The sequence below is a fragment of the Pantoea sp. RCC30.1 genome, from assembly GCF_058148845.1.
Genome location: NZ_JBXUHX010000001.1, coordinates 402,511 through 459,361 on the forward strand (window position 1 = coordinate 402,511; position 56,851 = coordinate 459,361).

Annotated in this window: 52 protein-coding genes (2 of these 52 running past the window's edge); 26 read left to right on the plus strand and 26 right to left on the minus strand. The window is 53.1% G+C overall.

Annotated elements, in window-relative coordinates; genetic code table 11:
- From AC2LB6_RS01920 to AC2LB6_RS01930, 3 genes are all read right to left on the minus strand, one after another.
- A protein-coding gene (locus tag AC2LB6_RS01920; RefSeq protein ID WP_109651131.1) for an NAD(P)-dependent oxidoreductase crosses the window boundary here: on the minus strand, positions 1-449 show its start. 598 nt of this gene lie to the left of the window's left edge; 449 of the gene's 1,047 nt are visible here — the first part of the coding sequence; the start codon lies at positions 447-449; its stop codon lies off the left edge, out of view.
- 527 nt (positions 450-976) lie between these two features.
- Complete coding sequence (locus tag AC2LB6_RS01925) at positions 977-2,161, minus strand: MFS transporter (RefSeq protein WP_490092191.1); 1,185 nt, start codon at positions 2,159-2,161, stop codon at positions 977-979.
- Positions 2,158-3,315: a serine hydrolase domain-containing protein gene (locus tag AC2LB6_RS01930; protein WP_424997570.1), complete on the minus strand. Its 1,158-nt coding sequence runs from the start codon at positions 3,313-3,315 to the stop codon at positions 2,158-2,160. Before AC2LB6_RS01930 ends, AC2LB6_RS01925 begins: the two co-directional genes overlap by 4 nt.
- Positions 3,316-3,429: 114 nt before the next feature.
- Between AC2LB6_RS01930 and AC2LB6_RS01935 the strand changes: the two genes are divergently transcribed.
- Positions 3,430-4,308, plus strand: a complete 879-nt coding sequence (locus tag AC2LB6_RS01935; protein ID WP_039389015.1) for a LysR family transcriptional regulator — start codon at positions 3,430-3,432, stop codon at positions 4,306-4,308.
- A 54-nt stretch (positions 4,309-4,362) separates the two neighbouring features.
- Here AC2LB6_RS01935 and AC2LB6_RS01940 read toward each other — a convergent pair whose 3' ends face one another.
- Positions 4,363-5,313, minus strand: a complete 951-nt coding sequence (locus AC2LB6_RS01940; RefSeq protein ID WP_430018671.1) for an AraC family transcriptional regulator — start codon at positions 5,311-5,313, stop codon at positions 4,363-4,365.
- Between the two features lie 108 nt (positions 5,314-5,421).
- Between AC2LB6_RS01940 and AC2LB6_RS01945 the strand changes: the two genes are divergently transcribed.
- The gene (locus tag AC2LB6_RS01945) at positions 5,422-6,648 is read left to right on the plus strand and encodes an MFS transporter (RefSeq protein ID WP_490092192.1); all 1,227 of its coding nucleotides are present in this window, start codon (positions 5,422-5,424) and stop codon (positions 6,646-6,648) included.
- A 302-nt stretch (positions 6,649-6,950) separates the two neighbouring features.
- A complete protein-coding gene (locus AC2LB6_RS01950) occupies positions 6,951-7,397 on the plus strand; it encodes a GNAT family N-acetyltransferase (protein ID WP_490092193.1) in 447 nt (148 codons plus the stop codon).
- A 322-nt stretch (positions 7,398-7,719) separates the two neighbouring features.
- On the opposite strand, the gene AC2LB6_RS01955 is transcribed toward AC2LB6_RS01950, so the two are convergent.
- Positions 7,720-9,261, minus strand: a complete 1,542-nt coding sequence (locus AC2LB6_RS01955) for an MFS transporter (RefSeq protein WP_490092194.1) — start codon at positions 9,259-9,261, stop codon at positions 7,720-7,722.
- A 121-nt stretch (positions 9,262-9,382) separates the two neighbouring features.
- Between AC2LB6_RS01955 and AC2LB6_RS01960 the strand changes: the two genes are divergently transcribed.
- Positions 9,383-10,273 (plus strand): LysR family transcriptional regulator, encoded by an 891-nt coding sequence (locus AC2LB6_RS01960; RefSeq protein ID WP_490092195.1) that lies wholly within the window; start codon positions 9,383-9,385, stop codon positions 10,271-10,273.
- A gap of 251 nt (positions 10,274-10,524) precedes the next feature.
- Here AC2LB6_RS01960 and AC2LB6_RS01965 read toward each other — a convergent pair whose 3' ends face one another.
- On the minus strand, positions 10,525-11,004 hold the full coding sequence (locus AC2LB6_RS01965) for an OsmC family protein (RefSeq protein WP_490092196.1): 480 nt from the start codon (positions 11,002-11,004) through the stop codon (positions 10,525-10,527).
- 169 nt (positions 11,005-11,173) lie between these two features.
- Here AC2LB6_RS01965 and AC2LB6_RS01970 point away from each other — a divergent pair, with 169 nt between their 5' ends.
- The gene (locus AC2LB6_RS01970) at positions 11,174-11,833 is read left to right on the plus strand and encodes a GntR family transcriptional regulator (protein WP_490092197.1); all 660 of its coding nucleotides are present in this window, start codon (positions 11,174-11,176) and stop codon (positions 11,831-11,833) included.
- Between the two features lie 162 nt (positions 11,834-11,995).
- Here the strand turns inward: AC2LB6_RS01970 and AC2LB6_RS01975 are convergent, their stop codons facing one another.
- From AC2LB6_RS01975 to AC2LB6_RS01985, 3 genes are all read right to left on the minus strand, one after another.
- Positions 11,996-12,784: an alpha/beta hydrolase gene (locus tag AC2LB6_RS01975; RefSeq protein WP_490092198.1), complete on the minus strand. Its 789-nt coding sequence runs from the start codon at positions 12,782-12,784 to the stop codon at positions 11,996-11,998.
- A 433-nt stretch (positions 12,785-13,217) separates the two neighbouring features.
- A complete protein-coding gene (locus AC2LB6_RS01980) occupies positions 13,218-13,742 on the minus strand; it encodes a VOC family protein (protein WP_010670676.1) in 525 nt (174 codons plus the stop codon).
- Between the two features lie 43 nt (positions 13,743-13,785).
- Positions 13,786-14,352, minus strand: coding sequence for an NADPH-dependent FMN reductase (locus tag AC2LB6_RS01985; RefSeq protein WP_490092199.1), 567 nt, complete (start codon positions 14,350-14,352; stop codon positions 13,786-13,788).
- A 127-nt stretch (positions 14,353-14,479) separates the two neighbouring features.
- On the opposite strand from AC2LB6_RS01985, the gene AC2LB6_RS01990 reads away from it, so the two are divergent.
- The 3 genes from AC2LB6_RS01990 (at position 14,480) to AC2LB6_RS02000 (ending at position 16,847) form a co-directional block, all read left to right on the plus strand.
- On the plus strand, positions 14,480-15,409 hold the full coding sequence (locus tag AC2LB6_RS01990) for a LysR family transcriptional regulator (RefSeq protein ID WP_490092200.1): 930 nt from the start codon (positions 14,480-14,482) through the stop codon (positions 15,407-15,409).
- 173 nt (positions 15,410-15,582) lie between these two features.
- Entirely contained in the window at positions 15,583-15,957 is a 375-nt protein-coding gene (locus AC2LB6_RS01995) for a LysE family translocator (protein ID WP_490092201.1), read from the plus strand.
- Between the two features lie 26 nt (positions 15,958-15,983).
- Positions 15,984-16,847, plus strand: coding sequence for a right-handed parallel beta-helix repeat-containing protein (locus AC2LB6_RS02000; RefSeq protein ID WP_490092202.1), 864 nt, complete (start codon positions 15,984-15,986; stop codon positions 16,845-16,847).
- Between the two features lie 430 nt (positions 16,848-17,277).
- Here the strand turns inward: AC2LB6_RS02000 and AC2LB6_RS02005 are convergent, their stop codons facing one another.
- The gene (locus AC2LB6_RS02005) at positions 17,278-17,769 is read right to left on the minus strand and encodes a GlcG/HbpS family heme-binding protein (RefSeq protein WP_010247306.1); all 492 of its coding nucleotides are present in this window, start codon (positions 17,767-17,769) and stop codon (positions 17,278-17,280) included.
- A 5-nt stretch (positions 17,770-17,774) separates the two neighbouring features.
- On the minus strand, positions 17,775-18,185 hold the full coding sequence (gene uraH, locus AC2LB6_RS02010) for a hydroxyisourate hydrolase (protein ID WP_064702938.1): 411 nt from the start codon (positions 18,183-18,185) through the stop codon (positions 17,775-17,777).
- Positions 18,186-18,321: 136 nt separating this feature from the next.
- Between uraH and hprR the strand changes: the two genes are divergently transcribed.
- Entirely contained in the window at positions 18,322-19,002 is a 681-nt protein-coding gene (hprR, locus tag AC2LB6_RS02015; RefSeq protein ID WP_490092203.1) for a response regulator transcription factor HprR, read from the plus strand.
- Positions 18,995-20,353, plus strand: coding sequence for a heavy metal sensor histidine kinase (locus AC2LB6_RS02020; RefSeq protein WP_490092204.1), 1,359 nt, complete (start codon positions 18,995-18,997; stop codon positions 20,351-20,353). Before hprR ends, AC2LB6_RS02020 begins: the two co-directional genes overlap by 8 nt.
- Before the next feature lie 264 nt (positions 20,354-20,617).
- Here AC2LB6_RS02020 and AC2LB6_RS02025 read toward each other — a convergent pair whose 3' ends face one another.
- A complete protein-coding gene (locus AC2LB6_RS02025; protein WP_090964547.1) occupies positions 20,618-20,911 on the minus strand; it encodes a DUF1330 domain-containing protein in 294 nt (97 codons plus the stop codon).
- Between the two features lie 160 nt (positions 20,912-21,071).
- Between AC2LB6_RS02025 and AC2LB6_RS02030 the strand changes: the two genes are divergently transcribed.
- The 4 genes from AC2LB6_RS02030 to yfiB all read left to right on the plus strand — a co-directional run bounded on the left by AC2LB6_RS02030 (position 21,072) and on the right by yfiB (position 24,504).
- The gene (locus AC2LB6_RS02030; protein WP_490092205.1) at positions 21,072-21,989 is read left to right on the plus strand and encodes a LysR substrate-binding domain-containing protein; all 918 of its coding nucleotides are present in this window, start codon (positions 21,072-21,074) and stop codon (positions 21,987-21,989) included.
- A gap of 252 nt (positions 21,990-22,241) precedes the next feature.
- Positions 22,242-22,796: a regulatory sequestration protein YfiR gene (gene yfiR / locus AC2LB6_RS02035; protein WP_490092206.1), complete on the plus strand. Its 555-nt coding sequence runs from the start codon at positions 22,242-22,244 to the stop codon at positions 22,794-22,796.
- Between the two features lies 1 nt (position 22,797).
- On the plus strand, positions 22,798-24,006 hold the full coding sequence (dgcN, locus tag AC2LB6_RS02040; protein ID WP_490092207.1) for a diguanylate cyclase DgcN/YfiN: 1,209 nt from the start codon (positions 22,798-22,800) through the stop codon (positions 24,004-24,006).
- Positions 24,007-24,030: 24 nt separating this feature from the next.
- Positions 24,031-24,504 carry an outer membrane lipoprotein YfiB gene (yfiB, locus tag AC2LB6_RS02045; protein ID WP_490092208.1) on the plus strand — a complete coding sequence of 158 codons (474 nt, stop codon included), beginning with the start codon at positions 24,031-24,033 and terminating at the stop codon, positions 24,502-24,504.
- A 109-nt stretch (positions 24,505-24,613) separates the two neighbouring features.
- On the opposite strand, the gene iolG is transcribed toward yfiB, so the two are convergent.
- From iolG to AC2LB6_RS02065, 4 genes are all read right to left on the minus strand, one after another.
- Positions 24,614-25,624, minus strand: a complete 1,011-nt coding sequence (gene iolG, locus AC2LB6_RS02050) for a bifunctional inositol 2-dehydrogenase/D-chiro-inositol 1-dehydrogenase (protein ID WP_490092209.1) — start codon at positions 25,622-25,624, stop codon at positions 24,614-24,616.
- A gap of 9 nt (positions 25,625-25,633) precedes the next feature.
- Entirely contained in the window at positions 25,634-26,461 is an 828-nt protein-coding gene (locus AC2LB6_RS02055; RefSeq protein WP_490092210.1) for a TIM barrel protein, read from the minus strand.
- A 98-nt stretch (positions 26,462-26,559) separates the two neighbouring features.
- The gene (locus tag AC2LB6_RS02060; protein WP_490092211.1) at positions 26,560-28,002 is read right to left on the minus strand and encodes a sugar porter family MFS transporter; all 1,443 of its coding nucleotides are present in this window, start codon (positions 28,000-28,002) and stop codon (positions 26,560-26,562) included.
- Positions 28,003-28,322: 320 nt separating this feature from the next.
- Positions 28,323-29,225 (minus strand): LysR family transcriptional regulator, encoded by a 903-nt coding sequence (locus AC2LB6_RS02065; RefSeq protein WP_490092212.1) that lies wholly within the window; start codon positions 29,223-29,225, stop codon positions 28,323-28,325.
- Positions 29,226-29,325: 100 nt separating this feature from the next.
- On the opposite strand from AC2LB6_RS02065, the gene AC2LB6_RS02070 reads away from it, so the two are divergent.
- Together AC2LB6_RS02070 and AC2LB6_RS02075 are read left to right on the plus strand one after the other, a co-directional pair.
- Entirely contained in the window at positions 29,326-30,393 is a 1,068-nt protein-coding gene (locus tag AC2LB6_RS02070; RefSeq protein WP_490092213.1) for an SDR family oxidoreductase, read from the plus strand.
- 90 nt (positions 30,394-30,483) lie between these two features.
- The gene (locus AC2LB6_RS02075; protein ID WP_490092214.1) at positions 30,484-31,140 is read left to right on the plus strand and encodes an SDR family oxidoreductase; all 657 of its coding nucleotides are present in this window, start codon (positions 30,484-30,486) and stop codon (positions 31,138-31,140) included.
- A gap of 291 nt (positions 31,141-31,431) precedes the next feature.
- On the opposite strand, the gene fumA is transcribed toward AC2LB6_RS02075, so the two are convergent.
- Both fumA and AC2LB6_RS02085 read right to left on the minus strand, forming a co-directional pair.
- Positions 31,432-33,078: a class I fumarate hydratase FumA gene (fumA, locus tag AC2LB6_RS02080; RefSeq protein ID WP_490092215.1), complete on the minus strand. Its 1,647-nt coding sequence runs from the start codon at positions 33,076-33,078 to the stop codon at positions 31,432-31,434.
- Positions 33,079-33,234: 156 nt separating this feature from the next.
- On the minus strand, positions 33,235-34,743 hold the full coding sequence (locus AC2LB6_RS02085) for a DASS family sodium-coupled anion symporter (RefSeq protein WP_490092216.1): 1,509 nt from the start codon (positions 34,741-34,743) through the stop codon (positions 33,235-33,237).
- A 588-nt stretch (positions 34,744-35,331) separates the two neighbouring features.
- Here AC2LB6_RS02085 and AC2LB6_RS02090 point away from each other — a divergent pair.
- Positions 35,332-38,112 carry a flavocytochrome c gene (locus AC2LB6_RS02090; RefSeq protein WP_490092217.1) on the plus strand — a complete coding sequence of 927 codons (2,781 nt, stop codon included), beginning with the start codon at positions 35,332-35,334 and terminating at the stop codon, positions 38,110-38,112.
- Positions 38,113-38,176: 64 nt separating this feature from the next.
- Positions 38,177-39,139, plus strand: a complete 963-nt coding sequence (locus AC2LB6_RS02095; RefSeq protein ID WP_490092218.1) for an FAD:protein FMN transferase — start codon at positions 38,177-38,179, stop codon at positions 39,137-39,139.
- Here AC2LB6_RS02095 and dcuR read toward each other — a convergent pair.
- Together dcuR and AC2LB6_RS02105 are read right to left on the minus strand one after the other, a co-directional pair.
- Positions 39,133-39,852: a two-component system response regulator DcuR gene (dcuR, locus tag AC2LB6_RS02100; RefSeq protein WP_490092219.1), complete on the minus strand. Its 720-nt coding sequence runs from the start codon at positions 39,850-39,852 to the stop codon at positions 39,133-39,135. The genes AC2LB6_RS02095 and dcuR overlap by 7 nt on opposite strands.
- Complete coding sequence (locus AC2LB6_RS02105) at positions 39,849-41,483, minus strand: sensor histidine kinase (RefSeq protein WP_490092220.1); 1,635 nt, start codon at positions 41,481-41,483, stop codon at positions 39,849-39,851. Before AC2LB6_RS02105 ends, dcuR begins: the two co-directional genes overlap by 4 nt.
- 305 nt (positions 41,484-41,788) lie before the next feature.
- Between AC2LB6_RS02105 and mqo the strand changes: the two genes are divergently transcribed.
- A complete protein-coding gene (mqo, locus tag AC2LB6_RS02110; RefSeq protein WP_490092221.1) occupies positions 41,789-43,438 on the plus strand; it encodes a malate dehydrogenase (quinone) in 1,650 nt (549 codons plus the stop codon).
- 70 nt (positions 43,439-43,508) lie between these two features.
- On the opposite strand, the gene AC2LB6_RS02115 is transcribed toward mqo, so the two are convergent.
- A complete protein-coding gene (locus AC2LB6_RS02115) occupies positions 43,509-43,820 on the minus strand; it encodes a VF530 family protein (RefSeq protein ID WP_490092305.1) in 312 nt (103 codons plus the stop codon).
- Positions 43,821-44,027: 207 nt separating this feature from the next.
- Between AC2LB6_RS02115 and AC2LB6_RS02120 the strand changes: the two genes are divergently transcribed.
- The gene (locus AC2LB6_RS02120) at positions 44,028-45,341 is read left to right on the plus strand and encodes an MFS transporter (protein WP_490092222.1); all 1,314 of its coding nucleotides are present in this window, start codon (positions 44,028-44,030) and stop codon (positions 45,339-45,341) included.
- Between the two features lie 131 nt (positions 45,342-45,472).
- Here AC2LB6_RS02120 and AC2LB6_RS02125 read toward each other — a convergent pair whose 3' ends face one another.
- The 3 genes from AC2LB6_RS02125 to AC2LB6_RS02135 form a co-directional block, all read right to left on the minus strand.
- Positions 45,473-46,939, minus strand: coding sequence for a pyridoxal phosphate-dependent decarboxylase family protein (locus AC2LB6_RS02125; RefSeq protein WP_490092223.1), 1,467 nt, complete (start codon positions 46,937-46,939; stop codon positions 45,473-45,475).
- Positions 46,940-46,953: 14 nt separating this feature from the next.
- A complete protein-coding gene (locus AC2LB6_RS02130; RefSeq protein WP_490092224.1) occupies positions 46,954-48,339 on the minus strand; it encodes a diaminobutyrate--2-oxoglutarate transaminase in 1,386 nt (461 codons plus the stop codon).
- 472 nt (positions 48,340-48,811) lie between these two features.
- Entirely contained in the window at positions 48,812-49,387 is a 576-nt protein-coding gene (locus AC2LB6_RS02135) for a TetR/AcrR family transcriptional regulator (RefSeq protein ID WP_490092225.1), read from the minus strand.
- Between the two features lie 104 nt (positions 49,388-49,491).
- Between AC2LB6_RS02135 and AC2LB6_RS02140 the strand changes: the two genes are divergently transcribed.
- Positions 49,492-50,385 carry an ABC transporter six-transmembrane domain-containing protein gene (locus AC2LB6_RS02140; protein WP_490092226.1) on the plus strand — a complete coding sequence of 298 codons (894 nt, stop codon included), beginning with the start codon at positions 49,492-49,494 and terminating at the stop codon, positions 50,383-50,385.
- Between the two features lie 104 nt (positions 50,386-50,489).
- Here AC2LB6_RS02140 and AC2LB6_RS02145 read toward each other — a convergent pair whose 3' ends face one another.
- A complete protein-coding gene (locus AC2LB6_RS02145) occupies positions 50,490-51,239 on the minus strand; it encodes an NAD-dependent epimerase/dehydratase family protein (RefSeq protein WP_490092227.1) in 750 nt (249 codons plus the stop codon).
- A 306-nt stretch (positions 51,240-51,545) separates the two neighbouring features.
- Here AC2LB6_RS02145 and AC2LB6_RS02150 point away from each other — a divergent pair, with 306 nt between their 5' ends.
- The 3 genes from AC2LB6_RS02150 (at position 51,546) to cspE (AC2LB6_RS02160) (ending at position 54,067) form a co-directional block, all read left to right on the plus strand.
- Entirely contained in the window at positions 51,546-52,742 is a 1,197-nt protein-coding gene (locus AC2LB6_RS02150) for an MFS transporter (protein ID WP_490092228.1), read from the plus strand.
- Between the two features lie 420 nt (positions 52,743-53,162).
- Positions 53,163-53,375, plus strand: a complete 213-nt coding sequence (gene cspE / locus AC2LB6_RS02155) for a transcription antiterminator/RNA stability regulator CspE (RefSeq protein ID WP_003855207.1) — start codon at positions 53,163-53,165, stop codon at positions 53,373-53,375.
- 479 nt (positions 53,376-53,854) lie between these two features.
- The gene (gene cspE, locus AC2LB6_RS02160; protein WP_003855207.1) at positions 53,855-54,067 is read left to right on the plus strand and encodes a transcription antiterminator/RNA stability regulator CspE; all 213 of its coding nucleotides are present in this window, start codon (positions 53,855-53,857) and stop codon (positions 54,065-54,067) included.
- A gap of 179 nt (positions 54,068-54,246) precedes the next feature.
- Here the strand turns inward: cspE (AC2LB6_RS02160) and lplA are convergent, their stop codons facing one another.
- Entirely contained in the window at positions 54,247-55,263 is a 1,017-nt protein-coding gene (gene lplA, locus AC2LB6_RS02165) for a lipoate--protein ligase (protein ID WP_490092229.1), read from the minus strand.
- A 231-nt stretch (positions 55,264-55,494) separates the two neighbouring features.
- On the opposite strand from lplA, the gene AC2LB6_RS02170 reads away from it, so the two are divergent.
- Entirely contained in the window at positions 55,495-56,406 is a 912-nt protein-coding gene (locus AC2LB6_RS02170) for a DMT family transporter (protein ID WP_490092230.1), read from the plus strand.
- Between the two features lie 142 nt (positions 56,407-56,548).
- On the plus strand, positions 56,549-56,851 hold the 5' portion of the coding sequence (locus AC2LB6_RS02175; RefSeq protein ID WP_490092231.1) for an MFS transporter. It continues 924 nt past the right edge of the window; only the first 303 of its 1,227 coding nucleotides appear in the window; its start codon is at positions 56,549-56,551; the stop codon falls past the right edge of the window.

Consider the following 56,851-nt stretch of genomic DNA (forward strand, 5'->3'; position numbering starts at 1 on the left):
GTCTGGCGCAGCAGGGCAAGCATCTGCAGCAAGGTAAACTCAGCAACAGCTGTTGCGTTTGCTCCAGGTGTATTAAAAACATCGATTCCAAGTTCTTCAGCCGCGCCGGTATCAATATGATTCAGGCCGACTCCTGCCTGACCAATAACTTTTAACCGTGTAGCAAGGTCATCAGCGGTTAGTGCGCATAGTAACTCTTTCCTCAGGGGTACGTTTTTCCTGAGTTTAATCGCATCGAATCCCCCAAATTGCCGTGCAACCGCCAGAATCTGTTCTTCATCGTGGATGTTAATACTCACGCTTTCAAAATGCCGCTGCGCCTGGTATGCGTGACAACCGTTTTGCGGCAGGTTGACGATAAGCGCGATCTCCGGAGAAATGTAACCTGCTATTTCTTTTATTGATAACTCATCAGGAAGGACATCCAGCAGCATAATTCTACGTTTCATTTTTTGATCCTTAATTTTGAAGAAGTATGCACTAATCTATAAGGGCCTGGCGTCCACCATTTCTCAGCGAGTGGTATAGTAAAGTACCTTGCGGCGATCGATCCCTGGGTTGGAAAGACAGCTAATTACATGGATTTAACTACAGCCATGACGAAACATACCCTCCTTTTCACCGGCAGTCTTTATTACTGTGGTATCAGTTCTTACGTTTTCACTAAATTTGCCTGCTTTGAGTGAAGAATATCTGAAGACACACTATTCATGTCTTTAATGTGTTTGCCCTGAATGAATCTGCCTGGTATCAGGTTTTATTATTTTTTGTCGTTGTTTATCAAACCATTGATCAGGTTGAAATAAGCAAGTAGTACCTAATCGTTTGGATAAAAAAAAGCGCTGCCACCGATTCACTTCTGGCTTACTCTTCAACAGCACTGTTGCTGACTCTCGCTCTCGTTCAGATACTACACTCATCTTTCTTGCTGCCCGCGCTTAAGGATCAGGCTGGACAGAGAAGCGATACTGGCTGTTTAGTCAGGAGGGCGTGATGAAAAGCCTGAGTGTCGTGCTGACCAGACAATCAGCCCCGTCAGCACCAACAAAATCAATAAGACCGGCGGGAACCATGCGATACCTGCTCCCTTAAGCAGGGCGGCGCCTGCGAGTCCGCCACCGGCAATCGCCAGGTTCCAGGCTGTGACCAGAACTGATTGCGCCACGTCGGCTGCGGCACCCGCGGTCTTTGCTAGTGCGGTCTGAAAAAGTGTCGCTGCTCCGCCAAATGCCAGCCCCCATATGCCACAGGCGAGATAGGTCATTAAGGGGTTGCCCAGTGCCATGACCAGCATCGCTAGGGCAAATAGCAGGGTAGAAGCCAGGGTCAATTCGCCCAGCCAGCGGTCAATCATGGTGCCTGTAGCCCAGATCCCGATTAGCGAAGTGACACCAAATACCAGTAATACCCTGGTAACGCGGTCAGCCATGTTTACTGCCTGTAATAGCGGCACTATATAGGTGTAAAGGGTATTGTGTGCGAGTACGAATATCAGTGTGGCGGCGAGGACCGGCCGAATACCGGGCAGCCTCAGCGTCCGTCCCAGAGACACACGCTTTACGGAGGTCTGACCAGCAAAGTCAGGTACACTAATAATGACCCAACCGATAAGGCCTGCAGTCATAGCGCTGATGATATAAAAGCAGTTACGCCAGCCGATAACTTCACTCAGCCAGCTTCCCAGGGGGATTCCCAGTGACAGAGCCAGCGGTGTGCCAACCATCGCGATTGCGATAGCCCGCCCCTTAAGCGAATCCTGAACCATGCGCGCGGCATAACCGGCAATCAGCGCCCACAGCAGCCCTGCTGACACGCCGCCCGTTAAACGTGCTATCAGTGTTAATCCATAACTGGTAGAAAAGGCGGTCACGGTGTTGGCCAGAGCAAAGCCTGCGATGGCAAACAGCAGCAGGGGACGCCGCCGCAAATGTTGCGTGCAGAGGGTGACCGGAATGGCGGCCAGCAGCGAGCCCAGCGCATAGACGGTGACCAGCTGGCCGACGAGCGCATCTGAAATCGCAAGACTGTAGCCAATCTGCGTTAACATTCCGGCCGGTAACGCTTCGGTCAGAATGGTAATAAATCCGGCCAGCGCCAGCGCGAGCAGAGGTGATAACGGTAACCGGTTACTGGCGGGATTCGCCATCGTCTGGATTCTCATTGGGCATATACCGCGTCGCGCAGATCGTTTACAAACTTACCCGACATCCCTTCATAAAGCGTGTTGGTAAAAGCGACCACGCTTAGGCCGCGTGGCCTGTCAACAAACCAGGAGTGACCGTAAGCCCCGCCCCATCGCCAGGTGCCGGTTGACTCTGGTGAAGCAGCCTGGGCCGGGTCACGAAGCACTGAAAATCCCAGCCCAAAGCCCACGCCCGGCATGTCCGGCAGCGCCATCCCTGCAGTCTGATCCCGCTCCATTTCAGCCACCATTGCGTGTGGCAACAGCTTTTCGTTGCCGTCACGCAGCGCTTCAAGGAGGCGTAGAAAATCACCTGCGCTTCCCACCATACCAGCGCCCGCTGAAGGAAAAGCGTGCGGGTTAAAGATACGTGCCGGGCTAAAGACTATCCCGCTGGTTTCAGGAAAGACCGGTATAATTTCCCCTTCCTGTAGTCGATGTGGTGAGGGCGAATCGGTGACGTAAGCGGTGGCGACGCGTGTAGCATCCCTGGCGACAAAACCGGTATCGAACATAGCCAGCGGGTCAGTAACCAGCTCACGAACGGCGACGCTGAGCGTTGTACCAGATGCGCTGGCAACCACTGCGCCGAGCACGTCGGTAGCCAGTGAGTAACCCCAGGCGGTTCCCGGCGAATAAAGCAGAGGAACCTGGCTGATACGGTGCAGATTCTCCGCCAGGCTTACGGCAGAATTATCCATTCCATCTGAAACGCCTGCACGTGCATAAGCCCCATCCTCGTCACGCTCAAAAAAACGGTAGCCGAGTCCGGCAGTATGGCTCAGCAGCTGACGTACGGTAATAACAGGCGCGGTTCCGTCGGCGAGTTTGGGTGAAAAATCTGGCAGCCACTGGCGGATGTTGGTATCCAGCCCCAGCTTACCCTGAGCCACCAGAACCATCGCAGCACTGGAGACAATGGGTTTACTCACAGAGGCGAGGCGGAAAAGGGTGTCGACAGACATCGGCCGGTCATTCTCGCGATCAGCCATACCTGCTGCAATGCAGTGTATGACTTCTCCGTGCAGGGCAACCAGCACCACGGCTCCTGTCAGTTGCTGATGATTAATCGCATCATCAATGACCTTTTCCAGCGCAGAGGAGACTTTCGCAGGTGTTGAAAGAGTGTGCATCGGCTATTTCCGTGAATAGTTGTAAGAGTGGTAACCTTAGCCAGGCACGAATTAAAGAAAAACCAGGGTGAGGTTCCTTTTACTGCGGAATAAATTTCTCTAATGGGACGCAATATGGATAGTTTGAGTGGATTCACCGTATTTGTGCAGGTTGCAGAAACACGCAGTTTTGTCAGTGCCGGGCGCCTGTTAGGGCTTTCGCCCTCGGCAGTAGGGAAAAATGTTGCCCGTCTTGAGGAAAAACTGGGTGTCCGGCTGTTTCACCGAAGCACGCGCAGCATTACCCTGACCGCTGAAGGAACGTTATTTCTTGAACGTTGCCGGCGTATTCTTGCCGAAATTGAAGCGGCTCAGATGGAGCTTTCGCAGTCCAGAGAAAAACCTTCCGGTCGTCTGCGTATCAGTCTGCCGCTGGTGAGTTCGCTAATGTTACCGGTGCTGGGCGACTTCATGCGTCAATACCCGGAAATTCGTCTTGACCTGGATTTTACTGACAATCTGGTGGATGTCATCGAAGAGGGATTTGATGCTGTTATCCGCACCGGTGAACCTGCCGATTCACGCCTGTCGGCCAGACGGCTGGGCTATTTCAGTACGATGCTGGTTGCTTCTCCCTCTTACCTTGCAGAAAAAGGAACGCCTCAGCATCCTGCCGACCTGATGGAACACCGCTGCCTGCACTACCGCTTCTCACACACCGGGAAGCTTGAGAAATGGCCATTGCGCGATGCCGATAATCTGAATCTTCCCGTCACGATGGTGTGCAATAACATAGAAACGCGCGTCTGCTTTGCCCTGCGAGGGTTGGGAATTGCCAGCCTGCCGGATTTTGCTGTCCGTGATTTGGTTGCAAATGGCACTCTTGTGCCAATACTCAATGAATTTATTGAGTGGCAGGGTACTTTTCACATCCTGTGGCCTGCCAGTAAACACGTCTCACCAAAGATCCGTGCACTGGTCGATTTTTTCACGCAGCGTGTGCTGAAGCCGTAATTCTGAGTAAATGAGCTTAAATAATTTGATGCACTAAGCCTGGGATAAATCCCATTAGCTAAGCAAACGAACCGCGCCTGGAGACTTGCCCGTTACACGCTTAAAAGCCCGGCTGAAAGCAGCCTGAGAGGAATATCCTAACCGTTGCGATGCGGTGTCGACGGTAATGTTTTCTGACGACAGCCAGCGAACAGCGAGATGCATCTTTACTTCCGTTACATACCGTAGCGGTGGGACGCCGATGGTGGTCTGAAACCTTTCGGCGAATGCGGAGCGGGATATATGCGATTCGGCAGCGAGTTCTGCCACGCTCCAGTCCCGGCCCGGTTCACGGTGAATCGCCAGGATGGCCTGAGCCAGACGCGGATCGCGCAGTGCTGCAGCCAGGCCAGGGCTATTGCCGCAACCATCTTCCACCCATCCTCTGATAAACATCGCTCCAGCCACATCGGCAAGCCTGGCGAGAATACCTGCATAGCCCACGCGTCCGGAGCATATCTCACGCTTCATCGCATCAAGTATATGCATGAGTCCCGGCCACTGAATCCCCTTTGCATCGGCATGCATAATTTCAGGCAGCACATCCGCCAGCCGCTGCATGCTTCCCAGATCAATTTTCATACAACCAAAAAACAGCACAGCGCCTGGCGTTTCCTGAGTACTCGGGCAGGTATCAATCCCACTCACTTTTTCATCCAGTGGTGCCGTTTCGATATTGTCGATATCCAGCACGTCGGCAGCTGTTACCGACAAAAGCTGATGCCGTTCGCCGTGAGGAAGAAATACAGCCTCTCCGGCTGAAAGCGTAAGAACTTCACCGTTTGCACTATGAAGTACCATCTCCCCCACAGCGACGTAGTGCAGATAAGCATGACCGGGCCTGCTTGAGAAGTTCAGGCCAAACGTATCACCCGTCTGGATACGCTGATATCGCACGCCGTATAGCCGCAGGCCGGAAAGCAGCTCGCTGATGAGTTCTGATGACAGAGCGAAGGATGAAGTCATAGGCATATTCGGGTTTTGGGTAAAAAAGTGAGGGGTTCAGAGCATAGATCATCCAGCTGCGCCTGAATAGACTTCTTCTCCTGAAACGACTTTCCAGGAGACTTAAAAATGACGGATGAAACTTCTATCAGGGTTCACAAAGAAAGAGTGCAAAGAGATGAGAAAATCGAGCCAGCCTGGCTTGCGGTTTTTTCGTTAACCATGGGTGTTTTTGGCCTGCTCACTGCAGAGTACCTGCCTGCCAGCTTATTAACGCCTGTCGCCCGGGATTTGGGGGTATCAGAGTCTCTTGCAGGACAGGCCGTAACAGTGACGGCGGTGATTGCGTTATTCGCCGGTTTACTGTTACCGCGATTAACGCGTGGGCTGGACCGGCGCGTCGTGTTGTTGAGCTTTACTGCCCTTATGATCTTCTCAAATCTGCTCGTGGCGCTCTCTTCAGATATTGTCATGCTGCTGGCAATGCGCATCCTGCTGGGTATCGCGTTGGGTGGATTCTGGAGTATGGCAGCGGCGGTAGCGATGAGGCTAGTGCCGGAGAGGCTGGTACCGCGGGCGCTGTCGATCATTTTTAGTGGAATCGCGGTAGGTACTGTTGTTGCCGTACCGCTGGGAAGTTATCTGGGCGAATTGTCTGGCTGGCGTAGCGCGTTTATTGCCGCTGCTGCGGTTGGCGCAATCTCTTTCATTTTTCAGTGGCTGACGCTGCCCGGAATGCCGCCGGTAGTCAGGACCAGGACGGCATCCGTATTTTCTCTGCTTCAGAGGCCGGGCGTGACTGTGGGCATGCTGGGGTGCGTGCTTGCACACACCGGCCAGTATGCGCTGTTTACCTATATACGGCCTGCGCTGGAAGGACTCGCACACATAGACGCAAAAGGGCTGGCATTAATACTTCTGGTGTTTGGCGTTGCTAACTTTATCGGGACACTGTCCGCAGGGTGGCTGATGGAACGCAGCCTGCGTTTTACGCTGATTATTATGCCTGCTCTGGTGGGAGCAGCGGCACTGGGTATGATCACTCTGCCGTTATCAATCGCCGGGCTTACAGCGCTGGTCATGCTGTGGGGGCTGGCATTTGGTGGCATACCGGTGGCGTGGTCAGGTTGGGTCGCCCGGACTCTTCCCGATGAGGCCGAGAGCGCAGGGGGTATGGTGGTCGCCGCCGTGCAATCCTCCATTGCCGCGGGTGCAGCAATAGGTGGTCTGATATATGGCCTCAACGGGGTGACGGGGGTGTTCATTACTGCAGCCTGTATCATGCTCTCTGCCGCGCTGGTTATTGCATTCCGGGTCAGAGTCTCGTCATCAGCTGAAGGAACGCAAAGCATATAATTTCAGAGACATTTTAAGATCCCCGGACCGCGCAGCGTTCCGGGCCTGCTGACTGAGTGTGATGGCAAAGGGGCTGGTTAACTTCTGAAGCTGGTTAACAGGCGCTACGGCAAAAAGCGGAGCTTAGCAATAATCAGTAAGTGCCGTTTTACTCACTATTCTGGAATATCACCATTCTCAGTGGTGATTCATACGTGCAGAGAAAATATTCTTTAAAAGAGAAGCTTGAAAAACAGTTTCCAGGTGATATCTTCAACACATAACTACCTCATCAGGAAGATAGTGTGATTACTCTCAGGAATATGAATGAAGGAGAATTCAAAAATTATCGTTCTCTTTTCGTCCATGAATATTCGCAGGATCTGCAAAACAATCGGGGATATCTCTCCGAAAAAGCACGAATTAAAGCCATGGAATCTATTGATACAGTGTTAACAAAGGGAGTTGTGACCCCGGCTAATCAGCTATGGTGTATCCAACAGCCTGATGAACCAGAGGACGTTATTGGCATCCTCTGGCTGTCGATCACCGGGTCATCAGCCTGGATAAGTGATTTCTACATTTATCCTGACTGGCGCGGCCGTGGATTCGGTGGTCTGGCCTTATGCGAAATGAAAAGATTGCTAAAAATAATGAACATCGATGAAGTCGGACTTAGGGTAGCTCCGAATAATGCCTCAGCCAAAGCACTGTATCAGAAGAATGGCTTTCATATTACCGGAATTAATATGTCTCAAAATTTAAACTAAATAATTCCAGAAAGCGTTTTTACCAATAACCAAAGAGAATATCTTTTTTAAAGACCCCGCAGTGCAGCGCCTCATAATACCCATTTGAGGGAATATTTTATAAGACACACTGCATTATTCTCCATAATCCGCTGAGCAAAGAACGGCCTCTTGATCACAACGGGTTTAACCTTGATTTTGACTGAGTTCGTCCCGTGAAAAGAATCAGCTTTGTGAGGGGCCGCTCCTGGAATAGAGCGGTCTGGCATCGGATAATACCCGTTATGAGCGAAAAGCGGACGTGATGAAATGAACGCTTACGACCTTATTCGATCAGGATTTTTCACTCATCTCTGGTCAGCGTATTGCCTGCAGCACAGCCTTGCCTCTGCCGGCCCAGCGTGATCCAGACCATTAGCGCGCAAATCAGCGTGACAGCAGCCAGAACTTTAAAAAGAAACGTATACGCAGTGTCATAACTGTCCTGAAGCAATAATCGTGAAATACCGGGTAACATCGCAGCGGCCTGCTCAGTACTGCCGCCACCCAGCCATGCAGCAGCCTGGTGAATGACCTCTGGCGCATACCCGTGAACGGTGTTTTTCAGATTCAAATCATTCATTTCTGTTAAAAATGCTGACGCCATCGCCAGAGCGATCCCTTCACCGGCAACGCGAACGGTATTAAAGAGGCCTGCGGCCATGCCCGCTTGCTCCACAGATACAGCTGAAAGTGCCAGACCATCCATCAGTCCCCATGGAAGCGCAGCGCCGGTACCCGTCATAATCAGTGAAAGCACAAGAAAATTACTGCTGTTACCCGGTAGTGCGTATCCGAGGAAAAGCAGCCCGACTGATGCAATAATAAGTCCCGCAGCTGAAACGGTTCCCGGAGAAAACCACCGTGTCAGCAGTGCGGCAATGGACGGGAAAACCAGCATTGGAGACGTCAGCGCCATAAGATAAAAAGCGCTCCGGGACTCACTCATCCCGTCACCGCCCATAAAATGCAGCGGAATAATAATCAGCAGCACAACATAGCAATAGCATGTTGCTATCGGCAGTAGCAGAACGCCGGCAAAGCGCGGGCGCAGCAGCAGAGAGATATCCAGAACAGGATTTTCAACCCCCAGGCAACGCACTACAAACCCGCTGAAAAGCAGCATGGCGGAAATGAAAAGGGCGAGTGTGGGAAACGATAAAAACCCAAAGGCAGGTATAAGCATCACCGCTGATGTAAATAACATCAGGGCTGCAGTAAACATGATTAATCCTGTGCCGTCTGGTTTCTGATGTCCGCTCTCCTCTGATGCTGGCAGAAACGCAGCACCGGTCAAAATTACAATGCCTGAAAGCAGAGCTAACATGGCATACAACCATCTCCAGCCCAAAGCATCCGTAATGAAACCCATCAACACAGGGCCGAACGCCAGGCCCACGCCAAACATAGTGCCAAGTATGCTGAAGGCCCGTGTCCTGTCCGTACCTTCATAAAGACGGGCCAGTGCAGCGCTGCCGCTGGCCAATATCAATGCCGCCGCAAGACCCTGCAGTGACCTGAACAACCCAGCCATAAAGATATCCTGTGTCAGGCAGATCATAACGCTGCTCAGGCAAAACAGGGCTGAGCCTGCGGTAAAAATGCGCTTTCTGCCAGTAACATCCGCAGCAACACCGGCTGACAACAAAAAACTGCCGAAAGTCAGCATAAATCCATTCGTCAGCCATGACAGCGCGGCAGGCGAGCCGCCAAGAGCCTGTTGTATTGCTGGCGTGGAGATTACACCACCGGTAAAGCTTAACGGCAGCAATACAGCCGCCAGATAGACAGAAAAGGCTGCCATATTCCTGGCATATGGACTGGGTGTTCTGGCTGAAGTTGCCATTGGGTGACCTTATGTTTCCGAAAAGCGGATGAGTTAACAAACTTCAGCAATGTTATTGCAGACATCAGAGTGAATAAATACACTGAAAATCTCTTCTTAACGGACATTAAGTTTATAATCAATGGACAGTCTGACTTCTCTTACTTCGTTTGTCCGGACAGCGGAGACGCTGAGTTTTGTACAGGCCGCAAGGTTGCTTGGGATTTCTGCCTCAGCAGTCGGGAAGAATGTCGCCAGACTTGAGCATAAACTGGGCGTACGTCTCTTAAATCGCAGCACCAGAAACGTGAGTCTGACAGCGGAAGGGGCTGCTTTATTAATCCGGTGCCAGCATATCCTTGAGCAATTACAGGAGGCGGAGTCAGAACTGACGAGCAGCTTAGCGCAGCCTGCCGGGAAGCTCAGGGTTTCACTTCCTGTCATTGGCTACAGGTTGATCCTTCCTCTTCTGCCGGACTTTTCCCGCCGTTATCCTCATGTAGAACTCGATCTCGATTTCAGCGACCGGCTGGTAAGCATCATTGATGAAGGATTTGATGTGGCCATACGAAGCGGTGAACTAACGGACTCCCGACTGAAATCTAAAAAGGTTGGAGATTTTCGTTTTGTGCTCTGCGCCAGCCCTGCCTATTTGAATGAGTATGGCGTACCCGGCTCGCCAGCGGATTTAACGATGCACAGGTGCATTTCTTTTCGTTTTCCCTCAACGGGGCTGCTCCAGCCCTGGGAACTGCGCGGTATGTGCCCGGGTGCTGACTTGAGGACAGCCTCTGTTCTGACCGTAAATAATATAGAGGCTTCTGTTCGCCTGAGCCTGTCAGGTATGGGGATTTGCTATGTGCCCGGTTTTGTCGTTCGCGAATCTTTGAACACGGGGCAACTGAAAGAGGTATTGCCAGGTAGCTGTACCAGGCAGGGGGTTTTCTCGGCACTCTGGCCAGCCAGCCGGTATCTCTCACCGAGAATACGCTGCTTTGTCGATTTTATTGGTGAGTCCGGCCTGTCTCTGTAATCGGTACCAGGCAGTTAATGCTTTCTGAAATCGTATGCACTTTTATGCTTATCTCAAAATCATGAACGTCCGCTCCTGAAAAAAAGGGGCTGGTAACAGTCAGATGTCCGCTAAGAGCGAAGAGTGGACATCAGGCTGGCACAAAAACTATTAGTCTTTGCCTCGCTAATTACGTTGATTCAGCTACACGCCTCTCAGTGTTGCTGATTCCCTCTTATTGAGCAGGCATAAGCATCACTAAGGAATCGTGTTCAACTGGAAGGTAAATGACTGATGACAAATTCAGGTTCATAAAAAACAGGAAAATTAACTGATCTTGCAATAAAACAGACTTTATGAATTTCATGGTGAATAGCCATTGCAGCATCGAGATTTATACCGGCCTGAACCGTAATTTTTGGCCTGAGTATGGCTGAAATAAAGCGACCTGCACCTCCTTTTAAAACCTCACCTTTGGCTACCGGTGAGTCTTCATAATCCAGCACAGTGATGCCAGCATCTGAGACGAGATGCAGATACCACAGCATATGACAGGCCGAAAGAGAGGATATCAGGAGATCTTCAGGGTTCATTTTACCAGGGTCGCCGCCCAGAAGTGGGTCATTTGAGCAATGAATGGTTTCCTTTCCGGTTATGGCGATATCCCATGTCCGCGCATATGACTTATAGCCTGATGTGCCCGTGCCCAAATTCCCTGTCCACGAGATATGTGACGTATAAACATGTTCCATTAATTTGCCGAACCTCTCTAAATGATGAAGCTATACATTCAAAATTGCGAAGCATCGGCCACTTTTCTTGATTCGTAATGAATGATAAGGGCATCTGCCTACAAGGTTGTCATAAAAGGTGAGTTTATGGAATAATGGTATACCATTTATTTTATAAAAAGTAGACTCAATGAGCATAGTTTCTCTATCAACCGCTGACATGCTTGCCCAGGAGCTTAGACGTTTAATTAACAAAGGTTCATTGCAGGATGGAGATCGACTGGTTGAAAGAGACCTTGCCAGCCGGTTTTCTGTCAGCCGTATTCCGTTGAGGGAGGCTATACAGCAGCTTCAGCGGGAAGGTTTAGTTGAGGTTTACAGAAACCGTGGAGCGGTAGTAAAAACACTTTCTGTCACCGATGTGGATGAAATTTACCAGCTCCGGGCTTTGATGGAAGGTGAGGCTATTTTTCAAAGTATGCAGTACATCGACTCTGAAACGATTAAACGAGCAGAGCTTGTCCATAAACTTCTGGAGAGTACATCGGACCCCGTACAGCAAGGTTTATATAATCGGGAGTTTCATGAATTGCTGTACCGAAAGTGTAAAAATCAGCGTCTGCTGAAGATGATAAATGAGTTGCAACAACAAATTGAAAGATATGAGATTTTTCAACTTCGTTTAGTGTCGGATACCCTTAAATTTCAGGTAGAGCATGAGCATATTTTAAGCGCCTGTCAGCAGAACGACCCAGCCGGTGCGCGCGAATATACCGTCAAACACATTCTTTCAGCAGGGCTGACTCTGCAATCTTATATTCATGGCCATGAAATACCTGCGACATACTGATGCTAAAAATTAGCGTAAATGTACCGCTGTAACGTCCGCTCCTGGCACGAAGCAGCCGAACGTAGATGCAGGGTTTGCTATGAGCGTAGAGTGTTAGTCAGTTGCTTGATAAGTAACCTGATAGCTTCTTTACTGCAACTTGATAAAAAAACTACAAAACGTTCAAAGCAATTTCAGGATCTCCACCAGCACATCCGCCGGCCTTTCAAGCACGGCCAGATGAGTTCTGGCCGTCTCTAACCGTTTCACTTCAAAGAAATCATGTTTTCTTGAGAAACGTTGTTGTAAAGCCAGGTACTTGTCGCTTCTGTCCAGGGAATAGATGTGAGAAGCCTTAGGGGGATTTCTGAGTTGTTCGAGACGCAGGAGTGGCGAACCATATTTATGGTATGCATCAGCAATGACCTGACCAGCAAGTCGCCAAAGCTGATAGCTGGATTCAGCCATCTCAGTTTTTAAATGATGGATCATGACTGGGGAGTCGCTTTCTGCCAGCCAATATTCGTAAAGGTCATCCCGTGCATTTTGCCAACTGTCTTCATTCTGCATGTCTCTGATCGAAGCAAAAAATTCAGGCTCCGGCTGATTCATGATCCAATCAAGGAATATTACTGCAGGTATGCGATTTTTTAAACTTTCTACCAAATCTATAGATATCCAGCTGGCATGAGCAACGGAAACAGGCACTATCCGGGTCAAGCCCAGATGTTCAATTAGTGTTAAAGCATCCGATAATAACGCCGCACCGTCAAAATCCTGACCGTTGGTCGATGACTCTCCATGACCACGCCAGTCTATAGTGACAACGCGGAAATAGACGGCGGCCAGTTCAGAGAAATCTTTAAAAACGGTTTTTGGTTGGCACCAGCCAGGCATGAGGAACAGAGTCGTATCACCCGTGCCAATATCCTGATAATCAATATCACCATAATTTGTATGTAAAACCGGCATATTAATTTCTCTTCATAAAGTGAATGAACAACTAACCTATTCTCTTCCGCATCACTAAAAAAGCATTTACTAACTTAGTAGCACTTATGTCATGGTTTATCAGAGTTGAGTAAGTGATTTACGGGCTGCTTTTGGGCTGGGAATGTAAACCTGATCACTTCCGGAAAGGATATACGGCTCGCAGTATCCGGCAGCGTTAATCCTTAAGACTTCAGGCCACTGCGATACTGATTCCAGCGTACGTATAGCATGTCCGGATAACTTTCCGCAGCCTGTTCTCCAGCGTCTGTCAGGCACCAGGAAGTTGTTGAGTCACTCAAAAATGTCCGCTTCTGGCACAAATCAGACATGCTTGCGGGACAAAGTCCGCTATGAGCGAGAAGCGGACGTTCAGTATTTACGGGTACGCCTGCGCTGGCGCACCCGGTTACACTCAGGGCTTCCAGCGGCGCAGAGAGGTATGGTCTTCATACGGCAGCTTTGAAGGTAAAGAAATCAGTTCAATGACGCTGCCCCACGGCGTGCGGCCATAGCAGAAAAAGTTATTCTCTCCCACCTCAGTTGGAAACATCAGGGGTTGAGGAGAAGTAAACATTTTCCCGCCAGCCTGCTCGAACAGGCTGATAGCCTCGTTGATGTCATCAACGTAAACGGCAAAATGCTGCAGGCCATAATCGCTGGGTCGCACGGGCTGACTTTGCTCTGGCCCCTTCATTTCAAAAAGTTCCAGTCCCGGGCCGTGCTTCAGCTTCATCATTCTGACCGTGGTAATTTTCGTTCCCGGAAACAGGTTAAGAATATTTTCCGTTTCTTCACCTTTTACGTCGTCGTCTGAAGGCGAGACGGAGTCATAAATAACTTCTGCACCAAAGGCGTCAGAAAAGAAGCGGGTAGCCTCATCAATATCAGAAACGGTAATGCCGACGTGGTCCATACCGCGAATAACGTTGGTAGACATAGTTTTCTCCCTGTGGTTGTTCAGATGTGAGTGATGTTATTAATCAGCCCTGGCGAGTCGCCATTGTCGCGAGCGCACTAAGCTGAGCCGAAATATGGTCACGGGTGCCTGCATCCGTTATGTGGCCGGTTTTCGGGTCAAGCCGGGATGAGGCCTGCCCAATCATGACCTCTGGCTTGTTAAGCACTCTGCCGTCGAGAAAGACCAGAATCTGGCGCAGGTGATACTGCGCCCTTGCGCCACTTATGGCACCGGGTGACGCAGTGATTATGGCGACGGGCTTACCGGCGACAGGGGTATCCGGAAGACGTGAAAGCCAGTCCAGCGCATTTTTCAGGGCGCCCGGCACAGAATAGTTATATTCAGGTGTGACAATAATCAGGCCGTCTGCTGCCGCTATCGCTTGTCCCATTTCCACAACCGATTCAGGAAACCCCTGAGCCTGCAGGTCAGCGTCGTAATGCGGTATTTTCCCGACAGAACTGAGCGCGCTGACATCCACGCCTGCCGGCGCCAGCAGGCTAAGATTGCGGGCTACGACGGCGTTAAAAGAATCCGCGCGAAGACTGCCCAGCAGTGAGACAAATTTCAAAGGTCTTGTCTGTGACATGACTGCTCCCCGTGTTTTTAATATGGATACGCCGGCAGGTGCCGGCATTTTGTTTACGAACTGACATAAGCCTGGTATAGAATTACACATCGATAAACACGCTATGAGTCGCCAGAGAGTCAACTTTATGTCTACCGGGTTTACAGCGGAATCCTTGCGAGGAATCACGACTTTTGTCACAACGGCCAGGTCCAGCAGCTTTACTGAAGCTGCGGAGCAGTTGGGCATTACAAAATCTGCCGTTGGAAAAAGCGTGGCGCGGCTTGAGGAGAGACTGGGAACGCGGCTGTTTCACCGCTCAACCCGTAAGCTAAGCCTGACCAGTGACGGAGAGGCCTATCTCACCAGTTGCCTCTCAGCGCTGGAAATTCTGGACTCGGCTGAAAATACGCTCAGCCGGCGGCAGGACAATCCTGCAGGAACGGTGCGTATAGACATGCCGGCATCATTCGGACGCAATCTGATGATGCCGGTGCTGCTTGAAGTGATGAATCGTTATCCAGCCCTGCGTCTGGTGTTGACCTTTAACGACCGTCTGATTGATCCGGTTGAGGAGGGCGTTGACCTGGTACTGCGCCTGGGCGAGCTGCAGAGCACCGATGAGCTGATTGCGCGTCGTCTGAGCCGGCAGCGCCTCATGCTCTGCGCATCTCCCGCTTATGTTGAGCGGCATGGTCAGCCCTTTGATGTCGATGCGCTAAAAAAATACTGCTGCATTATGGGGTACCGGCGGGGGGCACCGCTTGCCTGGCGGCTGCGTCCAGCCGGAGAGCGGGAAATAAAGTTTATCTCGGCCTCGGCACATCAGATAAGCGACGGAGACGCCATGCTTCAGGCCTGCCTGGCAGGAGCAGGTATTGCCCAGTTTCCGGAATCGATGGTGAACAGCCATATTGATGAGGGCAGGCTTGTTGCTCTTATGCCCGATCATATGCCCGTACCCGTCGGGCTGAACGTTGTCTGGCCCCGGACAAGGCATCTGATCCCCAAGGTCAGGCTTATTGTCGATGAACTGCTAAGTAAGGCCGAAAAAGGATACTTTGGCGCTCTTAACTAGAATTTTTTGTCATTACTCAGGCGATTTAAGGGTTGTATATCAACTTTCAGCAAGCTTATATCCTGTCTGTCCTGCTGCCATCGCCGTGTCATATGCCGGGTCTTTAAACGAAATCCGTCACCTGTTACGCGCAGCTCAGACAAAAAAATAGGTTAACTGACAGGGTATTTGTTATGCCACTTGTTCTCTGGGCGCTGGCCGGGCTTCATTCGCTGTTGGTTCTGGTGCCGTGGCTTTATTCGTCGCTTAAAATTGCCGGGGGAGCTCATGCTTTTCTTAGCGGCATGCTGACTCAGCTGAGCAATCCTAATACCGCGATTGTTTTTGGCAGTATTTTCGCGGCTACGCTGGGATCGCATATTTCGCCGGTGCTGTATGTTGTGCTGCCCCTGATGGCTTTCTGCATAGATACGCTCTGGTATGCACTTGTGGCCTGCCTGCTTTCAGCCGACAGGCCACGTCGTATTTATATCAGTTACAAGCGCTGGCTGGACAGGATAGGCGGCGGCGTAATGTGCCTGCCGGGTATCAGACTTTTTATCCGGTAACTATCAGACTGAACAGGAAAAATTCTATGCGCTTTTCTGGCTTTTTCGTTTCACTGTTTCTGATTACCTGTGTTGATGAAGCACGGGCCTCAGCTAGCATTGAATGCACAGCTAATCATGATCTCCAGGGATGTGTGGAATCGGCTGCCAGGGCAGGCGGTGGGATCGTACATCTGACTCCTCAGACCTATTTTATTGAAAAGACACTAGAGCTTGCCAGCAACGTCGCGCTTGAAGGCACCGGACCACAGTCAGTCATTACATGGAGTCCGTCAGTCGCCAGCAGGATAAATGCGCCGCTTTTGCACGCAACCGCGGTCACCCATGTTGCAATAAAGGACGTAAAACTTGTTGGTACGATTGACCAGCGTTCTGAAAGTCAGGATTTAAGGAACGACCAGATAGGGCTGTTTTTTGACTGCAGTGGTGATCCTACAGCGGGTGAAAAAACCAGCTGCAGCGATATCACTTTGCAGAACGTTGAAGTTGAAGACAGTAGCGATGGGATCCACATTAAAGGCGCGGAACATGTAACGGCCACAGACCTGAAGCTCCATAACAACGGCAACACCCTGAAAGACTATTTCCATAATATTTATCTTCGCCGGGTGGCCGATGTACGACTGATTCAGACCAGTAAAAACAGCGGCGGCTTTTACGCCAGTCCACGGGGACACGGTATCCGCGGCTCTCATATGACCAACGTGTACATGAGTAATCTTGAGGTTTATGACAATGCTGATTACGGCATACACATGGACACTGTGTTCAATGTCAGGCTTCATAGTCTTCACGTTTATCACAACTGTCTTAGCAAAAAACAAGGCTGTGTCGAGGTGAAATGCTTTGGTCCTCAGTGTGATGTTAATGTGAACGCGCCAGCTGAGTAGGAAGTCGAGCGTAAAAAAGCAGGGCTGACGTAATCCCGCTTCGGGACAGACAAAGTTCCTCCTGGTCATGATGGATGCAGCTTATCGAACAATTTTGTTATTTTCCCAAACAGGACTCCTGTCTGACGGCTCATGATGAAAGGTCGCCATGCCGTGTCCCGGCTCGTAATACTATTCTGACGCTGATAAAAGAAGTCGCCATCCAGAAGTCATCTGCCAGCAAAGGGGGTCGTTGAACCTGATCCAGGCCCACAGCATCGTTATCGGCGGGCTAAGAAACAGCACTCAACTTTAGCCTGCTATGTTGAAATTTCTTAAGATCCGCTCCTGGCATAAAGCAGCCGTTCTGGCGGCGACTTATTTAAACAACACGGGGAACAGCTTTTTCCCCGTGTCTGGCAGGAATATACCCGCCGCGCGTTCATCATAATTACGGTTGTTTGCTGTTACCCAGCACTTTGTTAATCGCTTCGGTCCCACATTGATCGTCGGATTCCGCGCCGCCGGTGCCCGCCATGCCGATAGCGCCGATCCACTGGCCGCGATATTGCACCGGTACGCCGCCGCCAAGCAGCAATAGCTCATTAACCGTATTCAGGTTGACGCTTTCCGGTGAGGATTGCGCCTTTATGGTCAGTTGTCTGGTCGGCGTTTTGGTGGAGAGCGCAGTAAACGCTTTACGCCATGCCGCCTGAGTGTTGTGCGGCCCCACGTTGTCATCACGCATCAGCGTGACCAGATTTCCACCCCGATCCACCACGGCGACTACGCCCTGACGATTCATGTTATGGCAGGCGGACAAGGCCTCCGTTGCCAGTTGATTACTCAGCGCCTGCGTCATGTCATAGACGGAGGCTGGCTCAGCAGCGAGCGCCACGGCAGGTCCGGTTGTCAGCATCAATGCCAGCAGTAAACGTTTCATTTATTTCAGCTCCCGCGATAGGTGGAATATCCGTACTGGCTCAGCAGCAACGGAATGTGATAGGTAGTAGTGGTATTGGTGATATGGAACTCCACCGGTATTTCGGGGAAGAAACTCTGCTGTTGATGTGCCGCAAAATAGTGACCGGTTTTAAAAATCACCCGATAGTCTCCTGCCTCAAAGGGCTTTGCTGGCCAAAGGGCATCTATCCGACCCTGCTGGTTAGTATTGGCGGTATTCAGTACTTTCCAGCTTTCCCCCTGTTTCTGCTCAAGCATCACCTCAACCTCTGAGGCCGGCAGCCCGGTTTGCTGGTTCAGTACGTGAACGCTCAGCGGATTTTTACTGGCCGCGAAGGTGACCGCGGGAACGGCAAGCAGCGTGGCGAGGGTCAGGGCAGTGAGGCTCTTTTTCATTTTTTAATACTCCGGTGTTAATCACCCCGCTGTTATACCTGTGCGGTTGTTCATTCTGCCTGTCAGAAAGATGACCATATTGTCATCTGGCGCTGAAACGCTGGGGCGGTCATAAATTTCATGGCAAACTGCGCCGATGAAACTATTACTGATCGAAGATAACCAGAAGGCGAGCGCCTGGGTGCGTAAAGGGCTGGAAGAAGCGGGCTATACCGTGGACTACGCCGCAGACGGACGGGATGGCCTGCATCTGGGGCTGTCACATCCCTACAGCCTGGTGATACTGGATATTATGCTGCCGGGAATGGATGGGTGGCAGGTGCTGAAAACCCTGCGTACCGCCAGTCAGATTCCGGTGATTTGCCTGACCGCCAGAGACTCGGTGGATGATCGGGTGAAAGGGCTGGAACTGGGGGCCAATGATTACCTGGTTAAGCCGTTCTCTTTTGCGGAGTTGCTGGCTCGGGTAAGGAATCAGCTCCGGCAGCAGCAGCCGCACAGTAGCGTCCTGCGGGTAGGCGATCTGGTGCTGGACTCAGCGCGCTTTCAGGTTGTGCGTGACGGTGTCACTCTGACGCTGACGCGCAAAGAGTTCATGTTGTTATGGCTGCTCGCCAGCCGTCACGGTGAGATTCTGCCCCGGACGCTGCTGGCCAGCGAAATCTGGGGTGTTAATTTCGACAGTGAAACCAATATCGTTGATGTTGCTATCCGCCGTCTGCGCCGTAAAGTCGACGATCCCTTTCCTCACAAGCTCATCACTACGGTAAGGGGCATGGGATATTGCCTGTCAGAAAAAGGAGGCGAGGGTGACTAGCCCTTCTCTGACGCTGCGGCTGACGGCGATTTTTACGCTGATCATGGCGATGGCCTGTGGCGGCATCAGCCTGATTCTGTATAAAGCGTTACGCAGCGAACTGGTCTGGCGGGACGATCAAACGCTGATTAATCGGGCGGCGCAGTTAAGACAACTGCTTGAAGATGGTGCCCATCCCAGCTCGCTGCCGCTCTACTTCAACCGGATGGTCGATATCCATCAGGACATTCTCAGCATCCGCTCGCAGCATGAGCAAAATGTCAGTATTAATCATACCGGGATAACGTTGCCTGCGATCTCACCCACGCCGGTCAGCACGCCACCCAGTGAGAAACAGCTGCACCGCTGGATCAATGCGGATAAGACGGAAGCGTCGGCGTTAAGCCTGCAGGCAAACTCCTCGCTCGGGCCGGTAACCATTACGCTTGCCCGGGTCGCGCGGGAGCGGGCATTGATGCTGGAGCGTTATCGCCAGCAAAGCATTCTGGTTTCACTGGCGGCCATTTTGCTGTGCGCCGCTGTCAGTCCGCTGTTGATTCGCAGAGGGCTAAGGGCGATCGGCCGGTTAAGTAAGATCGTGGCAGAAACGGCCAGTGACCGGTTAAATCAGCCCGTGCCGCTTCAGGCTATCCCGCAGGAGCTGCTACCGATTGGCAATGCGCTTAACGCTATGCGTCAGCGCTTATCCACGGACTTTATCCGTCTGACCCAGTTTGCCGACGATCTGGCGCACGAAATCCGCACGCCCATTAATGTGTTACTGGGCCAGAATCAGGTCGCGCTGGGTCATGAACGCTCAGCCGCTGAATATCAGACGCTGCTCGAAGGCAACATTGAAGAGCTGGAGAGTCTGTCGCGTCTGACTGAAAACATTCTCTTCCTGGCTCGCGCCACGCACCACAATATCAGACTCAATAAACAGGACTTCCTGCTGCAGGATGTGCTGGAAGCGCTGGTAGACTTTCTTGAACCGGTTGCTGAAGAGCAGGAGAGGATGATTGAGCTTAACGCCGAAGGCTGCCTCACTGCGGATAAAATGCTGTTCCAGCGTGCGATGAGTAACCTGCTGATCAACGCCATTCGCTACTCGCCTGACAAAGGCACGATTCAGGTCTGCACGTTTCATCACGCTGATTACATTAAGGTTGAGGTGTCGAATGCGGGCGAAGAGCTGATGGAGCCTGAAAAATTGTTTGAACGCTTCTGGCGGGGCGATAACGTCCGTCATACGGCTGGAAGCGGGCTGGGACTGTCGCTGGTAAGCGCAATAGCCACTTTACATGGCGGGAGTGCTTACTACCGGCACGAGGAAGGGCAGAATATCTTTGGCCTGCGCCTGCCCCGAAAGTGAGCATCTGTACGACAATTTTATCTGTGTTGCTTTAATGAAAGTAGCAGAGGGGGATGGAAGCGATCTGCGGAAGTCATAAAGTCAGACACAGCCACCCACGTGCCTGTTGCACGCTACCTTACCGGTACTGTGGTCAGGTAGCGTCAATTCACATAACATTAAACGCCGCGTTCTCAGGTTAATTCAGGCACCACTCAGTATGCTGGCAACATCCTGCGGGTCCAGGTTCGCTGAAGTCTGCATCGGCACATGACGGTGAAGAGTTTATAGGCTGGCCCCTTCAATCAGCACAAACGTCCCGTGCGCAGCCCCTGCACGCAACAACCTGGCAGCCTGATACGCAGGGCTTTCATAAAAACGTCTGGCTTCGGCAAAAGATTCAAACTCAAACACCACATGTCGTTCATGCGCCTCTCCCTCCAGATTTTCATACTGCCCTGACCAGGCAACGATCTTCGGATTAAAGGCCTGCATGGCTTCACCTGCAGCTCTGGCATAGTCAGCGTATGCGACAGGGTCCGATACGGTCACGTGAGCGATTAAATAACCTTTGTTCATTTCTCTCTTTCCTTCCTGATAGGGGGAAACCTACTCTCTGTGAGAGCGTTTACCTTGTTATCGCGTTATAGGGATTCCACGGCGTGAAAGCACTCTATTAGCTATCAATAAGGTGATAAATTACGGAAAAAATAACGCACTGTTACTCTGAAGGAGAACAATGAAAAACCTCGAGGCACTGACTATTTTTGCGCGTGTGGCGGAAATGAAGAGTTTTACTCGGGCCGCTGACAGCCTGGGCATTCAGAAAGGGCGCGCTTCACTGGTGGTCCGGGAACTTGAAAAGGAGACAGGTGCGACGCTCCTGCACCGGACCACGCGGACCGTGCTGTTAACGGAAGATGGGCGGGCCTTTTATTCACGTGCACGGGATCTGTTGTCGGAAGTCGAGGAGTTGCAGTCTATGTTCGCTCACGACGGGATAGCTCTGCGGGGCAGGATACGCGTTGATATGCCTGCCGTACTGGCGCAAAGCGTAGTGATCCCCGCCTTGCCACAGCTGCTGGAGGCCCATCCTGAACTGGAAATTGAGCTTTCAAGTAATGACCGCCGCGTTGATTTGGTTGATGAAGGATTCGATTGCGTCATCCGCCTGGGGCCGATCGTGGATGAGACGCTGATTGCCCGGCCGCTGGGGAAACTACGCATGATCAATGCCGCCAGTCCCGGCTATCTGGCGCGTTTCGGAGTGCCGCAGTCAATTGATGATCTGCGCAATCAGGGCCACCAGATAGTTCATTACCAGCGGAGCTTTGGCGCAAAGCCAGAGGGATGGGAGTATCCAGCGGGCGACGGCTACAAAATGCTGCTGCTTCCCGGTGCGATAAGGGTCAACAGCGTACCGGCCTATCATGAGGCGGGGCTGGCCGGGCTAGGCTTAATTCAGGGCGGTTACTCCACACTTGCGCCTTTTATAGAACGCGGCGCGCTGGTGGAAGTTCTATCCGATCTGCGTCCAGAGCCGCTGAGCGCCTCTTTTGTGGTCGCGCACCGACGCAATCTTTCCCGGCGTGTCAGGGCCTTTATGCAGTGGACAGAAGAAATTCTGAAACCCTATTTTGACTCATCTGATTCGTGACTTTTACGCCAGATAAGATGTCTCCGGGCAGATAATAATTCATCATGACGCCGCTTAAAGGCTGTGCAGATGGCTTAACTACACATCAACCCGACGGGGGGTTATGGCCCAAATTAAAATAGAGAATAAACGATAAAAATAGAGTCATGAGTGGTATCAATTAAAATCCGTGTGCAATTGTAACTGCCGCTGTGCTAATATTTTCTCGCTTATTCAGGTCTCCTGCCGTGCGTAGTATTACTGGAACGCAGAATGATAGATAAATATCAAATTCATCATGAAATCGATGTGCTGCTTCTGCTGCGTCACATCTGCAAAATCGTTTTTACGTCTCTTATTTTGCTGCTACTCCCTCATTTTGCCTGGGCTGAAATTAAAGATGGCAAAGCCAATCGTATTGTCAGCGGTATTATTAGCTTCACCCAATGGCCGGGTTTAAAAAGCCCTGAATTATGCGCTTTGACTTCAGCACGGCATCTCTCTTTGCCGCGAAATTCCGCATTTCCGGCTGCGAAATTTACCGTTGTCTATCTGGCTAACGTAAGTGACATCCCGATGCATCGATGCGACGCCGTGTATTTCGGCGATCAGACGCCGCAGCAGCAGGTAGAGGCTATTCAGCAGTTTAATGGAAGAGCCGTTCTTACCCTTGCGGAGAACAATGCAGAGTGTACGGTGGGCGCTGCTTTTTGCCTGATTTTTCAACCTGACCATACGCATTTTTCCGTTAATCTTGATTCGCTTACCCGAAGCGGTGTCAGGGTGAATCCGGATGTGCTTTTGCTCTCCCGTGAGGGAAGCGAATAAGATGAAATTCGATAAATTAAGACATGACAAATCCTCCATCCGCAATAAACTGCGGAAAATAAGCACCATCAATGCGGCGGTGATATTACTGTTGTGCTGGCTGCTGCTCTCGTCAACATCACTGCTGTTTATTAAAAATTATGAGAAACGAAACCTCGAATTAATTGGTTCGACGCTCAGCACAACATTAACGGCGGCTACCGTTTTTGCCGACAGTTACGACGCGCGTAATAAAATCGAACGCCTTGGCAATGAAGGCATGTACGCCTCGGCGAAGCTGGTTACCCGGGATGAGATTGTTCTGGTCCAGTGGAATGCACAGCAGGAAAATACGGGCTGGTATTCGCGTTTGCTGCGTGAGTGGATCTATAACAAACCGCTCAGCGTTAATATCATTCACGCTGATGCGGCCGTCGGCACGTTGACGCTGGAAGGCACAGTGACCGGTGCGGTGAGTTTCATTCGATACTCATTCATGATTCTTACCAGCGGGATGCTCTGCGTGCTGCTTATCTCGCTCCTGCTGAGTGAGTTTCTGCATCGGGGAATGATCGCGACGCTGCGCACCATCACCAGTTCGATTCACTATGTGATTCATTCTGGCGATTTTTCGCTGCGTATTCCGGGCGGCCCTATCCGGGAATTTCAGCTTTTTTCTGATGACCTGAATTCGTTGCTGATGGAGATGCAATCGCTGAAGACATCACTGATGCGTGACAATCTTTCGCTGGCCGCCAAAGCGCTGGAAGACCCGCTGACCGGCCTGGCCAACCGCAGCGCCTTTTCCGCTCGCCTGACTCAGCTCCTCGACCAGCAATATGCCCATGAGCGTTTTGCTCTGCTGTTCCTTGATGCCGATCGCTTCAAGAGCATTAATGATAACTGGGGCCATGCCGCCGGGGATGAGGTGTTAAAAGCGATAGGTTCACGCCTCTTATCACTGGCGTCTGACCAGGATTTGGTCGTCCGGTTAGGCGGGGATGAATTTGCCATGCTGGTCACCAGCCGTGCCAGCGAGGAGCAGTTACAGCAACTCATACAGAGCATTCATGACGTCATCATGGAAAAAATTATTATTGCAGAAGGCGTGCCGATAACGGCCTCGGTGACCATCGGCTACGCGTGGTCACAGCACGGTGATACGGCTGAGTCCATTCTCGAACGTGCCGATATGAATATGTACAAGAATAAGCGAACAACTAGAGCGTAAATAAGGCGTGAACGAGGCGTGAATATGAAGAAGAACATTTCCATGATGCTGCTGACGTTGGCTCTGGTGGGTTGTCAGTCGAAAGAGCGCTTCAGTGAGGCGCAAATCGCAGCGATGAAAAGTGCCGGTTTCACCCAGAACATGGAAGGCTGGGGATTAGGATTATCTGATAAAATCCTGTTTGGTGTAAACGAAGCAGAACTGACACCCGCCAGCAAAAGCAAGATTCAGGGGATGGCAAAAAACCTGGCGTCGACCGGTATTGAGCATGTGCGCATCGACGGACATACCGATAATTACGGCAAACCCGATTATAACCAGCAGCTGTCGTTGAAAAGAGCGAATGCCGTAGCGGCACAGTGGGCGGAAGGTGCGGCGATACCTCGTGGAAATATTGTTACGCGTGGATTGGGCATGAGTGCCCCGGTTACCAGTAACAACAGCGCGCAAGGGCGTGCGCAAAACCGGCGCGTAGCCATTGTGATCACGGCACCGTGATAAGCCAGCGGGCAATTTTTGGTTTGTCGGCGGGTTTTCCAGAGCGTGACGCGCCGCTGAAAAATGGGAAAGGTGAATGCACGACGTAGCCCGCCGTGCATTGTTTTTGTCAGCGATAAAACGCCGGTTTATCCGCCATCTTAACCGGCACAATCTCTCCGGACGTCTGGGCCGCGACACAAGCATCCGCCGCTACCGCAGCAGCGTAGCCATCCCACGCCGAGGGACCGGTCATCTCACCGCTGATGACGTTGTTGATAAACGCCTGCAGTTCAACGTCATAGGCATCGATAAAGCGCTTTTTCCAGTCAGTCAGAATCGTAGTAGAGAGTTTTGCCGCGCTGCGCGTCTGCACAGAAACCGGCTCCGGCAGGCGAGCAACGCCGCTTTCACCCACCACTTCACACTGAATGTCGTAGCCATATTCACAGTTCACGAAGATTTCAACATCAATGCGCGCACCTTTGGCGGTCTCCAGCAGCACGATTTGAGGATCGCGCAGGTGTGACGACGCCTTGCGGGTTTTGCGTGGGAAGATCACCTGTACGCTGGCATAGTCATCATTCAGCAGCCAGCGCAACACATCCAGTTCATGGATCAACGTGTCGGTGATCGCCATGTCGGTGGTGTAACTGTCGCCCACTTCCGGGTTGCGGTGTGCGCAGTGCAGCATTAAAGGCTCGCCAATCTCGCCGCTGTCGATCACCGCTTTCAGCGCACGGTAGCCACTGTCATACGGGCGCATAAAGCCGACCTGCACCAGCTGACGACCCGCTTTTATTTCCGCTTCCACAATGTTCATACAGCCCTGCGCGGTGACCGCCAGCGGCTTCTCGCAGAACACCGCTTTGCCCGCCTCGATGCAAGCCAGCACAAAGGCTTCGTGCGTCGGACCCCAGGAGGTGACCAGCACCGCATTGACCTGAGGATCGTTGATCAGATCAATTGCATTGTCATAAATACGCGCTTCCGGCGTCAGCTCATTCACAATCTGCTGGCAGTTATCACGGTTGATGTCGTTGAGTGCCACCACGCGCGCATTCTGTAAAACGGTGCTGCAACGACGGATATGTTCGCGACCGATTGCGCCGGTGCCGATGACGCCAATATTAATAGTCATAATAATTCCTTAGGCTGAGTGGTTTAACAGCTGGATGCTGTCGCGAATCTCACGGGTAATGTCCGCTTCCTGCCAGTTGTTCATCACGGATGAGAACGGCTCAAAGGCGTAAAGCCCGGTGTAGCCCATCTTCTCCAGCCGCTCGACTTGCTGTTTGCTGCGCAATCTGTCATCTGCACTGAGCATGAGGCGCTCTTCGTCGGTAAGCTGATCGACCGGACGCGGGTCAGTGACGCCGGAGAGGTGAACCAGCCCGATCTGCTGAATGTCGATTTCCTGCTCAAAGGTCTGCTCCGCATCCTCAAACAGATGATGGTGGAAGGTATCGATCAGTAATCTGAACGGCACGCCCGCTTCATGGATCAGTGTCTGTGTCTGAGTGGCCGAGCGCAGTGAACTTTGCGGGAAGCCCAGCGGTTCTACCAGCCCCTGAATGCCCGCTTCGGCGAACAGCGGAGCCAGGGTTTTCAGCGCGCTGATGGTGTCGGCAACGCTGATGCGCGTGCCATCATTGAGCGGGCAGAGCACCAGTGATTCTGCACCGACCGCCTGCGCATCGCTTAACAGCTGGCGGGCGCGCTGCAGCACCTCTTCATTCAGCTGGTTAAACGGGTAGAGCGCATTAATGGTGACAATCCGGATGCCTGACTCACGCGCCAGCGATCTCACCTCATCGCCGGTGAGATCGTCGGTCACGCGTCCGCTGGGCATATCATTGCGCAGCTCGACATTGTGAATACCCAGCTGGCTGACCAGTTTAAAAAACTGCGGAAGGGTGAGGCTGGGCGCTATTTTACGGTTGATGCAAAAGCGCGCGTTGGGAATATTCAGGCTCATAACAATTTCCTTGAACGTAGGGTGTCGGTGTTAATAGCAATCGGGTCGTCAGCGTAATGACGCGGGCCGTTATTTTTTTACAGCGCAGCGCTCAGGCACTATTTTTTGCCGTTATAAAGCGCATAGAAATAGTGCTCGACCTGCTCAAGACTTCTTCCCCGGGTTTCGGGAATAAATTTCACAACAAAAACAGAACCGCCGATGCCGATTGCAGCGAATATAAAGAAGGCACCAGCCAGACCAAATGCGGCTAATAACAGCGGGAAGGCCATAGAGATGGCAAAATTAGCGATCCACAGTGAGAAGACCGCGCCGCCCATACAGATGCCGCGCATCCGCGCGGGGAAGATCTCCGACAGCAGGAGCCAGGTGACCGGTGACAGCGCGCCCTGCTGGAAGCAAAGAAACATCAGCATGCCCGCCAGAACCAGATAGGCCCGCAGCAGGTTGACTGTGCCACTGATGTATTCCGGCATCAGCCAGCAGACCAGCCCGATAAAGAAGAGGCAGCAGGTGCAGCCCATCTGTCCGATCAACACCAGCGGGCGACGGCCCACTTTGCCGATTAACCAGATACCGACCAGCGTCATGATGACGGAGATCACCCCATTGGCGATGGTGGCGAACAGCGCGGCATCGTTACTCAGTCCGGCGGCGGTCAGCATGGTAGGCGCGTAGTACATGATGGTATTGACGCCGGTTAGCTGCTGAATGGCGGCGATGCCAACGCCCAGCAGGAAAATTTTCATCAGCCATGGCGTCGCGAGATCGCGCAGGCGGCCTTTGCCACGCTGACGGTTCTCTTCGATGGTTTCCTCAATCTCTTCCAGTTCCCACTCAACATCTTCAGCGGCGCGGGTCTTTTCCAGCACCTCACGGGCAGCCTGACTGCGGCCTTTCATCACGTGCCAGCGTGGGGTTTCTGGCATAAATATCATGCCGATCCAGAGCAGAACGGCGGGCACAATCGACAGGGCGAGCATCCAGCGCCAGGTGTTTTCGCCGCCCCAGATGTCGTTAAAGGTGGCGTTTGATATGTATGCCAGAAGCTGACCGCTGACGATCATCAGCTCCTGAAGTGTGACCAGCTGACCGCGTTTGTTGGCGGGGGCGATTTCTGCGATGTAGACCGGCACGGTGGCCGCTGCGCCACCCACAGCAAAGCCCAGGAACAGGCGTGAGGCGATCATCCAGGTGACGTCCGGTGCCAGAGCTGATCCGACGGCCCCCAGGGCGAAGATCAGCGCCAGCGCGATGATAATGCGTCGTCTGCCCAGGCCATCTGCCAGATGGCCGGCTGCCAGCGCGCCGAAGGCTGCGCCAAACAACAGGGAACTGGTGACCAGCCCGGTGGTAAACGGCGTGAGATGCAGATCGCCGCGCATAAACAGCAGCGCACCTGAGACCACACCGGTGTCATAACCAAACAGCAATCCACCCAGGGTAGCGACCAGCGCAATAATCTTCACAAAAGGCTCGGTGCGGGTGGTGCTATTTGGACCGGAGGCCGGGTTCGACGAGATATAAAGTTCTTTTTCCATGAATACTCCTGGTAATAACGGCAAAGACAAAACGTCAGAACATGAAGAAGCCATCACCCTACTGATATTTTTATTTCGGGTTAAATTATATTTGAAACTAAGTTTTCATTATGTGAGCTCAAGCCTTTCGCCATTTTTATTTTGATGGGAATCCATCAAGGGGATAATAAAACCATTAAAATTAAGCGGGTTATTTGATGGGTTAATAAACTGGCAGTGTTTAAGGCAGGGCAAAACAGGACAGAAATAGCGTCAGGAGCGAGTAATAGAATGCGGTCAGGATGAAACATCCCAACCGTGAGAAAGGGAATTAATCAATGTTAGCGAATGGCGAGGGCGCTTAGTGCCGACAACAGCGCGTCCACTTTGGGCAGGAACTGTTTCCGACGTGGCCATACCACGCTTAGCGTCAGCCCATCGGGCTGCAACTGAGGCAAAATAATCTCCAGTTCACTGGCTGCTACGGCGCGCTGAATGAGCCAGGAGGGCATCTGCGCCACGCCTAATCCGGCAATCACCGCCTGAAGCTGGGCATCAACATCGCCCAGTGCCAGCCGGAACGGCACCTCGCGCCAGTGTGGCTGACCATCTTCGGTGGTGAACAGCCAGGGTTTGGGGGTGCCATCCACGCGTTCATAAAGGATGGCGCGGTGGTTAAGCAACGCCGCTTCATTCTCCGGGCGGCCTTCGCGGGCCAGATAGGCGGGGGAGGCACAGAACTGCATCTTCTCGCGGCCCATGTTACGGCAGCCCAGCGAAGCGGGCAGGTCAGGTGCACCGCCGATGCGCACTGCAACATCCACACCCTCTTCAAAAAGGTCAACAAAACGATCGGACAAACTCAGGCTTAGCGCCAGTTCCGGGTGCTGCTGGCAAAAAGGCATCAGCAGCGGCATGACGTTGAGGCGGCCATAGGTGGTAGGCACCGCCAGGCGCAGGCGACCGGACGGAATAGTGCGCTGGGCCGCCAGCAGCGCTTCGGCTTCGGCCAAATCCTCCAGGATGCGCAGGCAGGTCTGATAATAAGCGGTGCCCGCGTCGGTGAGGTGCAGGCTTCGGGTGGTGCGTTCCAGCAGCCGCGAGCCTAAGCGTGTTTCCAGGCGGCTGACGCTTTTACTGACCGCCGAGCCGGTCACGTGCAGACGCTCAGCCGCGGCGGTAAAGCTGCCGCACTCGACGCTGGCAACAAACGGCAGAATATCTTTGAGGCGATGATCATGCATCGATTAATGAACTCAGGTTGAGAATGCTGTGAATAAATGCCAGAGATAAGAACTGAATTCTCTATTAGGCTTAGCATTACGCAAAACGAGGAGAAATCAAATGAAAAAGCACGCTTTGATTGTGGGCATCAGCGGCGTTATTGGTCGCGCACTGGCAGAGAAATTACAAAACGAAGGCTGGCAGGTCACCGGTCTGTCACGCGGACGCGGTGCAGTCCCTGAAGGCGCCGCCAGCCTGACAGCCGATCTGACCGATGCGGAAGCCGTCCGTGATGCACTGAAAACAGTAAAACCGGATGCGCTGTTCTTTAGCGTCTGGGCGCGTCAGGAAAATGAGAAAGAGAATATCCGTGTTAACGGCGGCATGGTTCGCAACGTGATTGAAGCCCTGGGCGAGCGCCTTAAGGGTTCACACGTCGCGCTGGTGACCGGGCTGAAGCACTACCTGGGCCCGTTTGAAGCGTACGGTAAAGGCGCTGTGCCGGTCACGCCATTCCGTGAAGAGCAGGGCCGTCAGCCGGTCGATAACTTCTATTACGCGCAGGAAGATGAAGTCTTCGCGGGCGCAGAGAAGTATGACTACCGCTGGAGCGTGCATCGTCCGCATACCATCATCGGTTATGCCGTGGGTAACGCGATGAATATGGGGCAGACGCTGGCGGTTTACGCGACGCTGTGTAAAGAAAAGGGCTGGCCGTTTATCTTCCCAGGCTCACCAGAGCAGTGGAACGGTATCGTTGATATGACCGATGCGGGTCTGCTCGCTGAGCAGCTGCACTGGGCAGCGACTTCACCGAATGGCGCTAATGAGGACTTCAATGCTGTAAACGGCGACGTGTTCCGCTGGAACTGGATGTGGCCAAAACTGGCTGACTATTTCGGTATCGAAGCCGCGGAATTCCCGGCGCAGATGATGCCGCTGGAAGATCGCATGCAGGAAGCCGCCAGTGCATGGCAGGCGATTGCCGGGCAGCATCAGCTGCGTGAGGCGGATGTCACTAAGCTGGCTTCATGGTGGCATACCGATGCCGACCTGGGTCGTCCGATGGAAGCCTTTACCGATATGAGTAAAAGCCGCAAAGCGGGCTTTATCGGCTACCGCAACACGCTCGACTCCTTTACTCAGCTGTTTGATAAGCTGAAAGCGGAAAAAGTGATTCCGGAATAAATCCAGCAGGCGCCGCATCAGGCGCCTCTTTTGTTTCTGGCAGCACATTATAATCTGGTACTCGCTTTATCTAATGGAGGATCTGATTTTATGGCGACATGTTTCATTATCGGGGCGGCGGGTAAAGTTGGCCAAAAGCTGACCCGTCAGCTGAGCAGCAAAGGTCATGCAGTGACGGCGCTGCACCGCAAACCGGAACAGGCTGAGACTCTTCAGGCCGCAGGCGCAAAGCCTGTCGCTGGGGATATTCAGCAGCTGAGCGTGGCGGCACTGGCAGAGTTGATGGCCGGGCACGACGTGGCTGTCTTTACAGCGGGCGCGGGCGGTGCCGGGATTGAGCTGACTAATGCCATTGACGGTGCAGGGCTGGAGCTGGCCGTAGCCGCAGCAGAGCAGGCGGATATCTCGCGCTTCCTGCTGGTCTCGGCATTTCCGGATGCCGGGCGTGGTAAAACTCCGTCAGAAGGATTTGAGAATTACATGCGGGTGAAGCGCCTGGCGGATGCCGTGCTGGTAGCGAGTAAGCTGGAGTGGGTGATCCTGCGGCCGGGAACGCTGACCGATGAAGCCGGTACGGGTCGGGTTCATGCCGATCTGGCGATTCCGTATGGTGAGATCCCGCGCGAAGACGTGGCGGCGACGCTGGTCGGGTTGATCGAGAATCCGGCGATTAAGTATCAGATCATCGAACTCACCCAGGGTGAGGTGCAGATTGATGTGGCGTTGCAGCGGTTGCAGAGGGGATAGAAAGGTTCGATAGCGGAGTTTTCAGACTGCTGCTGAAGCCAGGTCAGAGTGAACCTGGCAGCCATAAATTAGCTAAGCGCGCAGGGAACCGGGTCAGAAGAGGAAAGCGTCCCGCGCCAGGACGGCGCGGGCCGAGCGTGTCATGGATGACGGCTTTTGCGTCTTTCCGATCTGACCCGTTTCCCTGCACAGGCTCGTTAGCACAGCCAATACGCCTGAATGCGTCACAAATAAAAGCCCCGTAATCGGGGCTTTTTGATTTGTTAACGCAGGTTTTTCCTGACGTAAGTTCTACTTAACGCATTTTGCGCAGTGCGCGCGCTCAATGTGCTGGAAAAAGTCATTACCTTTGTCATCGACCAGGATAAAGGCAGGGAAGTTCTCAACCTCAATTTTCCAGATCGCTTCCATTCCCAGCTCAGGATACTCAACGCATTCCAGACTTTTGATGCTCTGCTGCGCCAGAACCGCGGCCGGACCACCGATGCTGCCCAGATAGAAGCCGCCATGTTTATGACAGGCATCGGTCACCTGCTGGCTGCGGTTGCCTTTCGCCAGCATGATCTTGCTGCCGCCGTGCGCCTGCAGCAGATCCACATAGGAATCCATACGACCTGCGGTAGTCGGGCCGAGTGAACCAGACGCATAACCTTCTGGCGTTTTGGCCGGACCGGCGTAATAGACCGGGTGATCTTTAATGTACTGCGGTAATCCTTCGCCGTTATCGATGCGCTCTTTGAGTTTGGCATGCGCGATATCACGCGCCACGATAATGGTGCCGGTCAGTGACAGGCGGGTAGAAACCGGATACGCGGACAATTGCGCCAGAATCTCTTCCATTGGACGGTTAAGATTCACCTGCAACGCTTCACCTTCGCCCTGCTGACGCAGCGCTTCCGGGATCAGGCGGCCTGGGTTGGCTTCGAGCTTCTCAATCCAGATACCTTCGCGGTTAATCTTCGCTTTGATGTTACGGTCAGCCGAGCATGAGACGCCCATGCCTATCGGGCATGACGCGCCGTGACGCGGCAGACGCACCACGCGGATATCGTGGGCGAAATATTTGCCGCCAAACTGCGCGCCGAGGCCGAGCTGCTGCGCCGCTTCCAGCAGTTCCTGCTCCAGCTGAACGTCGCGGAACGCCTGACCGTGCTCATTACCTTCAGTCGGTAAGCCATCGTAATAGTGCGTCGAGGCGAGCTTAACGGTTTTCAGGGTGCTTTCAGCCGAGGTGCCGCCGATAACAAACGCAATATGGTAAGGCGGACAGGCTGCGGTGCCGAGGGTACGCATCTTATCTACCAGGTAATTTTTCAGCTTGCCCGGACTCAGCAGCGCTTTGGTTTCCTGATAGAGATAGGTTTTGTTGGCGGAGCCGCCACCTTTGGCGATACAGAGGAATTTGTACTCATCGCCATCGACGCTGTAGAGGTCGATCTGCGCTGGCAGATTAGTACCGGTATTCACCTCTTTGTACATATCCAGCGCGGCATTCTGAGAATAGCGCAGGTTATCTTCAATGTAGGTGTTGTAGATACCCTGTGACAGTGCGGCTTCATCACCACCGCCGGTCCAGACGCGCTGGCCCTTTTTACCCATGATGATCGCGGTGCCGGTATCCTGACAGGTAGGCAGCACGCCTTTGGCGGCAATTTCAGAGTTTCTTAAAAACTGCAGGGCGACATATTTGTCATTGTCGCTGGCTTCCGGGTCATCAAGGATGGAGGCAACCTGCTGCTGGTGGGCCGGACGCAGCATGAAAGAGGCGTCGTGGAAGGCTTGCTGACTCAGCAGCGTCAGTGCCTGCGGGGCAATTTTCAGGATCTCCTGACCCTCAAACTCGGCGACGGAGACATGCTCGCGACTCAGCAAATAGTATTCAGTATCTTCGTGGGACAGCGGAAAAGGGTTCTGATAGACAAAAGGTTTGTTCGACATTTTTTCTCACTTAATGACCGGCTGAACCTCCGCGTGCAGGCTGCGGGGCACAACATCATAGGCGAATTAATCGTTTATTATGCTTCCTCACCGTGGGTGCGGTGAGGAAGTGCTGGAATGGTATCTTATAACGCGTTGATCTGCATGTTGTATCCGTCAGAACATCCACACCATCCACGGATAGGCAATCAGCATCATAGAACCTAAGAAGATGGCACCGAAGATAGTACCCAGACGCCAGTAATCTTTGGTAGGCAGATAACCGCTGCCGTAGTAAATCGGGCTTGGGCCAGTACCGTATGGCGTGATGATGCCCATCACACCCAGAGAGGTACACAACATCAGGCAGAAGACGGGCATATTGATGCCTGGGATTGAGGCTGCGATGGTCAGCATGGCCGGTAACAGCGCGGTAGTGTGCGCAGTGGTACTGGCAAACAGGTAGTGCAGCAGGAAGAAGGCAATTAACAGGACTACCGCTGAAACCTGCGGGTCATAACCCTGCAGCAGCATGCCACCCTCTTTACCTAACCAGGTGATGAAGCCGACGCGGGCCAGACCATCAGCCAGTGCCACCAGGGTAGCGAACCAGGCAAAAGTGTTCCAGGCCGGTTTATTACTGGTGATGTCGTTCCAGTTCAGGACTCCGGTCCACAGCATCAGCACGACCACCAGCAGCGCAGCCATCGCTGGCTCAATCCACGAAGTGGCGAAAATCCACATCAGCAGGGCACAGACTACGAACACCAGCAGCAGGATTTCGTTACGGGTCAGTCGGCCCAGTTTTTCCAGTTCTGCGATGGCCCATTTTGGCACTTCATCGTTGATTTTGACTTCAGGCGGATAGAACCAATAAGCCAGCAGCGGCATGGTCAGAATCAGCAGTAAGCCCAGTGGCAGGAAGGCCAGGAACCACATGCCCCATGAGATATCGAAACCGACGATGCTTTTTACCAGCGCCAGCGCCAGCAGGTTAGGGGCCAGAGCAGAGAGGAACATCGAGCTGGTGATACAGGCTGCGGTAATCGCGACCCACATCAGATACGAACCGATTTTACGGGCGCTCGGGTCGTTGGGTTTAGAGCCGTACAGCGGAGGCAGGTTGGCAATAATCGGGTAGATGGTGCCGCCACTGCGCGCGGTGTTTGATGGGGTAAATGGCGCGAGTAACAGGTCAGCAAAGGTAATGGCATAACCCAGCGTCAGGCTGCGGCGACCCAGATACTTCACCAGAATCAGGGCCAGGCGACGACCGAACTGTGTCTTGTCATAACCTGCGGCGAACATAAAGGCACCGAAGATGAGCCAGACTGTGGAGTTGCCGAAACCGCTGACCGCCCATTTAAAGGACTCACTGGCGACTTTGAATTTCGGGTTAGCCAGCTCGGCCGGGCTGAAGAGCAGGAACTGGCTGAACAGCGCGATGACCACTACACCGGTCAGGCCGATCACCGCGCCAGGCAACGGTTCAAAGATCAGTCCGACAATCACGCCCACGAAGATGGCAAAGAAGTGCCAGGCGTAGGGTTCGAGTCCGGCGGGTGTCGGTACCAGTAACAGCAATATGGCAACGATTACCGGCAGAGCCAGCATGATAGCTTTCTTTTTACCCGCCGCCGGAGGAGCGGCTTTTGGGGGTTCAGTAACAGCTGAGAGTGTTTTCATAGTGTTTTATCTGCAAGTTAAGAAGAATGCGATTTGCGCCCCGGACCTTCACTGATGACTTTCTTTCTTATTCTTAATAGTGTGAATAAACCGCGATGCACTGATTTTTTTAATCTGCTGCTTTGCTACTGAGCTGCATTTTTAAATCCATGTAAATATGATGCGATTTTTGCAAATATAGATTTTGATCCAGATCAAAGAAATTAATTCATTATTCTCCATTTTTAACATTTATTTTTAATTTATATTTACAGCATCGACATTTTGACAGTTCTGTGAAGCTGGTCGACAAATAATCACCCTGGCAAAACGGAGTGCCCTGCTTTAAACGCATGATGATAAACGATTTATTTTTTATGTAAATGATTAGTTGATTTTTGGTAACGCTTGGTTAACAATTAATATAACTTCACTTTATCCTTTCGGCAAATAAAAAATCCAAATGGTTTAAAAGTTAAAAAAGTAAATTTATCGCTTATGAAAGCAAAGAAAAGAGTATATTAACCTCATGACATCGGACCACTTAATTAAGCGATAATTTGCGTCCGCTAAAAATTTCCAGACTTTTAAATCTTGGAGTTTATCGCAATGAAATCTCTCACTCCCATCCTTAATCCACTGACTCTGCCGAATGGCGCTGTTTTAAAAAACCGACTGGTGATGGCACCCATGACCACCTGTACCGGTTTTTATGACGGAACGGTCACCAGCGAGCTGGTCGAATACTATCGCGCACGCGCTGGCAGCATCGGAACCGTGATCGTTGAATGCTGCTTTATTGATAACCGCGGCCCGGCATTTCCGGGTGCCATTGCTATTGACAGCGACAACAAAATTCCCGGTCTGAAACGCATCGCAGACGCCATTAAATCTGAAGGCTCCACAGCCATCCTGCAGATCTATCACGGTGGTCGCATGGTCGAGCCGGAGCTGATTGGCGGGAAAACGCCGGTTGCGCCAAGCGCGATTGCGGCACCGCGTGAAGGGGCAACCAAACCTCTGGCGCTGAGCGCCGAAGAAGTCGATACCATGATCACCAAATTTGGTGACGCGGTGAACCGCGCTATCAAGGCCGGTTTCGACGGCGTCGAAATTCATGGTGCCAACACCTACCTGATTCAGCAGTTCTATTCACCCAACTCTAACCAGCGCGATGACAAGTGGGGCGGCAGCCGCGATAACCGCGCACGCTTCCCACTGGAAGTGCTGGAAATCACCCATAAGATGGCGGAGCGCTTCGCCCATAACTCTTTCATCATCGGCTATCGCTTCTCGCCGGAAGAGATCGAAGTCCCCGGCATCCGTTTTGATGACACGCTCTATCTGCTGGAAAAACTGGCCGCGCGTGGACTCGACTACGTTCACTTCTCTGTGGGTCAGCTGCTGCGTCCGTCGATTGTCGATACTCAGGACCCGACGCCACTGATTGAGAAATTTGTCGCGATGCGTTCACCTGAGCTGGCAAAAGTGCCGGTGATTGGTGTCGGCGGCGTGGTGAACAAAGCCGATGCGGAGCTGGCGCTGGAGAAAGGCTACGATCTGGTGGCGATTGGTAAAGCCTGCATCGCCTATCCGAACTGGGCTGATCGCATCATCAATAACGAACACCTCGAACTCTACATCGACAGCAATAAACGCGAAGAGCTGCAAATTCCTGAACCGTTGTGGCGTTTCTCTCTGGTCGATGCGATGATCCGCGACACCAGCGAATCAGGCCGCAAATACAAAGCGGGCGTCTATCAGGAAAAAGTCGAAGCCGAAGCGCTGAAACTGAAAATCAACGTCACGCTGGATACCGACCGTATCACCGACATCTCGCTGGTGCCGGATGACACGCTGGATGTGGACTTCACCACCACCTTTGAAAGCCTGCGCAGCCGCATCCTGGTGGCGAACAGCCCACACGTCGATGCGATTACCGGTGCAACCACCCAGAGTGAGGCGCTGAAAAAAGCGGTTTCACGCGCGATGACCACCTCCAGCAAAGCGCACGTGATCGAGGAAGGCGGTAACCCTAACGCACCACAGAATTACGATGTGGTGATTGTGGGCAGCGGCGGTGCCGGTCTGGCGGCGGCGATTCAGGCGCACGATGAAGGCGCGCGCGTGGTCATCATCGAGAAGATGCCGACCATTGGCGGCAACACCATCAAAGCGTCAGTGGGCATGAACGCCGCTGAAACCCGCTTCCAGAAACTCAAAGGCATCGAAGACAGCAAAGAGCTGTTCTACGAAGAGACGCTGAAGGGCGGTCAGTTCAAAAACAATCCGGTGCTGCTGCGTGAGTTTGTTGACCTGGCACCTGAGGCGATTGAGTGGCTGGCGGATAAAGGCATTGAGCTTAACGACATCACTATTACCGGTGGGATGAGCATCGACCGTACTCACCGTCCGGCTGACCGCTCAGCGGTGGGTGGCTTCCTGATTAGCGGGCTGGTAAAAAATATCAACAGCCGCAACATCGAAGTCCTGCTGGAAACCTCGGTCGCCGAGATCCTCTATGAGAATGGCGCAATCACGGGCGTGAAAGTGGTCGATGAATACAACGACAGCCGTATCCTGAACGCCAAAAGTGTGATTGTGGCGACCGGTGGATTCAGTGCGAACCGTGAGCTGGTGGTGAAATACCGTCCTGAACTCGATGGCTTCGTAACGACCAACCACAAAGGCGCGACTGGCAGCGGCATTGCGATGCTGGAAAAAATTGGTGCTGGTACAGTGGATATGGGCGAAATCCAGATTCACCCAACGGTTGAGCAGACCACCTCTTATCTGGTCTCCGAATCCATTCGTGGCGGCGGCGCTATCCTGGTCAGCCAGGCGGGCGAGCGTTTCTACAACGAGATGGAAACCCGCGACAAAGTTTCCGCGCAGATTATCGCGCTGCCAGAGAAAAGTGCCTGGATTGTGTTTGACGAGCAGGTGCGCATGAACAACAAAGCGGCTGACGAATACATCGCCAAAGGCTTTGTCATCAGCGCCCCAACCGTGGCGGAACTGGCGGTGAAACTCAACATGAGTGAGCATCACACCCTGGAAGCGACACTGGCACGTTACAACAACTTCGTCATCATGCAGAAAGATGAAGACTTTGGTCGCCAGACCGCGCTGCGTCATCCCCTGAGTGAAGCGCCGTTCTACGCGATTCGTGTCGCACCGGGTGTTCACCACACCATGGGCGGCGTCACTATCGACACCACAACAGCAGTGCTCGACAGCCAGAAACAGGTGATTAACGGCGCCTGGGCCTGTGGTGAGGTGGTTGGCGGTATCCACGGTGCGAACCGTATCGGCGGTAACGCTGTTGCGGATATCATCATCTTCGGTATTCTGGCCGGTGGTAACGCCGCCGCTTACGCCCGACGTTAACGGCAGTCTCCGGCATCCGTATCCTGCGGGTGCCGGTCTTTCCCTCTAAAAAGCAGAGTCGCCTATGTTAACTGATGCGCGTGTCTATGCTTACTCCGCCGTCTTAATGGGTTCGCCCATCCTGCTCAAACTCTTCGATGACAACCAGACGCTGGCCGGACAGGTTTTCCGCCTGATCAAACAGCAGGAAAATCTCTTTACGGTGAATCGTCAGGCGTCTGAAGTGATGGCCATTAATCACGCGGCCGGGCAGCACCCGGTGGTCGTCAGCCAGCCGGTATATGATTTAATTGCCTGTGCGCATGCGGTGAGTCTGCTGCCGGACAGCCTGTTCAATCTGGCTATCGGCCCGCTGGTGAAGTGCTGGAAAATCGGCTTTCAGGGCCACAGCGTTCCGTCAGAAGCCGAACTTCAGGCGCGCTTGGCGCTGACAAATCCGCAGGCGGTGATCCTTGATGCCGCAAGCCGCAGTGTCATGCTGGCCCAGCCGGGGATGGAGATTGACCTGGGTGCCATCGCCAAAGGTTATATCGCCGACTTAGTCCAGACGTTCCTGCGCCAGCAGCAGGTCAGCAGTGCGCTGATCAATCTGGGCGGAAATGTGCAGACGGTGGGCGCGCCGCCCGAAGAAGCGGGCTGGGCAATCGGCCTGAAAAAACCTTTTGGTGAGGCCGATGAGCTGATTGGGGTAATTAGCGTGAATAACCGCTCGGTGGTGACGTCGGGTATCTATGAGCGTTATTTCGAGCTGGAAGGCGTCTGTTATCACCACATCCTCGATCCGCATAGCGGTTATCCGCTGGATAACGAGCTGCTGAGCGTTACCGTGATCTCTGATCGATCACTGGATGGTGACATCTATACCACGCTGCTCTATGGCCTGGGCGTCGAAAAGGGCATTACCTGCCTGGCCGACAAACCGGATATCGAAGCAATCTTTGTGACCCGTGACAGGCAGGTGATCTGCTCGTCACAACGTCACTTTTCCTTTCAGTTACTGGACACCCATTACCGGTTGGTTCACTGACAATATTGCTTGAGCAAGGTGTGATACTCCGGCTGCAGGCGATAGCGGTAAACCGGACGGCCCGTGACCCCATAATGAATGCTGGTGAACAGAATATTAATCTGCGCCAGCCAGATCAGGTATTTGCGGCAGGAGACGCGGGAGATATTCACCTCGGTTGCGAGTTCATCAGTAGAGAACTCGGTGCCCGGATGCGCGTCGATCCACAGGCACAGCGTTCGCAGCGTCTGCGGCGTTAATCCTTTCGGCAAACGTTTCTGCTCGCCGGCGCCTGGCGGATTGCCATGCAACAGCTGATCGACGTCTGACTGCTGATAGAACTGATGATTATCCATCAGCGACTTTTTCTGTCGCCAGCCGGTCAGCGCCTCTTCAAAGCGGGCAAACTGGAAAGGCTTGATCAGATAGTCCACCACGCCATAATTGAGCGAGGTTTTGATGGTGGCGGCATCGGCGGCTGACGAGATAATAATCACATCGACCGGACGGCCTGCGCTGCGCAGCTCCGGCAGCAGGTCGAGACCATTTTCCTGCTGCATATAGATATCCAGCAGAATGAGGTCAACCTGTGGCTCGTCCTGCGCCAGCCGCTCCTTGGCCTGCTGTAAGGTTGAGGCGGTGCCGCAGCAGGTAAAGCCCGGGATTTGCCCGATATAGCAGCGATTCAGCTCGGCTACCATGGCGTCATCATCGACAACTAACACATTGATCATTGGGTAATCATTCCTCTCTCCCACGGAAGTTGCACTAAGAATTGGGTGAATACACCCGGTTCCGACTCGACACTGACGTTGCCGCCCAGGCTTTCAGTCTGCTGCTTAACCAGAAACAGTCCGACACCGCGATCGTCACCTTTCGACGAGACGCCACGCTCAAAAATGGCGCTGAGCTGCGAGCCGTCAATGCCTGGCCCGTCATCACTCACTTCGCAGGCTAACCAGCCATTTTGATAATGCAGCATGAGGTGAATTTCACCTTCGGTTTCCGGGTCAAGTGCCTCAAGCGCATTCTCAATTAAATTGCCCAGCACGGTGATCAGGACGGCATTCTGCTCCTCGCTGCCGCAGTCGGGTAGAAAACTTGCTTCATCGATAATCAGCTGATGGCCTTCATCGGTCACCCGGTTAATCTTGCTAAGCAGGAAGCCGGCAATAACCGGCGATTTAATCTTCTGCATCAGCGAACCGATCTCCGTCTGATAAGCGTTGGCGGTTTTCAGGATGTACTCTTCCATCTGTGCATAATTTTTCATATGCAGCAGGCCCAGAATCACATGCAGCTTGTTCATGAATTCATGGGACCGCTCACGTAACGCGTCTACATAGTTTACCATGCCGTCCAGACGCTGCATCAGCTGGCTAATCTCGGTCTTGTCCCTGAAGGTAGTCACCGCGCCAATAATGCGGTCACGGCTGCGAACCGGCACGGTGTTACTAATCAGAATGCGGTTACCCAGTGTCACTTCCTGATCGTGCCAGGCTTTGCCCGCATGTAGCGCATCCTGCTGATGGCGGTGCATCACGCTCTCTTCGGCTATCAGATCGCCGCTTAATGGCATTTTGCGGGTGGTCTCATGCAACAATTGCTGCGCCGCGTAATTAATCAGAGTGACGCGCGACTGATCATCGACCGCAATCACCCCTTCTTTAATGGAATTGAGAATCGCCTGACGCTGCTCGAACAGACTGGAAATTTCGTGCGGCTCCAGCCCCAGTAATATGGTTTTTAGTCGCCTGACCAGAATAAGAATACCCAGCAGGCCCACCAGACCGCCAAATAAGACGGTCCAGACAATGTTCCAGCGGCTTTTGGCAATCTGCGCCGCGACATCATTCAGCGCGATCCCGATCGCCACCACGCCAATCTGCTGGTGTTGTGCGTTATAGACCGGCGTAAATACCCGCAGTGCCTCCACCAGTACGCCATGATTGACCGCCACATTTTCCCGTCCGCGGAGCGCGGGGTAGATATCGTTGCCGACAAAATGTTTGCCGATCACCGCGGCATTCGGGTGGGAGAAACGAATGCCTTTCATATCTGTGACCACCACAAACAGCAGGCCGTTGCGTTTGCGCGCCGCTTCAGCCACTGGCTGAATCAGGCTGCTGCCGTCCGGTAACAGCAAACCACGCTGCACTTCCGGCGAATCCGCCAGCGTGCGTGCCACCGCCATCGCCTTATCTTTAAGATGCGACTGCGCAAAGTTATCAATCTGCACGAAGTAGAGCAGATGGACAGCGACCAGGACGGTAAAGATCACCGCAGTCATCATCAGGGTGGTCAGTGTACTGAGTTTCATTGATCGTTTCGTCACGGCATGTCGGTTCTGTGGTTGGCTTTTCATAGGTGTTCAGCACGGGTGGGAGATCGCCGGGAAACATACGCTAACTCACCGCCTCAGTACAGTTTTAGCGGTCTGCGCACGCCGATCGCCACATAACAATATTTGTGTTAGGGGATTGTATAATTCAAAGGACACCCTTAATGTGTGGGTAAAATATGTCAGTAATTCAGTAAGCCTTTTGTAATTAAAATAAGGCTAAATTGCTATTTTTAATTTTATAACTATTTTCACATTAACTCACAAATAACATTATTTTAAACTTTGAGGACTTTTTTTAACCACTACCGTCTGAGCTGTAGATTAAAATGATGAATTCAAAGAAAGTTATTCCCACGCTTTCCCTCGCGGCCTTGTTAGTTTCTTCAGCCCTTCACGCTGAAACCTCACCAGAAAAGACTGACGTCCTGTTAATTGGCGGCGGCATTATGAGCGCCTCAATGGGCACCATGCTGGAAGAGCTGCAGCCGGGCTGGAAACAGATCATGGTTGAGAAGCTGGATGGCGTGGCACTGGAATCCTCTAACGGCTGGAACAATGCCGGTACTGGTCACTCTGCCAACATGGAACTGAACTATACGCCTGAGCGTAAAGACGGTTCTATCGACGTCTCCAAAGCGCTGGAAATCAACGAAGCGTTCATGATTTCTCGCCAGTTCTGGAGTTCACAGATTAAAGAGGGCGTGATGCACGATCCGCGCTCTTTCATCAACTCAACGCCACACATGAGCTTTGTCTGGGGCGACAACGTCGACTTCCTGACCAAACGCTATGCTGCGCTGCAGAAAACCGCGCTCTTCCAGGGCATGAAGTTCTCTACCGATCACAAGCAGATCGCGCAGTGGGCACCGCTGGTTATGGAAGGTCGTGATCCACAGCAGAAAGTGGCTGCCACCTGGACGCCAGTAGGCACCGACGTTAACTACGGTGAAATCACCCGTCAGTTGATCGGCAGCCTGAAAAAGAATGATAACTTCCGTCTGGAAACCTCATCTGAAGTCACCGATTTCAAACGTAATGGCGACAACTCCTGGCACGTCACCATCAAAGACGCTAAAAACGGCAACGAACGTGCTGTTGACGCGAAATATGTCTTTATCGGTGCTGGCGGCGGCGCGCTGAAATTACTGCAGAAGACGGGTATCCCGGAAGCAGAAAACTATGCAGGCTTCCCGGTGGGCGGGTCATTCCTGGTAACCGAAAACAGCGCGATTGCCGATCGTCACCTGGCGAAAGTCTACGGTCAGGCGTCAACCGGTGCACCACCGATGTCCGTTCCGCATCTTGATACCCGTTATCTGGATGGCAAACGCGTCGTGCTGTTTGGACCGTTCGCGACCTTCTCAACTAAGTTCCTGAAAAATGGTTCACTGTTTGATCTGCTGAGCACCACCACCACCCATAACATCGTGCCAATGACCGACGTGGGTATGGATAACTTCGACCTGGTGAAATACCTGATTGGACAGGTCATGCTGAGTGATGAAGATCGCTTTAAAGCGCTGCAGGAATATTATCCGGACGCGAAGAAAGAGGACTGGAAACTTATTCAGGCCGGTCAGCGTGTTCAGATCATCAAGAAAGATGCTGACAAAGGTGGCGTGCTGAAACTGGGTACAGAAATTGTGACCGATCAGCAGAAAACCGTGGCGGCACTGCTGGGTGCTTCTCCTGGTGCATCGACCGCAGCGCCGATCTCTCTGAGCGTGATGCAGAAACTGTTCCCGGAAGAGTTTAAGTCACCAGAATGGCAGGCGAAGATCCACAAGATGATCCCAGGCTATGGTCAGAAACTGAATGACAACGTGCCGTTGCTGCAGCAGGTCTGGAATGAGACCGCTGCGACTCTGCAACTGACCACGCCGCCAGTTATCAACATGGATGGCAAAACGGCAGACGCACCAGCCGCACAGCCTGAGAAGGCTGCGCCTTCAGCGAAACACGATATGGCGCTGTAACAGCGACCTGACGTAAAAAAAGCCCGCACAGGTTAGCCTGCGCGGGCTTTTTTATTGCCGTTTTTCTGCGTTACTCCGGCGTGTTACCGCGCCAGTTGCCCCAGGGATCTTCCACAGGTACCTGATCTGCGTCGTCAGCCGGTTCTTCACGCGTTGCCGGTTGCGCTTTTAACGAGTCGAGATAGAGCGCTTCGACTTCAGCTCGCGCCCAGGGTGTCCGGCGTAAAAACTTCAGGCTCGATTTAACGCTGGGATCGCTTTTAAAGCAGTTAATGTTGATCCGTTTTCCCAGTTCCGCCCAGCCATACTGTGCGACTAAACTGTTTATCTGCATCTCCAGCGTTACGCCGTGCAGAGGATCTTTTGAGGTTTGTGCGTTCATCATTTATCCGCCTGATTCAGTCAATGCCGCACATCCTGACAATCGTAAAGCGGTTGTGCAAGAACTGAAGGAGAAAAAGCGCGCCAGCAGTGCGTCATCGTTGCTTTTATGTGTCTGGGTTAACGCGACGGGAAGAAGAGTGCGCAGGTATGCAGCGATTGTGCTAATCATAAGCAACTGATGATGCTCTGAAAAGGATCGCCTGCCATGACGATACCCGCTGATAATATGCTCAGCTCCGCCAGCCGTAAACGTGCTCTGCTTGCCGGTTCGGTGGGGAATTTCATTGAATGGTATGAGTTCGCCGTCTATGGCTTTCTGGCCACCGTGATTGCGCAGAACTTCTTCCGGCTGGAAGGGGAATCAGCGCTGACCGGGCTGCTGCTGACCTATGCCTCATTCGCCATCGCTTTTTTCTTCCGTCCGCTGGGTGCGATCATCTTTGGCCGTATGGGCGACCGCATCGGGCGCAAACCCACGCTGATCTTTGTGTTGATCATGATGACGCTGGCAACGACCGCGATCGGCCTGGTTCCCACTTACGCTCAGTTGGGCATCCTGGCACCGCTGATTGTGACCGGTCTGCGTATTCTGCAGGGACTGTTTGCCGGGGGCGAGTATGGCGGGGCGGTTTCACTGATGACCGAGTTTGCGCCGCGCGGTAAGCGGGGCCTGTATGGTGCATGGCAATCCTTTACCGTGGCACTGGGACTGCTGGCCGGTGCGGGCATTGTCGCACTGCTTTCCGTACTGCTGACGCCAGAGCAGATGCTGAGCTGGGGCTGGCGCATCCCATTCTTTGTCGCGCTGCCGCTGGGCGTTCTGGCGCTCTGGCTGCGAGTGCAGATGGAGGAGGCCCCGGCGTTTATTCAGCAGCAGGCGCAACCTGTAGCAAAAGTTGACGCCAGCCTGGTCGACACGCTGAAAACGATTCTGCTGGGAATCTGCCGTCTGATGGTGTGGTCGGCGGCCGGTTACACCTGGCTGGTAATCATGCCGACTTACCTACAGGCGTCGCTGCACACCGGCTTTAATCAGGCGCTGCTGATTGCGGTGATATCGAACCTTGGCTTCGCCGCCACCATCATCCCGGCCGGGATGCTGAGCGACAGGATTGGCCGCCGCGCCGTCATGGTCTCAGCGGCTGTACTGCTGCTGGTGCTCTCCCTGCCACTGCTCAACGTGTTGCAGTCAGAAGGTACTGGCCTGCTGCTGAAAGCGCTGGTGGTGTTTGTCGCGGGCGGGGTGGTCGGCTTGCTGGCAGGGCCGGGGCCTGCGATGCTGGCCGAGATGTTTCCGACGCGGGTACGCTACACCGGGCTGGGGCTGGCCTATTCGCTCTCTAATGCGGTCTTTTCCGGCTGCGCGGGATTAATCATCACCGGGCTGATCAAAGAGACCGGCAATCCCGATATCCCCGCCTGGTATGTAATGGCGACGGCGCTGGTGAGTATTGTGGCACTGATGACGCTGAATAAAGATGACCATCTGCGGCTGCTGGATGAGCCACCGTCGCGCTAAAACAGAGTCAGGGAAGGCGGATGGGGTAATCACTCATGGCTGGCTGAAAAGCCGGGACTGGAAAACGCAGACGCCTGAACGACAAAACCAGCCTTGCGGCTGGTTTTGTTTTTATGCGGCTGGCAGTGAAATTACACCAGCTTCTGTGCCGTGGTTTCCACCAGCGTCAGCAACACTTTGATATCTTCCAGCGTTACCGTCGGGTTCAGCAGGGTCATCTTCAGGCAGGTCACGCCATCGTGCTCAGTCACGCCGACGTTAGCACGGCCTGATTCCAGTAGGGCATCACCGATACGCTGGTTCAGCAGGGCGATATCCGCACTGCTCAGGTGCGCCAGATGCGCCGGACGATAGCGGAACAGCACGCTGGCCAGCTGCGGTTTCATGACCAGCTCCAGTGCAGGCTGCTCATCAACGTACTGTGCAATCTGCTGCGCCAGCGTCACACCGTGGTCGATGATTTCGGCATACTGCTTCTGACCCAGTGCTTCGAGACCCATCCACAGTTTCAGTGCATCAAAACGGCGGGTAGTCTGCAGCGATTTGGACACCAGATTCGGCACGCCCTGCGCTTCATCGAACTCAGAGTTCAGGTAAGCCGCCTGGTAGCGCATCAGCTCGTAATGACGCGCTTCCTTCAGCAGGAAAGCGCCACAGCTGATGGTCTGGAAGAACTGCTTGTGGAAGTCCAGAGTAATGGAGTCAACCAGCTCAATGCCATCCAGATAGTCACGATACTTTTCTGAGAGCAGCAGTGCGCCGCCCCAGGCCGCATCGACGTGCACCCAGATGTTCTCTTCAGCCGCCAGCGCCGCGATTTCACGCAGTGGATCGATCGCACCCGCATCGGTGGTACCGGCTGTGGCAACGATCGCCAGAATGTTTTCGCCGTTAGCTTTGGATGCGGCCAGCTTGTGGCGCAGGTCATCCATATCCATGCGGGCAAAGCGGTCACATTTCACCTGCGTGACGGACTGATAACCCAGGCCAAGCAGGGCCATGTTCTTCTGAACTGAGAAGTGCGCGTTCTCTGAGCAGAAGACTTTGATCTTCTTCAGATCGCCGGTTAAGCCATCCTGCTGAACAGAATGTCCCTGACGGGCAAACCAGGCGTCACGCGCCAGCATCAGGCCCATCAGGTTGCTCTGGGTGCCGCCGCTGGTGAAGACACCCGCGTCGCCAGGCTGATAACCTACCTGGTTGCGCAGCCACTCAATCAGCTTCATTTCAATCAGGGTGGCAGACGGTGCCTGATCCCATGAATCCATGCTCTGGTTGGTGGCATTGATCAGCACTTCCGCCGCCTGGCTGATAACCAGGCTCGGACAGTGCAGGTGCGCCACACACTGTGGATGATGCACCGACAGGCTATCTTTGAGGAAGTACTCAATAGCGCGTTCAATCGCGGCCTGGTTGCCCAGGCCCTGAGGATTGAAGTCCAGCTTGATGCGCTCGCGCAGCTCTGCGACGGTTTTTCCCTGATACATCTCAGGTTGTTCCAGCCACTTAACGACGGCCGCGCTACTCTGGGCAATCGCCTGCTGGTAGGCCTCGGTACTCTGTGCTGAGGCCGCCAGAATCGGGTTTAACCGGGACATTGCATTCACTCCACTCAAACTGGTTTCACGCCAGCTGACAGCAGGGCGTTTTCAAATTTATCCATGAACACTTCAAGTTCTGCATTCGTGATCAGCAGGGAAGGCAGCAGACGTAATACGCTGCCGTGACGTCCGCCACGCTCCAGAATCAGGCCGTTGTCGAAACATTTCTTCTGAACCAGCGCAGACAGCTCGCCGTCTGCCGGGAAGCTGCCCATGTGGTCAGCGGCTTCATCTGGTTTCACCAGCTCAATGCCGATCATCAAACCCAGACCACGCACGTTGCCGATAACCGGGTAGCGCTGCTGCAACTCGCCCAGTTTGCCTTTCAGCCATTCGCCCTGTGCCGCGACTTTGTCTGCGATGTTGTTATCTTTCAGCAGTTTCAGCGTGGTCAGGCCGGTGGCCATTGCCAGCTGGTTACCACGGAAAGTGCCAGTGTGGTGACCCGGAGACCAGGCGTCGAACTCTTTCTTAATGCCCAGTACTGCCAGTGGCAGACCGCCGCCAACGGCCTTGGACATCACGATGATGTCTGGCTCGATACCTGCGTGCTCAAAGGCGAAGAATTTACCGGTACGGGCGATACCCGCCTGGACTTCGTCGATGATCAGCAGAATGCCATGCTCTTTGGTCACTTTACGGATGCGCTGCAGCCACTCAGCCGGGGCCGGGTTAACACCGCCTTCGCCCTGAACGGCTTCCAGAATCACTGCCGCTGGCTTGCGAACGCCGCTTTCAACGTCGTTGATCAGGTTTTCGAAGTAGTAAGTCAGCGCTTTCACGCCCGCTTCACCACCAATGCCCAGCGGGCAGCGATAGAGGTGCGGATAAGGCATGAACTGCACTTCCGGCATCATGCCGTCAACGGCTTCTTTCGGCGACAGGTTGCCGGTGACCGACAGCGCGCCATGGGTCATACCGTGATAGGCACCGGAGAAGCTGATGATACCGGAACGACCGGTGTGCTTTTTCGCCAGTTTCAGCGCCGCTTCAACGGCATCTGCGCCGGATGGGCCGGTAAACTGCAGGCAGTACCCTTTGCCCTGGCCTGGTAATAAGGAGAGCAGGTACTCAGAGAACTCATCCTTTAATGGTGTCGTTAAATCAAGAGTATGTAACGGCAAGCCGCTGGTAATGACATGTTGAATACTCTGCAGAACATCGGGATGGTTATGTCCCAGTGCCAGCGTACCTGCACCTGCAAGACAGTCGAGATACTGATTATTCTCAACGTCGGTGATCCAGACACCCTGAGCTTTCGCAATCGCGAATGGCAATTTGCGAGGATAACTGCGAACGTTTGATTCAAATTCAGCCTGACGGGCTAAATAGGTTTCGTTGGTTGCGTTTACGTTCTGTGCATTCAAACTATCAATACGGACTTTATCCGTCATCATATCTCTCCTACAACCGGGACGGGCGTAGCGTCACAGTTGAATAAATGAATTAAATGGGGGTCGGTGTATAAAGCGCGGCCAATATAGGTGTTTTTAAGGTCCGACTCAACGTTTAATTTCATCGGCAGAAATCTGATTCTTTGCTATAGGAATCAATCGTTTGGTGGGATTGTGACCGTATACATTATGACGGCTTCTGAAGCCTGTTGTTAATAAGTGGCGTAAAAACACCAGCTTACCCGGCTTAAGATGCGCTAAGTCAATGATAATAATCTGTGTAAACAGCTGTTTCCGGCGAAAACCGCTATCAAAAAGGGCGTTTCTCAGACGTAAAAAGCATAAGTCTGTTTAACTGCCGAAGCTGCATTTATAGCAGGCAAAAAGCGCAGACTATTTAAAATAATAAACCTTTCATTAACATTTAATTAATATTTGGTCGTTGCCGTGTCGTTAATAAACCGGTGAATCGGCTTTATGACAGGACAATATCAATAAATTGATTTAAGTCTGCCAGTGCCTCACGTGCTTTCTTTTCAGAAGGATTGATGGTCAGCAGGTCGGCATAGCCGTTGAGCATGGCGCTGATCTGCCTGGCGGTGCGGGGCACATCACTGCACCGTAGTGTTCCAGCCGTGACGCCGTCACGTATTATCCCTTCCATCAGACCCTGCCATGTTTCCGTCATCTCATCGGCCAGCGCCGCATAGGCTTCGTTATGCGCAGCTGTCTGCCAGAACGACGCATACAGTTGCCAGGTTGCATCCGGTGCGCTCGACAGATGGCTTTCGAAAAGAGTCATCAACCGCTGGCGGGGTGTGAGCACGGTCAGGGAGTCAGCAAATGTTTCAAAATCCACCCGCATAAATCGCTCCAGCGCCGCCAGGCAGAGTGTCTGCCAGTTACTGAAATAGTGGTAGATATGACTGCGTGAGATGCCCACCGATTCGGTGAGTTCCCGGGTAGTCACTTTTTCGATCCCTTTCTCAATAAACAGCCCTATCGCCGCATCCAGTATTTTGGTTCTCAGTGCTTCAGCTGACTCTTTCATTATTCTCCCGAAAACTACTACGTTGACTTTGAGCGGTTGCTCAAATAGACTGCTTTTTATACTTGAGCAACCGCTCAACAATGACTATATCAGAATCATAAACTATGCATTCCTCAAAAACGATCCTTCCTGTTGCGGCTCCCCGCAGCGCTATTCTGACATTAAAAATGCTGGGCCGTCGCCATAGCCGCAAGCTGTTCCTCACCCTGTTACTGGTGGTGGCGGAGAATGTCATGTATCTCCTCTATCCGCTGCTGGCAGGTTTCGCGATCAATGCGATTATCTCCGGCAGGACATGGCATGCGGTGCTCTATGCCGCGATGGTCTTTACCATGTGGGCTATCGGCGCAGCACGACGTAGTGTGGATACCCGCACCTTTGCCCGCATCTACGCTGAGCTGGCCGTGCCGGTGATTGTGGCGCAGCGCAGCGAAAATCACAGCGCCTCTACCATTGCCGCGCGGGTTGCTTTGTCACGGGAGTTTGTCGACTTTTTCGAGAAGCATCTGCCGGTGCTGATCACCTCGCTGGCGTCGATGACCGGTGCCGCCGTGATGCTGCTGGCTATCGAGTTCTGGACCGGCGCGGGCTGTCTGGCGATTCTGCTGTTCTTCGCCTGTTTCCTGCCGGGGTTTACCCGCAAAAACGACGCGCTGTTTGGTCGTCTGAATAACCGGCTGGAGAAAGAGGTGAGCTTTGTCAGCAACGCAAACGCCGCGTCTCTGGGCCGTCATTATGGCGTACTGGCCAGTCTGAGAATTCGCCTCTCCGATCGGGAAGCGTGCGGTTATCTGGCGATCGGTAGCGTGGCGGCTTTATTGTTTGCTGTCACCATCGCGGTGATGTCGAGCCGTGGCGGCACCGATGCGGGTCACATCTATTCGGTGATGACCTATATGTGGATGTTTGCCATGAGCCTGGATGATGGCCCACAGCTGCTGGAGAAATATTCACAGCTGAAAGACATTGGCCGCCGGGTGAATACAGGCACGCAATGATTTGCCTGATTCCGCTACTTCTACATCTGGATTCGGTTTCCGGCAGCGCTGATGTGACCGCCGCAATTTCAGGCGGTCATTAATCTTAAGCGTGACGCTCCGGTTTAATAATCCAGTTCACCCGGTCTGAATGCCTTGAAGGCGTTATCAGACGGCGTATAGCCCAGCACCTCCCGCGTTAGTGTCAGATCAAAGCGTTTGAAGCGGTTATCAGAAATGCCGTAGCCAATAAAGAACGATATCTTCTCTGCCTCGACAGCACCGGTCAGTAATTTGACGGCATCATCCGGGCTCAGCCAGGCACTGTAATCCCGCGCATTGTGCTGGCGGTTATCCAGTTCAGGTTCAAACGCTCCGATTCTTAGCGCCACGCAGCTCAGGCCATGCTGGCTGGCATAGAAAGAGCAGAGTGCTTCACCATAACATTTGGTGACGCCGTAGAGATTCGCGGGAGAGACCGCCATGCCGGGATGTATCTGCACATCTTTCGGATAGCCTTCAATTGTCTGCGCACTGCTGGCAAACACCAGACGGCGACAGCGATGTTCCGCCGCTGCCTTCAATAACCAGGTAGTCGAGAGGATATTCGCCGGGAGCAGATCATCGAAACTGGCCTGTGCATCGGGGATACCGGCAAGGTGGATGACCGTATCGACAGGTTCTTCGGCCAGTAACTTCGCCGCCGTATAAGGGTGTGACAGATCCGCCACGATGAAACGATGGGGGGCAGGGATCGTATAATCCGGCTCCCGCAGATCGGTCAGGATAAAACGGTAGCGATTCTGGCTGGCTGCGAAGAACGCCCGGCCGATTCGCCCGCTGGCACCGGTAAGAAGAATAACTCTGGTCGTCATCTGCTGATTCCTGTTCAGTGTCCGGTTCAGTAAAGAAGCGCTAACCGATGAGTTAAGCAGACATTCCTGACACAGACCTGGATGACTTCTCCGGATTGTGACGTGGCACAACGCGATCTGCTGCAGAGCTGCACTGATGAAAGCCCGCGCTACCCTGGCCTTAAGTGTGCGCCAGATCACAAAATGGGTTGCTAAGCACCTTCTTCCTTTTTATAGTCTGACCGCTTCATCCGGGTGGGAACTCGTTCTGCTTTCTCCCTCCCGTGTCACTTCCGTTTTTTCAGTTCAGGCCATTGGGAATCAATTTTGTTAAGAAAAAATCATAAAACCGACGATGCCGGTTTTGTCCGCTGGGCATTGCTGGCCCTTGCGCTGGGCGGGTTTGGCATCGGCACCGGTGAGTTCATCATGATGGGCCTGCTGCCGGATGTATCACGCTCTCTGGCAATTACCGAACCGCAGGCAGGCAACGCCATTGCCAGTTACGCTCTGGGCGTAGTGGTGGGTGCGCCGTTTATTGCAGTACTGGCGGCGCGGATGGCGCGTAAATCACTGCTGTTGATCCTGATGGCGCTGTTCAGCATCGGGAATGTCGCCAGCGCGATGGCCGATAGCTATCACGGTCTGCTGGTTGCGCGCTTTCTCACCGGCCTGCCGCACGGCGCTTACTTTGGGGTGGCATCGCTGGTGGCGGCTTCACTGGTGCCGATTGAACGGCGTGGTCGTGCGCTGGCGTCACTGATGCTGGGACTGACGGTCGCGACGCTGATTGGCGTGCCGCTGGGCTCCTGGATAGGGCAGCTATTCAGCTGGCACGTCGTATTCACCTTTGTCGGCGCAATAGGTCTGCTGACCTGCCTGCTGATTGGCCGCTATGTGCCTTATACGCCGGGTGACGTAGATGCGCATCCGCTGCGTGAACTGGGGGCGCTGAAAAACCCACAGGTGCTGCTGACCCTGCTGGTGGGCGCGGTAGGCTTTGGCGGGATGTTCGCGATCTTCAGTTATATCGCACCAACGCTGATCAACATTGCGGGTATCGCTCCCTCGCTGATCCCGTGGGCGATGGTGGCATTCGGACTGGGGATGATCATCGGCAATCTGGTCGGCGGCCGTCTGGCTGATGGTTCGGTGCTGAATATTATTGGCTGGACGCTGTTATGGAACGTACTGGTGATGCTGGCGTTCCCGATGCTGGTTCAGCATGTGGCAACCGGACTGCTGGCGACCTTCCTGATCGGCACCTGCTCGGTGCTGCTGCCGTCGCTGCAGATTCGCCTGATGGATGTCGCCAATGATTCGCAGACCCTGGCGGCCGCGATGAACCATTCGGCGCTGAACATCGCCAATGCGATGGGCGCTTATCTGGGTGGCCTGACGGTGTCGCTGGGCTATGGCTGGATTTCCACCGCCTGGGTCGGCGTTGCGCTGGGCGTGGCGGGTCTGATGGTGTTTGTGATGACGGCGCGCCATGCTGCCCGTCAGCAGACGCAGCTGGCCTGACAGTGAAAGAGCAGGGCGCAGCGATACTGTTTATCGCTGCGCGTTATGGGAACTCCGCCGTTTAGTTTTTCGACAACCATTGAACGCTTTGCTTTTTATTGTCTGACCGTTCAGTGATGATTATCCTTTCTCGAAGCCAGAATATAAAAAGGGTAAGCAAATCAATAAGGGCGGTCCGGACGTCCGGAAGTTTAAATTAAATTAAATAATGTTTGCCAAAGTCGATCTGGCATGGCTTAATAGCGTCATCGGTTTGGAACACAGACCTTATCAAAGCAGTTTTAGTAAAGCAGTCCTCAGTGCAAGCGATATCTTAAGATACCCCTTCTTTGTGAGTCTCCTCCTAAAAGCCTGGTAAGTTACCTTCTGAAAGACAGGCCATCTTCGCCACGTAGTGGCTCATAAATTAAGGAAATATCGATGTCTAATAAAATGACTGGTTTAGTAAAATGGTTTGACGCTGGTAAAGGTTTCGGTTTTATCTCTCCTCAGGACGGCAGCAAAGATGTATTCGTACATTTCTCTGCAATCCAGAGCAACGATTATAAAACTCTGGACGAAGGCCAGCAGGTCGAATTCACGATTGAAAACGGCGCTAAAGGCCCTTCAGCGGCAAACGTAGTTCCTATGTAAATCTTAATTATCAATCACGCTTACAACTGCGATGACGGCAACAGCCTGAGCAGATTAGTGTGAAACTGATAATTAATGAAAACCCGCCTTGTGCGGGTTTTTTGCATTTATTACTGGTTAATCAATGGGCGGTTATTTTTTATGCTGCTTAATTCGGTATGCGTTAAATAAGCGGGTAATAAAAGCAGTAATAAGAGCAGGATTAAATGAGAACCGAAATCTATAAGGGCGATCCGGACGTCCGGATGTTAAAAATAAATTAAAACAATGTTTGCTAAAATAGGTAAGGCGTGGCTTAATAGCGTCATCGGTTTGGAACACAGACCTTATCAAAGCAGTTTTAGTAAAGCAGTCCTCAGTGCAAGCGATATCTCAAGATACCCTTTCTTTGTGAGTCTCCTCCTAAAAGCCTGGTAAGTTACCTTCTGAAAGACAGGCCATCTTCGCCACGTAGTGGCTCATAAATTAAGGAAATATCGATGTCTAATAAAATGACTGGTTTAGTAAAATGGTTTGACGCTGGTAAAGGTTTCGGTTTTATCTCTCCTCAGGACGGCAGCAAAGATGTATTCGTACATTTCTCTGCAATCCAGAGCAACGATTATAAGACTCTGGACGAAGGCCAGCAGGTCGAATTCACGATTGAAAACGGCGCTAAAGGTCCTTCAGCGGCAAACGTAGTCCCTATGTAAGCCTTAGTTATCAATGACGCTTACAACCGCGATGACGGCAACAGCCTGAGCAGATAAGCCTGAAATTGATAATTAATAAAACCCGCCTTGTGCGGGTTTTTTGCGTTTGTGTATTACGGAATGCTGGTACGGAGAGGGTTGCCCGCAACAGATTTCCGCGCGGGCAGGTAAAAAACTGTTCAGCGTACGCTGGCTACCAGCCAGTGCTGCAATTCTGTCAGCTCTGCCTGTTGCATCGGGAAATCCGCAATCAGCTGACTCAGCACCGGCTCCAGTGCGCCTGGCCGGTAAGTGACGTTCTGCATCCGCTGCGCCAGCGCTTCGAGCGGCGCAGGATTGAGACTGTCACTGAAAATCTGACAGCGGGTGATCACGCCGCGTTCAACATCGAAGTGAATCTCCACACCGCCCCAGGCAAAACGCTGGTCCAGCAGGTGCGAGAAGTCAGGTGCCTGACCGAAATTCCACTCCCAGCTACTCTGCCGCGCAAACTGCTCTTTAAAACCAGGCAGGTCGGGGAGGGCTTCAGGTGAAATCATCTCCGGCTCACAGCGCTCACCGTAATGCTCGAAAAAGGCGTCCGTGACTGCGGAACAGATTGCCTGATAACGGATACCCGGTGTTAACTCTGCCAGATTGGTTACCCTGGCGCGCACTGACGTAATTCCTTTGGCCTGCAATTTTTTCACATCAGGATTGAGGTAGTCCGCCAGCCGGGAGAGATCGGCATCCATCAGAATAGTGCCGTGATGAAAACCGCGATCCGGTGTTTCGCGGTAAGCAGAACCGGAGATTTTGCGCAGTCCTTCAGCTGTGTTCACCACTAAATCGTTACGGCCGGATGCTTCCGCAGGGACATCCAGCGCGTTCAGCGCACGCAGGATAATGGCGGTCGAGACACTTTTATCGTACTCCGGTTTGCCGGCCATAAAGGTAAAACAGCAGTTGCCGAGGTCGTGAAACACTGCGCCACCGCCGCTGCTGCGACGCGCCAGCCGGATGCCATCTTCCTCCATGCGCCTCGTGTTGCACTCTTTCCACGGATTCTGCGCCCGTCCGATGACCACCGTTTCCGCATTACGCCACAAAAATAGCACCCGCTGGGTAGCGGGCATCTGCCGGAAAATGCACTCTTCAACCGCCAGATTAAACCAGGGATCGTTGGATTCAGATAACAGTAAACGCAGCGTGGACATCGGGGACTCCTGTTCCTTTAGAGAAGCGGCCCATAGAGCAGGGCAGAAGGCAGAGTGTATCAGCCGGGGCGCGGAGCCACATGCCTGTTCATGCCGTGACGCCTCGGCAAAAAAAGATAAAATGCTGTCTGCTGCCTGATCGCGGCAGATTACCTTATCGCTTTGTGCCAGTATGGACGCTGAGGGTGCTGATAACCCTGCATATTTTCCCCGATGAGAGAAAAAAACCGTATGAACGCGTCCGCTGGCATCGCGATGAAAATCACAGCTGCGTTGAGCTCCACGCTGATGCTGGCCTGTGTAAAAGGACTGGATGGCGCAATTCCGGTCGGCGAAGTGATATTTTTCCGCTCGCTGCTGGCACTGGTACCGCTACTCATCTGGCTGCGCTTTCAGGGCGGTGTGCTGGATGGCATCCGTACCCGTAATATTCGCGGGCATTTTGTGCGCGGGCTGGCCGGAACCGGCGGTCTCTATTTTAGCTACCTGTCGCTGCTCTATATTTCCCTGACCGACGCCACCGCGATTAACTATGCCGCGCCGCTATTTACTGTGCTGCTGGCAGCGCTGCTGCTGCGTGAAAAGGTGCGGCACCATCGCTGGGTTGCGGTCTTTACCGGTTTCAGCGGCATTCTGGTGATGTTCTCCGGACATCTCTCCCTGACGAGTCAGGCGACATTCTCACTCTCCGCATCGGTGGGCATTCTGCTGGCGCTGATGGCGGCCTTCTGCACCGCCTGTGCGCTGGTCCAGATCCGTTTTCTCAACGGTAAAGAGAAGCCAGGCGCAATCGCCTTCTGGTTCGCTGTTACCACAGCATTAACCTCGCTGGTTACTCTGCCGGGCGGTTGGAAAGTGCCGCACGGTAATCAGCTGGCTTTACTGGTTGGGTGCGGGCTGCTGGGCGGTATTACGCAGATTCTGATGACTCTGAGCCTGCGCTACGCCGAAGCCTCATTACTGGCACCGTTTGACTACACCACCTTGATTTGGTCTGTGGCGGTGGGGTATCTGCTGCTGGGTAATCTGCCAACCTCCACCACGATAATCGGTGCGGTTCTGGTGGTGATCGGCGGCCTCTATTCGGTGCTGTATGAACGCTACCGCTTCCGTAAAGCGCGGGTAATTAACGCCGCCAGCTGATCACAGAACTCGGTTTTGCTTTGCCGCTGCAAGAATGATAACGCAGGGTTAATAATTTGTGATCGGGATAAGAGAACATGCTGCGGTAATCGATTACCTTTATACCAGCAAAAGTAATCGATTACTTATTTGTGAGGCTCCCATGATTGCAACGGTGCAGGAGAGTGCAGGCCAGCAGGTTCAGCATAAGCTGTTAGTGCCGCGCCTGTCCCTGATGATGTTCATACAGTTCTTTATCTGGGGCAGCTGGTCGGTAACGCTGGGGCTGGTGATGACCCGACATAACATGTCGTTGCTGATTGGAGATGCGTTCTCAGCCGGGCCTATCGCCTCGATTCTCTCGCCGTTTGTGCTCGGCATGCTGGTGGATCGCTTCTTTCCCTCGCAGAAAGTGATGGCGGTGATGAACCTGGCGGGCGCAGCCATTCTCTGGTTTGTGCCCCAG

What these genes read in the sequence shown, in the direction of transcription:
- AC2LB6_RS01970 (WP_490092197.1), top strand. Translation starts at nt 11,174, where the DNA reads ATGAGCATAGTTTCTCTATCAACCGCTGACATGCTTGCCCAGGAGCTT.
- AC2LB6_RS02005 (WP_010247306.1), bottom strand. Translation starts at nt 17,769, where the DNA reads ATGAAACGTTTACTGCTGGCATTGATGCTGACAACCGGACCTGCCGTG.
- AC2LB6_RS02170 (WP_490092230.1), top strand. Translation starts at nt 55,495, where the DNA reads ATGAACGCGTCCGCTGGCATCGCGATGAAAATCACAGCTGCGTTGAGC.
- AC2LB6_RS01955 (WP_490092194.1), bottom strand. Translation starts at nt 9,261, where the DNA reads ATGGCAACTTCAGCCAGAACACCCAGTCCATATGCCAGGAATATGGCA.
- cspE (WP_003855207.1), top strand. Translation starts at nt 53,163, where the DNA reads ATGTCTAATAAAATGACTGGTTTAGTAAAATGGTTTGACGCTGGTAAA.
- AC2LB6_RS01940 (WP_430018671.1), bottom strand. Translation starts at nt 5,313, where the DNA reads ATGACTTCATCCTTCGCTCTGTCATCAGAACTCATCAGCGAGCTGCTT.
- cspE (WP_003855207.1), top strand. Translation starts at nt 53,855, where the DNA reads ATGTCTAATAAAATGACTGGTTTAGTAAAATGGTTTGACGCTGGTAAA.
- AC2LB6_RS02065 (WP_490092212.1), bottom strand. Translation starts at nt 29,225, where the DNA reads ATGCATGATCATCGCCTCAAAGATATTCTGCCGTTTGTTGCCAGCGTC.
- AC2LB6_RS01985 (WP_490092199.1), bottom strand. Translation starts at nt 14,352, where the DNA reads ATGTCACAGACAAGACCTTTGAAATTTGTCTCACTGCTGGGCAGTCTT.
- fumA (WP_490092215.1), bottom strand. Translation starts at nt 33,078, where the DNA reads ATGTCGAACAAACCTTTTGTCTATCAGAACCCTTTTCCGCTGTCCCAC.
- AC2LB6_RS02000 (WP_490092202.1), top strand. Translation starts at nt 15,984, where the DNA reads ATGCGCTTTTCTGGCTTTTTCGTTTCACTGTTTCTGATTACCTGTGTT.
- dgcN (WP_490092207.1), top strand. Translation starts at nt 22,798, where the DNA reads ATGAAATTCGATAAATTAAGACATGACAAATCCTCCATCCGCAATAAA.
- uraH (WP_064702938.1), bottom strand. Translation starts at nt 18,185, where the DNA reads ATGAAAAAGAGCCTCACTGCCCTGACCCTCGCCACGCTGCTTGCCGTT.
- AC2LB6_RS01990 (WP_490092200.1), top strand. Translation starts at nt 14,480, where the DNA reads ATGTCTACCGGGTTTACAGCGGAATCCTTGCGAGGAATCACGACTTTT.
- hprR (WP_490092203.1), top strand. Translation starts at nt 18,322, where the DNA reads ATGAAACTATTACTGATCGAAGATAACCAGAAGGCGAGCGCCTGGGTG.
- AC2LB6_RS02115 (WP_490092305.1), bottom strand. Translation starts at nt 43,820, where the DNA reads ATGAACGCACAAACCTCAAAAGATCCTCTGCACGGCGTAACGCTGGAG.
- AC2LB6_RS02120 (WP_490092222.1), top strand. Translation starts at nt 44,028, where the DNA reads ATGACGATACCCGCTGATAATATGCTCAGCTCCGCCAGCCGTAAACGT.
- AC2LB6_RS02060 (WP_490092211.1), bottom strand. Translation starts at nt 28,002, where the DNA reads ATGGAAAAAGAACTTTATATCTCGTCGAACCCGGCCTCCGGTCCAAAT.
- AC2LB6_RS02125 (WP_490092223.1), bottom strand. Translation starts at nt 46,939, where the DNA reads ATGTCCCGGTTAAACCCGATTCTGGCGGCCTCAGCACAGAGTACCGAG.
- yfiB (WP_490092208.1), top strand. Translation starts at nt 24,031, where the DNA reads ATGAAGAAGAACATTTCCATGATGCTGCTGACGTTGGCTCTGGTGGGT.
- AC2LB6_RS01930 (WP_424997570.1), bottom strand. Translation starts at nt 3,315, where the DNA reads ATGCACACTCTTTCAACACCTGCGAAAGTCTCCTCTGCGCTGGAAAAG.
- yfiR (WP_490092206.1), top strand. Translation starts at nt 22,242, where the DNA reads ATGATAGATAAATATCAAATTCATCATGAAATCGATGTGCTGCTTCTG.
- AC2LB6_RS02130 (WP_490092224.1), bottom strand. Translation starts at nt 48,339, where the DNA reads ATGATGACGGATAAAGTCCGTATTGATAGTTTGAATGCACAGAACGTA.
- mqo (WP_490092221.1), top strand. Translation starts at nt 41,789, where the DNA reads ATGATGAATTCAAAGAAAGTTATTCCCACGCTTTCCCTCGCGGCCTTG.
- AC2LB6_RS01935 (WP_039389015.1), top strand. Translation starts at nt 3,430, where the DNA reads ATGGATAGTTTGAGTGGATTCACCGTATTTGTGCAGGTTGCAGAAACA.
- AC2LB6_RS02105 (WP_490092220.1), bottom strand. Translation starts at nt 41,483, where the DNA reads ATGAAAAGCCAACCACAGAACCGACATGCCGTGACGAAACGATCAATG.
- AC2LB6_RS02090 (WP_490092217.1), top strand. Translation starts at nt 35,332, where the DNA reads ATGAAATCTCTCACTCCCATCCTTAATCCACTGACTCTGCCGAATGGC.
- AC2LB6_RS01960 (WP_490092195.1), top strand. Translation starts at nt 9,383, where the DNA reads ATGGACAGTCTGACTTCTCTTACTTCGTTTGTCCGGACAGCGGAGACG.
- dcuR (WP_490092219.1), bottom strand. Translation starts at nt 39,852, where the DNA reads ATGATCAATGTGTTAGTTGTCGATGATGACGCCATGGTAGCCGAGCTG.
- AC2LB6_RS02135 (WP_490092225.1), bottom strand. Translation starts at nt 49,387, where the DNA reads ATGAAAGAGTCAGCTGAAGCACTGAGAACCAAAATACTGGATGCGGCG.
- lplA (WP_490092229.1), bottom strand. Translation starts at nt 55,263, where the DNA reads ATGTCCACGCTGCGTTTACTGTTATCTGAATCCAACGATCCCTGGTTT.
- iolG (WP_490092209.1), bottom strand. Translation starts at nt 25,624, where the DNA reads ATGACTATTAATATTGGCGTCATCGGCACCGGCGCAATCGGTCGCGAA.
- AC2LB6_RS01945 (WP_490092192.1), top strand. Translation starts at nt 5,422, where the DNA reads ATGACGGATGAAACTTCTATCAGGGTTCACAAAGAAAGAGTGCAAAGA.
- AC2LB6_RS01995 (WP_490092201.1), top strand. Translation starts at nt 15,583, where the DNA reads ATGCCACTTGTTCTCTGGGCGCTGGCCGGGCTTCATTCGCTGTTGGTT.
- AC2LB6_RS02030 (WP_490092205.1), top strand. Translation starts at nt 21,072, where the DNA reads ATGAAAAACCTCGAGGCACTGACTATTTTTGCGCGTGTGGCGGAAATG.
- AC2LB6_RS02085 (WP_490092216.1), bottom strand. Translation starts at nt 34,743, where the DNA reads ATGAAAACACTCTCAGCTGTTACTGAACCCCCAAAAGCCGCTCCTCCG.
- AC2LB6_RS01965 (WP_490092196.1), bottom strand. Translation starts at nt 11,004, where the DNA reads ATGGAACATGTTTATACGTCACATATCTCGTGGACAGGGAATTTGGGC.
- AC2LB6_RS02075 (WP_490092214.1), top strand. Translation starts at nt 30,484, where the DNA reads ATGGCGACATGTTTCATTATCGGGGCGGCGGGTAAAGTTGGCCAAAAG.
- AC2LB6_RS01925 (WP_490092191.1), bottom strand. Translation starts at nt 2,161, where the DNA reads ATGAGAATCCAGACGATGGCGAATCCCGCCAGTAACCGGTTACCGTTA.
- AC2LB6_RS02025 (WP_090964547.1), bottom strand. Translation starts at nt 20,911, where the DNA reads ATGAACAAAGGTTATTTAATCGCTCACGTGACCGTATCGGACCCTGTC.
- AC2LB6_RS02140 (WP_490092226.1), top strand. Translation starts at nt 49,492, where the DNA reads ATGCATTCCTCAAAAACGATCCTTCCTGTTGCGGCTCCCCGCAGCGCT.
- AC2LB6_RS02055 (WP_490092210.1), bottom strand. Translation starts at nt 26,461, where the DNA reads ATGAGCCTGAATATTCCCAACGCGCGCTTTTGCATCAACCGTAAAATA.
- AC2LB6_RS02145 (WP_490092227.1), bottom strand. Translation starts at nt 51,239, where the DNA reads ATGACGACCAGAGTTATTCTTCTTACCGGTGCCAGCGGGCGAATCGGC.
- AC2LB6_RS01980 (WP_010670676.1), bottom strand. Translation starts at nt 13,742, where the DNA reads ATGTCTACCAACGTTATTCGCGGTATGGACCACGTCGGCATTACCGTT.
- AC2LB6_RS02070 (WP_490092213.1), top strand. Translation starts at nt 29,326, where the DNA reads ATGAAAAAGCACGCTTTGATTGTGGGCATCAGCGGCGTTATTGGTCGC.
- AC2LB6_RS01975 (WP_490092198.1), bottom strand. Translation starts at nt 12,784, where the DNA reads ATGCCGGTTTTACATACAAATTATGGTGATATTGATTATCAGGATATT.
- AC2LB6_RS01950 (WP_490092193.1), top strand. Translation starts at nt 6,951, where the DNA reads ATGAATGAAGGAGAATTCAAAAATTATCGTTCTCTTTTCGTCCATGAA.
- AC2LB6_RS02095 (WP_490092218.1), top strand. Translation starts at nt 38,177, where the DNA reads ATGTTAACTGATGCGCGTGTCTATGCTTACTCCGCCGTCTTAATGGGT.